Origin of the sequence: Streptomyces tardus (genome assembly GCF_018101125.2) — a bacterium.
In the GTDB taxonomy this organism is placed as follows: Bacteria; Actinomycetota; Actinomycetes; order Streptomycetales; family Streptomycetaceae; genus Streptomyces; species Streptomyces tardus.
In genome coordinates this window covers 1,035,436-1,083,804 of record NZ_JAELVF020000001.1, presented here as the reverse complement: position 1 = coordinate 1,083,804, position 48,369 = coordinate 1,035,436, and the positions used below count along the sequence as shown (strand labels likewise).

The following is a 48,369-nucleotide window of genomic DNA, read 5'->3' as shown; positions in this document are numbered from 1 at the left end:
CCCCATCCGCACGTGCACCCCCGACACCTGCACGAGCAACCCGCAACCACCCGTACCGAGCTGCGGAGAATCACGGAGGAAGCCAGATGAAGGTGGCACCGACCCGGGCGGCCCTGACGCGGATCGCCGCCTGCGGCGCGGCTGCGATCCTGGTGGGCGTCGCCGTGGTCGACGTACGGCAGAGCGCCGCGTCGGGCACGGGCGAGAACGAGAAGCTGCTCCTGATCGCACCCGCGGCCCCCGGCGGCGGATGGGACATGCTCGCCCGCGAATTGCAGAACGGTCTGCGCGAGGAGGGGCTGCGCCGCAACGTCGAGGTCTCCAACGCCGAAGGTGCGGGCGGCACCATCGGACTCACCCAGACCGCCAACCGCGAGGGTCAGTCCGGCGTTCTCACCATGACCGGCCTCGGCATGGTCGGCGCGGTGGAGACGCTCGGTTCGCAGCACACCATGGCGGACGCCACCCCGATCGCCCAGCTCGCCTCCGAGTACCTGACGGTGGTCGTACCGAAGAACTCGCCCTACCGGACGGCGGACGAACTCGCCGAGGCCTGGCGGGAGAAGAAGGGCGGCCTGCCGGTCGCGGGCGGCTCGATGGGCGGCGTCGACCAGATCTTCGCCGCCCAGGTCGCGCAGAGCATGAAGGTGCCGCCGGACGGCATCAACTACCTGCCGTACGCGGGCGGCGGCGAGGTGCTGACCTCGCTCCTCTCCGGCACCGCCCAGGTCGGTTTCGGCACCTACGGCGACTTCAGCGACCAGCTGGAGTCCGGTTCCGTGCGCGCGCTGGGCATCTCCTCGCCGGAACGGCTCGACGGCGTCGACGACCTGCCCACCCTGCACGAACAGGGGTACGACGTGGAGATGTCCAACTGGCGCGGAGTGATCGCTCCGCCCGGCGTCGGCGAGGAGGAGGCGAAGAAGCTGGAGAGGGTGCTCGCCAAACTCCGCAAGACCCCCACCTGGGCCGACACCCTCAAGCGCAACCGGTGGACCGATACGTACCAGGGGCGTGAGGAGTTCACGGCCTTCCTGAAGGAAGAGGTCACTGTGGCGCGCAAGACCGTGAAGGCGCTGGGTCTGTGACGGGCGCGGAGGAGGACCGGGACGTGACGAGAAACGGACCGGCCGAACCCCGGCCGTCGGCAGCGGAAGCCGGTACGGCGGTGGGCGACCGGGCAGCCGAGGCCGGTTACGCCGCGGCGGCCGGAAGCGCCGCGGAGGAGACCACGGCGGAGGCCGGGAACGCAGCGACCCCCGCGCCCGACGCGGACCGTACGGCGGGTGCCGATGCGGACCGTACGGCGGACCGCGACGCGGATCGCACGCCGGACTCCGACGCGGACTCCGACGCGGACCTCGCGCCGGCGCCCGCGTACGACCCGGAGACCGCTCCGTGGGTCGGCCCGCGCGCCTGGGTCTTCCCGGCGCTGGTCGCGACGTTCGGCGCGATCGCCGTGTGGGGTGCGTTCACCATCCAGGCTCCGCCCAACACCGACCCGCCCGGCCCCGGAGTCGTACCCGGCGTGGTCGGCACGCTGCTGCTGGTGGTCGCCGGCTGGATGGCCGCGTCCAACGTGCGTTCGGCCCGTGCGCTGCGCGGCAGCGGTCGCACACAGCTGCCCGGCCACGCTCCCGCACCGCCGACCGACTGGCCGCCGGTGCTGCTGATCGTCGGCACGCTCGCCGTGCACGTCGCGCTGCTGGAGACGCTGGGCTGGCTGCTCGCCGGTTCGCTGCTCTTCTGGGGCGTCGCGTACGCCTTCGGTGCCCGCTCGTATGCGCGTGACGCGCTCGTCGCCGTGTCGATGTCGGCGGCGGTGCAGGTGGGCTTCTCCCTCGGGCTGGGTCTGAGCCTGCCCGGCGGCGTACTGGAATGGACGGTGTGACGTGGAAGCCTTCTCCCTTCTCGGCGACGGGCTTGTCTCCGCGCTGACCCCGGCGAACCTGCTGTGGGCGTTCTGCGGCGTGCTGCTGGGCACCGCCGTCGGCGTACTGCCCGGCATGGGCTCCGCCATGGCCGTGGCGCTGCTGCTGCCGGTCACCTTCCAGATGGACCCGACCGCGGCGTTCATCCTCTTCGCCGGCGTCTACTACGGCGGCACATTCGGCGGTGCGACCACCTCCATCCTGCTCAACACCCCCGGCCAGGCGTCCTCGATTGCCACCACCTACGAGGGTCACAAGATGGCGCTGGCAGGACGGGCGCCGCAGGCACTGGGCACCGCGGTCATCGGCTCGTTCGTGGCGAGCGTCATCGGCACGCTGGTGGTCGCGCTCTTCGCTCCGGTGATGGTCGACTTCGCGCTGAAGTTCGGGCCCGGCGAGTACTTCGCGCTGACCGTCTTCTCCTTCGTGGCCGTCGCCGCGGTGGTCTCCGGCTCGGTGGTGCGGGGCATCGCCTCGCTGCTGATAGGGCTGGCCATCGGACTGGTGGGCATCGACAGCCAGAGCGGGGCACCGCGCTTCGACTTCGGCTCGGCCGTGCTGCTGGACGGCGTGGACCTGATCATCGTGACCGTCGGGCTGCTGGCGCTCGGTGAGGTGCTCTACGTCGCCGCACAGGGCCGGCACGCGCCCGACCTGGCCTCCATCCGGTCCGGAAAGCCGTGGCTCAAGCGCCGGGATCTGCGCCGCTCCTGGCCCGCGTGGCTGCGCGGCACCGCGCTCGGCACGACCTTCGGTCCGATCCCCGGCAGCGGTGCGGAGATCCCCACCTTCCTCTCGCTGGGCGCCGAACGCAGACTGGCCAAGCGGCGCGAGCGACGCGGCGGCGAGAAGAGCGAGTTCGGCAAGGGCGCCATCGAAGGCGTCGCCGGGCCCGAGGCCGCCAACAACGGCTCCGCGGCCGGAACTCTCGTACCCCTGCTGGGGCTTGGACTGCCCACCTCGGCCACGGCCGCGATCATGCTGGCAGCCTTCCAGCAGTACGGGCTCCAACCGGGGCCGGTGCTCTTCGAGCGCAACGGCGATCTTGTCTGGACGCTCCTGGCCTCGCTGCTGATCGGCTCGGTGCTGCTGCTGGCCATCAACCTGCCGTTCGCCCCGCTGTGGGCCAAGCTGCTGAAGCTGCCCAAGCCGTACCTGTACGCGGGCATCACGCTCTTCTCGGTGCTGGCGGTCTACGCCATCAACGGCTCCACGGTGCATCTGGTGATGCTGCTCGCGGTGTCCCTGCTCGCCTTCGCGATGCGGCACTTCGGCGTACCGGTGGCGCCCGCGCTGATCGGTGTGGTGCTCGGGCCGATCGCCGAGACCGAACTGCGTCGGGCGCTCGCCGCCTCGGCCGGCGACCCCTCGATTCTCGTCAACAGCGGTATCTCGATCGGCCTCTATGTGATGGTCGTCGTCGCCGCGCTGCTGCCGCTGGCGGCGAAGCTGCGCCGACTGCGCGCCCGTCGCGCCGAAGCCGCCCGGGACAGCGGGAACGACGGGGACGGTGGCGGGGAAGAGCGCGAGCCGGCCGGTACGGCGTCGCGGTAGCTGAACCCACGCACGCGGGCGGCCTCCCCAACTGCGGGAGGACGCCCGCGTGTTCGCGTCTGCGTGCCCCGGCGCGGCAGCCGCGCGGGCCGGCCGGGCGTACGTACGCGCCGTCCGGCTGCGGCTCGACGGGAGTGACTGGTGGCGAAGGGGTCCTCCGCTTACGGGCCGAAGGCGGTGGGCAGTTCGTCGGCGTGGGGGATCGAGTCCATCGCACCGGGCCGCGTCACGGTGAGCGCGGCGGCGGCCGAGGCGCGGGCCAGGGCGGAGGCCGGCCGGCGCCGGCCGGCCGCGAGGTCGGCGGCCAGGTACCCCGTGAAGGTGTCGCCCGCCGCCGTGGTGTCGGTGGCGGTGACCGCAACGGCCGGGACGTGGGTGACGGCCTCCCCGTCTCCGTCGCCGCAGACGTACGCCCCGTCGGCTCCCGCGGTGCAGACAACCGTGCACGAGAGCGAGCCGGCCACCTGCGCGACGAGAGCGGGCAGCGCGTCGCGGCCGGTCTCTGCACGAGCCGGTTCGCCAGTCGGCAACTCGTCGATAAGTCCCAGCAGTTGGGCCACCGCGTCCATCTCGCCCCGGTTGACCACCAGGTGGTCGAGGTCCGCGCCCAGGCAGTCGGCCCGTTCCGGTGCGGGGGCGGCGTTGAGAACGACGAGAGCGCCGCGCCGCTTCCCGAGGCGGGCGGCGTGCACGACGACCTCGGGCGGGATTTCCAACTGGAGCAGCAGCACGTCGCCTTCGCCGAGGTCGCGCAGCCCCAACTCGACGTCGGCGGCGGTCAGTCGGGAGTTGGCGCCGGGCGCCACGACGATCCGGTTCTCACCGGCCCGGTCCAGCAGCACGATCGCCGTACCGGTCGGCGTACCTTCGACGGTCCGCACCGGGCGGGTGTCGACCCCGGCACCGTCCAACTCGGCGCGGACCAGCCTGCCGTGCGCGTCGTCGCCCACCGCGCCGACCATCACCACCTCGGCGCCCGCCCGTGCGGCGGCCACCGCCTGGTTGCCGCCCTTGCCGCCCGCGGACAGTCGTACGTCGGAGGCGAGCACGGTCTCGCCCGCCGCCGGGTACGCGGTCAACTCCAGGAGCTGGTCGGCGTTGAGGCTGCCGACGACGTGAACAACGGACATGGGCGTTCCTTCCTGTCCGTCGCGTCGGTCCGATGTGACACGACACGCGGCGGCTTGGCGCGTCGCAGCACGACACGGCGGGTGGTGGCGCGAGGTGCGGCGGTGGCGGGCTATGGGCGGGCGGTGGTGGCGGTGTTCAGCTCATACGTGTGGTGGAGCAGGCCAGTTCACACCAGACCACTTTCCCCACCACGCTTCCACCGACCGCACTGGACAGAAGTGCGTAGCGCCCCCACGCCCGGGCCAGCCGTTCGACGAGCAGCAGCCCTCGCCCGTGGGCGTCGTCGAACGTGACGGGTACGGGGTCGGGCAGGTCGGGGTGCTCGTCGCGCACGCTGATCCGCAGCACGCCCTCGCGTACTCGCGCCCGTACGTAGACCTGCCCCTCTGCGTGTCTGACGGCGTTGCCCACCAGCTCGCCGGTCAGCAACTCGGCGGTGTCCGCCAGCTCTCGGGGAGGCCGCAGGCCGTCCAACGCGGTTCGGAACGCCGCACGTGCCACGCGTGCGGCCCGGGGAACGTTGGTCAGTTGAAGCCCGCACTCCCACTCGTCGGGCGGGTGGAGGAGAACGGCTGTCGGTGTGAGTCGGTGCGGTTCGGAATTGGGCATGGGACCCCCAAGGTCGTTGCGCTGCTGAGGAGTTGGTCTCACCGAAGGAGAAGTGGAACGCGGCTCTTCGGGTCGGTGGCCTGCCGTGCCGCCGCGCGCAGGCAGCACGATGCACTTCCGACACCCGAAGGCGGCGAGTGAGTGACGCACTACACACGGTAGGGCACAGAGATTGCATGTTGCTACTTAATGGGGGAAGAGCTTCAACTTCCCTGGTCGGTAGATTGGTTGGTTACAGCGGAGAGGGAGTGCTTGTGGCGCCGAGGAGCAGGCCGACGGCCAGGCAGCAACGTCTTGGCGCCGAGTTGCGGAGCTTGCGTGAGACTGCCGGTGTGTCGTCGGCGACTGCCGCCAAGGCGCTTGGCGTCGACGCGACCCGTATAAGCAACATCGAAGCGGGCCGGGTAGGGGTGAACGACGAACGGTTCAGAGCCCTCGCGGAGTTGTACGACTGCGCGGACCACGCCTTCCTGGAGGCGCTCGTCGAGCTCGGGCGCACCCGGCGCGGTCGATGGTGGGACGTCCACCGCGGCACGGTCTCGCGCGGTCAGATCGATCTGGTGGAAATCGAAACCGACGCCACCGAGTTGAGGACCGCGCAGACCACACACATTCCGGGTGTGTTCCAGACCGCCGAGTACGCCCGCGCGATCTTCCGGCAGGCCGTCCCGGAGTTGCCCTCGCACGAGGTGGAGGAGCGGGTCTCCTTCCGGTTGAAGAGGCAGGAGATCCTCTTCCGTCCCCGCCCCGTTCCTTTTCTCGCGGTCGTTCACGAGGCTGCGCTCCGGATGCAATTCGGTGGGGCCGCCGCCGCGAAGAGGCAGCTCAACCATCTGCTGGAGGCCGGTGACCGTGCTTCGGTCACGCTCCTCATCATTCCCTTCGCCGCAGGCGAGTTTCCCGGGGCGGGGCAGACGATCACCTACGCGGCCGGTCCGGTCCCGCAGCTCGACACGGTGATTCTCGACGCCTCGCACGGGCCCGAAATTCTGTACTCGGAAACGGAGTTGGCCAAATACAGGGCGCTGCTCGGGCGTACCGTGGAGATCGCACTCGGCGCCGAGGAGTCCCGCGAGTTCCTGGTGGGGATCATCGAAGACCTGTGAGAGGACGCATCACATGACCCAGTGGCAGAAGTCGAGTTACTGCGCCGAGGCGAACAACTGCGTGGAGATCGCGGCCGGTTCGACGGGCGACGTTGTCCATGTGCGCGAGTCCGCCGATCCGAGCATCGAGTTGACGACGACGCCGGGCCGGTTGGCCACGCTGCTGGACGCCGCGCGCAGTGGCCGGCTGGTCGACCTCTGAAGGGCGTGGCGAATGAAGGGCGTGGCGAACATGACGTGGCAGAAGTCGAGTTACTGCGCCGAGGCGAGCAACTGCGTGGAGATCGCGGCTGGTTCGACGGGCGATGTTGTCCGTCTGCGTGAATCTTCCGCGCCCGGCATCGAGTTGACGACGACGCCGGACCGGCTGGCCGCTCTTCTGAACGCCGCACGCAGCGGTGGGTTGGCCGATCTCTGAGCCCGCGGCCGGTCGGTCGGCCTCTGTGTGAGGCCCTTTCGGTGAAGGTGCGAGTTCGGCGAAGGTGCGACTTCAGCGAAGGTGCGAGGCGCCGTTGAGGTCGAGGACGGTGCCGGAGGCCCAGATCGCCTCGGGAGAGGCGAGCCACAGGACGGCGGCGGCGATCTCCTCGGGAGCTGCGACGCGACCGAACGGGCTCTGCCCGCGCACCTCGTCGGTGAGGCGGTCGGCGACCCGTTCCGTCTCGACGAAGCCCGGCGCCACCGAGGCGACGGCGATGCCGTGCGGCGCCAGCGCCACCGCCAGGGACTGGCCGAGCGCGTGCAGCGCGGCCTTGGAGGCGCCGTACGCGGGGTGATCGGGTTCGCCCCGATGGGCGCCGCGCGAACCGATGTTGACGATCCGGCCACCGGCGCCCCGCTCGATCATCAGCCGGGCGGCGAGGTGGCTGACGTGGGCGGCGCCGAGCAGGTTGACGTCGAGGATCCGGCGCCAGGCGGCCTGCCAGTCGGCGTAGGAGGTGTCCGCGATCGGGTGGGGCTCGTTGGCGGCGGCGTTGTTGACCAGTACGTCCACGGCGCCGAGGCCCGTCGACACCGTCTCGACCAGCTCGGCGGCCCCGTCGGGGGTGCTCAGATCGCCGCGCACCAGTACGTGGCCGTCGCCGGGCAGCGCGGCGAAGGCGGCCTCGGCGGCCTCCGTGCGCGAGCCGTAGTGCAGGGCGACGCGGTCGCCGCGTTCGGCGAAGGCGTGCGCGATGGCCCGGCCGATTCCGCGCGAGGCGCCGGTGACGAGGACTGCTCTGCTCACGGAACTCTCCTTCCGGCGCGGCCGTTTCCGCCGTACACGCCTCGGCGGTGACTGCCGTCCCGGCCGATGACTCGACGGCTGACTCGACCGATGCCCGACTGCTTCCCACTCGTCGACGGCTGGTCCGTCGACTGCTTCTGCGGCGAACTGCGCGGTGCTGTCGTCGCGGTGACTGCGACTACCGCGACCGGGCGACGGGACGCGGGACGACGCTGTACGCCTGCCCGTGCCGTTCGCCTCCGTGGGATCGCACGCTACCCGCCGCCACCGGGGGATCCGGTCCCGGGCCCGTCGGGACGGCCCGGCCGGGCGGACGGCGGCGAGGGCCCGGCCGGGCGGACGGCGGCGGCTGCGCGGAGTCGGTGGGCGGAGTCGGTGGGCGGAGTCGGTGGGCGGATCGGCAGGCGGATCGGCAGGCGTGGCGGTCCGGTTCGGGCGCGGGTGGAGGCGACTTCGGGCGGGCGGCTGCCGGGAGGTCGCCGAGTGTCGCCGGAGTGTCGTGTTCCGCATCTACGTGTACTTCTCAAGAAGCCCCGGGGGCGCGAGGATTGGGGTCGCGCCGGCCGAGCCGGGCTGTCGGAGGGCGGTCCGGTTGGGGGCCGTAAAATGCTGCGGTGCAGATGTGCCGAGTACAGGGGAGTGGCCGGCGGTTGCAGTCCGGCATCACTGAGGGGATGACAGAGCGATGGTGACTGCCGCAGAGCCGGGTCCCGCCGCGACCCGGGCAGGTCCGGAGGCCGTGCCGCGCTCGTCGCACGAGACCGCGAAGGACGTCGGCCCCGACTCCGTCGAGGGGCAGACCGGCCGGTCTGCGTCCGCACCGCTCGGGGTGCGCAACTGGCGTTGGGACGAGCCCGCTCGGGCCAGGACCGCCGGGGTCGCCGCCCTCGCGCTCGGGCTGGTCGCCGCCTGGTACGCCAATCATTGGCTCGGTTCCGCCCGTGCCGGCACGATCCTGCTGGTTGTCGCCTGCCTGGCGGGCGCGGCGGGCTCGGTGCTCAGCGGCCTCGCCCACGGCGCGCGCGCCGGCGACCGACACCGCCTGGGGTACGTGCTGTTGGCGCTGGCCGGCCTCTGGGGCGTGTGCGGCGCATGGGTCGCGACGGGCACGCTCGCGGTGCGGTTGGTCGCCTTCGCCGCGGCCGTCGCGCTGACACTCGTGCTCGCCGGAGTGAGTACGCCCCTGGGCCGCACCGCGCTCCTCGGTGCGGGGGCGGTGGCGGCCACCGCCGCGCTCTGGGAGACCGGGCTGCTGCTGACCGACGCACGCGGCACCGGCGTCGTGCTCGGCGCCCTGTCGGTGTTCGTCCTCGGCTTCCTGCCGCGTCTCGCGCTCCGGGGCGCGGGGCTGCTGCGGCTGGACGACCAGCGTGCGCGCGGTACTTCGGTCAGTGCGCACGAGGTCGACACCGCGCTGGCCGCCAACCACCGGCAGCTCGCACTGGTCACCGTGACCGCCGCCGCCTCGACCGCCGCCGGCGGCTGGCTGGCGCTCGACCGGCCGTCGCCGTGGAGCGTCGGCCTGGTGGTGCTGCTCGCGGTGCTGCTGATGGCGCGCGCCCGCGCGTATCCGCTGACGGTGGAGGTGCTGGCGCTGACGGCTGCTGCTGCCGTGTTGCTGGTGCGCCTGGTGGTGGTGTGGGGCTCCCACGCGACCGTCGGCCCGTTGGCGATGTTCGCGGTGCTGCTTGCCGGAGTGCTCGTGACGCTGGTGCTGCGCGTACCGGAGCGCGCGGGTGGGATGCTGCGGAGAGCGACCGATGTGGGGGAGTCGGTCAGTGTGGTGCTGCTTCTGCCGTTCGTGGTGGGGGCGTTCGGGGTGTTCGGTCAGCTGCTCACGGCGTTCTGAGCTGTGGAGATGTCGAAGGGGCATGCGGAGATGACGGCACGGGACGAAGTCCGGGGCACAGCGCGGGAGACGGCGTCCGAAGGTGGGAGCGTTCCGCCGGCGGCGCTGGAGGCGGTTCCTCGCGAGGGAGCGCCGGAGCCGGCCGGTTCGGTCGACGGCGGCGGTGTGCAGGAGGACGTGGCGCGTACGTTCGGCGGGGAGCTGCCGCTTGCGGCCGATCGCGAGGCGGACGCTGACGCGGGGCTGCTGCCGGCGGCGGGGACGCTGCCGGAAGCGGAACCCGTCTTGCTTGCGGGCTTCGGGCCGGAGCCGTTGCCCGCGCCCGTACCGGGGCCGGAGTCGAGAGCCGCTGCCCAGTCCGAGGCAGACGCGCGCGCCGGGACTGTGGCTGAGCTCGGGCCGGAGCCGGTGGCCGACGGCGGGGCCGCTGCGGAGATCGAGCCGGAGGACGCCGTACCACCGGGGTTCGAGGCCCCACGGCGGCCGAGCGGAGCCGAGCCGAAGCCGGCGGCCGTGGCAGCAGCCGGTGCGGCGGACGTTGCGGCTGTGGCGAGTGTGCCGCCTCTGGAGGGCGGGACGCCGGTGGAGGAGACCGAGCGTGGGCCCGCGCCCCCGGCGGCAGCACCGGCCTCCGAGGAGAAGACCGAGGTCGGGGCCGAGGTGCCGTCCTTCGACGACGACCAGGACGCCGCCGTCACCCAGCACCTCGCGACCCTCGTGCCGCCGCCGATGCCGGCTCTCCCGCTCCCGCTGCCGCAGTCGGCGCCGCCCCTCGGGGAGTCGGTCGCCGCGTCCGTCGACGCCGTCGCCGCGCCGACCGGGACCGGGCCGACAATCGACCAACTCCCGCCTCCCGACGCCGTGTTCGACGTGAGCAGCCCTCCGCCTGCGTTTCCCGGCCCGGGAGCGGCCGAGCAGACGCTGCTGCTGTCGTCCGTCTCCGCGGGCCTCGCCGCCGCATCACCCGTCTCCGCCGATCCGCACGCCGCCGATCCGTACGCCGCCGCGCGGACGCTCCCGCTGCCGCCGCACGGGGTGGCCGCGCCTCCGCCTGCCCGGCCGCCCGCAGCCGGGCCGCCCGCAACGCAGGCCGGACCGCAGCCCGCGATGCCGGGCCGATCGCAGGTCGCAACGCCGGCCGGATCGCAGGCAGGGCGCCCCGACGCCGGGCTGCCGCAGAACGCCCCGTCGCAGCCGCCACAGTCACCAACTCCGCACGCGCGCACGGTGCCGACTCCCGCCAACCCGCTGCCGTCCGGGCCCTCTGCCCCGACGCCCTCCGCGCCCTCCGCGCCCTCCGCGCCCTCCGGGCCCTCCGGGCCGGTCGCGCCCTCCGGGCCGGTCGCGCCTCAGCCGTACGCTCCGCAGCGCGCCGACGGGTACGCCCAGCCCGCCCGGCAGGCGCCGAACGCCCCGAACCTCCCGTACGCGCCGAACGTCTCGTACGCCCCGCCGACTCCGCACCGGCCGTACGGCTCGGCGTCCGGAGCCGTGGCGCCGGTCTCCGTCCCCGTCAACGGGCCGGAGGTGGCCGAGGTCAAGCGCCGGGCGCGGCACGGCGACAGCATGTCCCGGCGTACCGTCCAGGCGCTGCACCGGCTCGTCTCCTCCACCGCGCGCGAGACCACGATCGCCACCGAGACCGCCCGCGCGATACAGCAACCGGTGCACAGCGGGCGTCAGTTGGCGGTCACCAGCATCCGCGGCGGGGCGGGCAAATCGACGGTCGCCGCCCTGCTGTCCCTCACCTACGCGCACTACCGCAACGACCCGACGCTGACCGTCGAGGCCGATCCGGCGCTCGGGACCATTCCCGGCCGGCTCGGGGCCTCCGAGATCCGCTGGACCTGCGCGGACCTGGCGCGGATCGTCAACCCCTCGATGCGGCTGACCGACATCACCGGCTATCTGGTGCGGCTGCCCGGTGGTGGCTGGCTGCTGCCCGCGAGCCAGGGTGCGGTCGGCGCCCAACTCGACCTGGACACCTACCGGGTCGTGATCACCTCGCTCGGCCGCTACTTCGGCACCTCGGTGGTGGACTGCGAGACGCTGCCCGCCGAGGTGGCACGCACAGCGCTGACCACCACCCAGGCGCGGGTGCTCGTCACCCCGGCCACAGTGGAGGGAGTCGCCGCGACGCGTTCCGTACTGGACTGGATGGGCAACCTCCATCCGCGGATGCTCGCCACCACCGTTGTCGCCGTGTCGCACGCGGTGCCCGACACCGCTCTCGACGAGGCGAAGGCGATCCGGCACCTGGCGGTCGGCGGCGCGACCGTCGTCCCCATCCCCTACGACCGGCACCTCGCCGCCGGCGGCGCGATCCGTACGGAGCTGCTCGGCCACCACACGCGTGCCGCCGCCGCCCGTCTCGCGGCGGAGTGCATGGGACGCGCGGTCGCGTTCGACCAGCGTTAGACGGGTTCGGGCTGCGTCGAGCAGGCCGCGACGGCGCCCGGTGGGCAGCGTCCACCGGCGTCAAGTGCCGTGCGGGCCGGGCCTGTTGGTGGCCGGCCCTTTGGTGCCCGGGCCCGTCTGCGCCGTGGCTCCCGCGCTCCTGCCGGACGGCGAGCTATGCGCACGGACGAGACGCCGACATACCGGAGCAAGACCGGAGCAAGCCGGAAGTCGCCGTGTCGCCCGTCCGGTCGGAACGTCCCGGTGGTGAGACGGGGCAGCCGGGCGACAGGGGGCAGGGCCTAGACTCCGGTGCGTACAGATCGTCGAACGCGTACGCACGCTGAGAGACGGACGTCAACACGCAGAGGAACGGTGTCGTGCCGGACTACTTCCACGGCTACTCGGTCGTCGGCCTGGTCGCGGTCCTCGGCGCGGTGTTCGTGGCGGCGGCCTTCACCGGAGGCCGGCTGCTGCGGCCGGTCGCGCCGACGCGCGAGAAGATGCTGACCTACGAATGCGGCGTCGACCCGGTGGGCGACGACTGGGCGCACACCCAGGTTCGCTATTACGTGTACGCCTTCCTCTACGTGATCTTCGCGATCGACTCGATCTTCCTCTTCCCCTGGGCGACGATCTTCGCCGCGGTCGGATTCGGTGCAGCGACGCTGGTGGAGATGTTCATCTTCCTCGGGCTGCTGGCGATCGGGCTGCTCTACGCATATAAGAAGGGCGTCCTCACATGGACGTGACACGTGCCGACCTCCCGGAACCGCGACGACTCGGTGCGCTGGCCCGACTCGCGCCCGAGCCGATGAAGGTGGTCCTCAACTGGGGCCGCCGCTACAGCCTCTGGGTCTTCAACTTCGGACTGGCCTGCTGCGCCATCGAGTTCATCGCGGCGTCGATGTCGCGGCACGACTTCATCCGGCTCGGCGTCATCCCGTTCGCCCCCGGACCGAGACAGGCCGACCTGATGGTCGTCTCGGGAACGGTGACGGACAAGATGGCGCCCGCCGTCAAGCGGCTCTACGAGCAGATGCCCGAGCCCAAGTACGTGGTGTCCTTCGGCGCGTGCTCCAACTGCGGCGGTCCGTACTGGGACTCGTACTCGGTGACCAAGGGCGTGGACCAGATCATCCCGGTCGATGTGTACGTACCCGGTTGCCCGCCGCGTCCCGAGGCGCTGCTCCAGGGGATTCTGAAGCTCCAGGAGAAGATCGCGCAGGAGTCGTTGAGCGAGCGGTACGGCCGCGGCCCCACGGCCGCGGGTCCGGCGGCGCTCGCGAGCGGCCTGGTGACGCCTCCGCCCGCGCCGGAGGAGGAGGCCAAGTGAGCGCGCCCACCCCGGAACCCGACGAGAACCCCGGACCGAGCCCGCGCCCCGCAGCAGCGCCACCCGTGTCGCCGGAGTCGCCCGTACCGCCTGCCGCCTCCGTACCGCCTGCCGCGCCCGAGGGGTGGCTGCCCGTGCCCGCGGCCGAGCTCTTCGGCGAGGGGGCGAGCGCGACCGACGCGTACGCGCTGCTCACCGTCGACGTACCCGCCCAACGCTGGCTCGCAGCCCTGCGGTTGGCGCGGGACGAGCTGGGATGCACCTACTTCGACTGGCTGAGCGCCGTCGACGAACCCGGCAGCGGGTTCCGGATCTGCGCCCATCTGGTCGCCCTGCCGAACGCCGCCGCGAACGCCGCCGCGGACGGGGCGGGCCGAAGGCTGCGCCGGCTGCTGATCCGTACGACCGTGGCGCACGCCGCGCCCGAACTCCCCACCGCCACCGAGGTGTTCGCCGGTGCGGGCTGGCACGAGCGGGAGACGTACGAGATGTTCGGCGTACGGTTCACCGACCACCCCGCCCTCGAACCGCTGCTGCTGCCGGACGGCTTCGAAGGGCACCCGTTGCGCAAGGACTTCGTGCTCGCCGCCCGGGTGGTGAAGGCCTGGCCGGGTGCCAAGGAGCCCGGCGAGAGCCACGACGGCGGACCCAAGCGGCGGCAGATGCTGCCCCCCGGCGTACCCGACCCGAACGAGTGGGGCCCGCTCAAGGGCCGGCTCCCACCTGCTCCGGCCCGGCCCGCCCGCGGCCGTGCGGGCGCTGCCGGCCGTACGGGTGCGGCGGGGCGTACGGGCGCGACCGGAGCGGGCGCGGCCGGTGAGCGTCCGCGTCGTGCCCGGAGCGCCGCCGCGGGCTCGGCGAGCCAGCAGGCCGAAAGCGCCGAGGGTGCCGCGGCGACGCCCCCGGGCGACACGGCACCCACGACCGGTACCGCCGCGAGCGGTGGCGGCGGTGCGGAAGCCCCGGCAGCACCGGCCGTCGGCCTCGGCGCGGCCTCGGCGAGGCCTCCGCGCCGCAGCCGTACGGCTGCGGACGGTTCGGCCTCGCAGGCCGCCCCGAGCCCACAGTCGGACACCGGCCCGAAGCCGCCGGGGGGTTCGGAGTCGCCGACCGACCGGAAGCCGACGGGCGACCCCGAAGCGGGCCCCGCCGCTGAGTCACCGGCCGCTCCTGAAACGGCCGCTCCTGAACCGGCCGCCGCTCCCGAGGCGGCTGCACCGGCGGCCGACAGTCGGCCCGCGCCGGCCGAGGTGTCCGAGCCGTCCGCCGCCTCAGAATCGTCGGCGCCGGAGTCCGCGGAGGAACGCGGCAGTTCGGCAGCCGGAACGTCGGGTCGCGCACGGCGCAACCGCAGCGTGAACGAGGGTTCCGCCTCGCAGCGTGCGCCCCGGGAGGACGCCGTACCGGACTCCGCGTCGAGCGGTGCGCCCGGACAGCGCTCCAGCGATGCTCCCTGGCACCACGCCCGACCCGCCTTCGACGATGCGTCCCCGCCCGGGGACGACGCTGCGTCGGGCGACGACGCGACGTCGCCGGACAACGCGACGTCCGGCGCATCCGCCGAGCGCGGCACCTCTTCGGGCCGTGACGGCGGCGCCTCGAAGCGCGGGCCGGGTCCGGAGCGGGAGACGCCGTCCGCCGCCGAGGACGAAGCCTCCGAGCGCGGCCGTACGGAGGACGAGGACTGATGGAGTTCTTCGACGTCGCCTGGCGGCTGCTGGTCGTCATGCTCGCCTTCCTCGTGCTGCCGCTGCTGGTGGGCCAGGCCGAGCACAAGGTCATGGCGCACATGCAGGGACGCGTCGGCCCGATGCACGCGGGCGGTTTCCACGGCTGGGCCCAACTCGTCGCCGACGGGGTGAAGTTCGCCCAGAAGGAGGACATCGTTCCGGCGGCGGCGGACCGCCGCGTCTTCCAACTCGCGCCCGCAGTGGCCCTGGTGCCGTATCTGATCGTCCTCATCGCCATCCCGGTGGCGCCCAACGGCGTGGTCGGCCAGGTGGTGGACGCCGGCATCTTCTTCGTCCTCGCGGTGCTGGGCGTCGGCGTGCTCGGCCAGGTGATGGGCGGCTGGGCCTCCGCCAACAAGTACTCGCTGCTCGGCGGGATGCGAACCGCCGCCCAACTCATGGCGTACGAGCTGCCGTTGCTGCTCGCCGCCGCCTCCGTGGTCATGGCCTCCGGCACGCTTTCGCTGCCCGGAATCCTCGACGTCTGGCAGTGGTGGTGGCTGCCGTGGCAGCTCGTCGGCGCGTTCGTGTTCTTCGTCGCCGGCGTCGCCGAGCTGCACCGGCCGCCCTTCGACGCGCCGTTGGCACCCGAAGAGATCATCTTCGGCCCGCTGACGGAGTACGGAGGACTGCGCTTCGCCTTCTTCATGCTGTCGGAGTACGCCGGCATCGTGGTGATCTCGGCGCTGACGTCGGTGCTCTTCCTCGGCGGCTGGCACGGCCCGTTCGCCGACCAGCTCGGCTGGCTGTGGATGCTCCTCAAGACAGCCGCTCTCTGCTTCCTGGTGATCTGGATGCGGGTCGCCTGGCCCCGGCTGCGGGCCGACCAGATCCAGCGGTTCGCGTGGACCTGCCTGGTGCCGCTGGCACTGGCCCAGATCGCGCTGACCGGCGTCGTGAAGGTGGTGTTCCTGTAATGGGCCTCCCCGGCTCGGGCCTCGCCAAAGGGCTGGCCATCACGCTGCGGACCATGACGCGGCGGTCCGTCACCGCGCACTACCCGGACGTACAGCCCGAGTTGCCCGCGCGCAGCCGCGGAGTCATCGGGCTCTTCGAGGAGAACTGCACGGTCTGCATGCTGTGCGCCCGCGAGTGCCCCGACTGGTGCATCTACATCGACTCGCACAAGGAGACCGTCCCGGCCACCACTTCGGGAGGACGGGACCGCAGCCGCAACGTGCTGGACCGCTTCGCCATCGACTTCTCGCTCTGCATGTACTGCGGAATCTGCATCGAGGTCTGCCCCTTCGACGCGCTGTTCTGGTCGCCGGAGTTCGAGTACGCCGAGACCGACATCCACGAACTGACCCACGAGCGCGAGAAGTTGCGCGAGTGGATGTGGACCGTCCCCGAACCGCCGCCGCTGGACCCCGCGGCGGAGGAGCCCAAGGAAGTGGGATCCGCGCGCAAGGCCGCCGACAAGCTCGCCGTCCAACTGGCCGAGCAGCTGGAGCAGGAGCAGCTGGAGCAGGAGCACGGGGAGGCCGCCGAGGCAGCCGATCCGGGCACCCCGGGCGCCGGCACCCCCGGCCCCGCTGCGGACAGCGGCGCCGCGGAGCCACCCACCACCGACCGGCCGGAGAAGCCCGAACGACCCGACCGATCCGAACCGTCCGACCGGTCCGACCGACCCGGTCCGCCCGAGGACCGCCGCCAGGGCCGGGAGGGCGAGGCATGAGTACGTTCCCCGCCAACGCCTCCGGCACCGTCGACGGCACGCTGCTGCTCGCCGCCGGGCGCGGTTTCCTGTCGCCGACCGGCGTGGAGATCACCTTCGTACTGGTCGGCCTCGTCACGCTCGGCGCCGCGATCATGGCGGTGACCAGCAAGCAGCTGGTGCACGCCGCGCTCTGGCTGGTGCTGGCGCTCGGCGGTGTCGCGGTCGAATACCTGCTGCTCACAGCCGAGTTCATCGCCTGGGTGCAGGTGCTGATCTATGTCGGTTCGGTCGTCGTGCTGTTGCTCTTCGGACTGATGCTCACCCGGGCGCCCATCGGGCCCTCGCCCGACGCGGACTCCGGCAACCGCTGGATCGCCCTCGCGGTAGCCCTCGCCACCGCCGCGACGCTGGTCACCGTCGTCGTGGACGCCTTCGTCTCGGCCAACTCCGCCTGGATCACTCTGGACACCCCGCAGGGCGACACGGCGACGATCGGTGAAAGCCTCTTCCGGCACTGGGTGCTGCCGTTCGAAGCGCTCTCGGTGCTGCTGCTCGCGGCGCTGGTCGGCGCGATCGTGCTCTCCCGCCGCAGATCCACCGCGTCGGGCGCCGCACCTCGAACCTCCACCCGCCCCGTCGCCCCGCCCGGGCCCGGTGCCCGTCCCCGGGCCGGCGCTCGCACCGTCGCGGGCGGCGGGCCCGCCGACGCACAGCCCGTCGCCGACGCACAGCCAGGCCCCGGTGAACAGGCCGACGCCGGTGGGCAGTCGGAGCAGAGCCCGGTCAACGAGAGCGAGCCGGAGTCCGGCCGGGGGAAGAAGGAAGAGCGCTGATGCATCTCGTCTACCCGGCCGTCCTCTCCGCCCTCCTCTTCAGCGTTGGCCTCTACGGCGTGCTGGCCAGGCGCAATATCGTCCTCGTCCTGATCTCCGTCGAGCTGATGCTCAACGCGGTCAACCTCAACCTCGTCGCCTTCGACGTCTGGTTGCGCGACGAACTGCACGCCGGGCAGTCGCTGACGCTCTTCACCATCGCGATCGCCGCCGCCGAGATCGGTATCGGCCTGGCCATCGTCCTCCTCGTGTTCCGCAACCGCGGCAGCTCGAATCTGGACGAACTCAGGGACCTCGCCGAGGAGCCGCCCGAGGGGCCGCCCCACGACGGCGACGCCGTCGAGTCGTCCGGCGACGCCACCGACCCGGCCGGCAGCGGCCACCACCCCGACGCCGCCGCGGCGAAGAAGGCGGAGGCCACCGCGTGAGCACGACCACCCTCGCCGTACTCGTCCCGCTGCTGCCCTTCCTCGGTGCCTTCGCCGGCTTCGCGGCGGGCCGTAGGGCACCCGGCTTCGTACGGCCGCTCGCCGTGCTGCCGACTCTCGCGGCCACCGCGCTGGCGGTCGTGGTCGCGCTGCGGCAGGGCGGCGGCACGGGCGAGGCAGCGGTCACCGCGGCCACCGACCTCACCCCCACCGGCAACGAGTCGCTGCCGATCAGCCTCGCCTTCCACCTCGACGGCTTCGCCGTACTCGTGGCAGTGCTGGTCGCACTGGTCGCCACCTGCGTGCAGCTCTACTCCACCGGCTATCTCCGCGACGATCCGCGCTACGCCTCCTACGCCTCGCTCGTCTCCCTGTTCACCGCCGCGATGCTGCTGGTCGTCTACGCCGACGACCTCATCGTGCTGCTGGTCGGCTGGGAGATCATGGGCATCTGCTCGTACTTCCTGGTCGGCCACTACTGGGAGAAGGCGGCGGCGCGCTCCGCCTCCCTCAAGGCGTTCCTGATCACCAAGCTCGGCGATGTGCCCTTCCTGATCGGCATCCTGGCGCTGGCCTCCGAAGCCGGTACGTTCCGCATCAGCACGATCGTCGCCCGACTCACCTCCTCGCTCTCGGACTTCGAGCTCGGCCACCCGACGCTGATCGCACTGCTGCTGCTCGCGGGTGTCGCGGGCAAGTCGGCGCAGTTCCCGCTGCACAGCTGGCTGCCGGACGCGATGGCGGGCCCCACGCCGGTCTCCGCACTGATCCACGCCGCCACCATGGTCGCGGCCGGCGTGTACTTCGTCGCCAGACTGCTGCCGGTCTTCACCGCCTCCGCCGCGGCGCTGGTGGTCCTCGCTCTCCTCGCGGCCCTGACCATGGTCGGTTCAGCCCTGGCCGCGCTGGCACAGGACGACCTCAAACGGGTGCTCGCCTACTCCACCGTCGGCCAACTCGGCTACATGCTCGGCGCGTTGGCCGTCGGAAACCGCTCGGCCGCCGTCTTCCACCTCCTGTCCCACGGCGCGTTCAAGGCACTGCTCTTCCTGACCGCCGGCGTGGTGATCACCGCGGCCGGCACCGCCTCGCTGGCGGCCATGGCCCGGATACGCGGCCTCACCCGCCGGGCGCCGGACGCGTTCTGGACCATGACGATCGGTCTCCTCGCCCTCGCCGCGCTTCCTCCCTTCAGCGGCTTCTTCTCCAAGGAAGCAGTCCTGGGCGCCGCGGAGCACGCCGCCGTCGACCCCGACCGAGGCATCCCCGCGATCGCAGGCTGGATCGTGCTCGCCGCCGGTCTGGTCACCGCCCTTCTCACCGCGAGCTACGCCACCCGGCTCTGGCTGCTCGCCTGGCGCGACGCCCCCGCCCCACCCGCGACTTCGCCTTCCGGCCACGGCGCTCCGGAAACCGCAGAGCCGACCGCCCCCGGAGCGCCGACCGCGCCCGCCGTACGCCCCGCCACGCTGCCCATGAACGCCGTGCTGTGGCTGCTCGCCGTCCCCTCCCTCGGCTTCGGACTGCTCTACTCACGTCTGCCCGACTGGTTCGACGGCGACAGCCTCGCGCCGACGCTCACCACCTCCGTCCTGGCCACCGGTGTGGCCCTCGTCGGTGCGCTGGTCACCTACGCGACCTGGCGCCACACCACGGTGCTCGGCCGCGACCCGGACCCCGGTCCGGTACTCCTGGGCCCGCTGCACGGGCCCGCCCGCGCCGGCTTCCACCTCGACGCGCTGTACGACCGGCTCTTCGTCGCACCCGTGCACAGCGGCGCACGCCTGGTCCGCTTCCTCGACCGCGAGGTCGTCGACACCTGCGTACGCGGAGCCGCCACTCTGCCCCGCTGGCTCGGATCCGCGCTGCGCAGAACCCAGACCGGCAACGCGCAGACCTATCTGAGCGCACTGCTGGCCGGCGCGATCATCCTGACCATCGCCGTCCTCGCCGCCGGAGCGTGAGTCGTGACTGCCCTGAACGCCCTCGTCCCCGGCGCGAGCGCACCGCAACTCCTGCTGGTCGCCGCGCTGTTGCTCCCGCTGCTCGGTGCCGTCGCCGCGCTGCTGCCCGCGCCGCCCGGACTGCGCGGACGCAGCCCGGAACAGGCCGTACTGCGCCACGGCGTCACCGTCACCGGCGCTGTACTGCTGGCCACGGTGGTGCTGGCCGCCGGCTTCGACTACGACAGGGCCGGCGACATCCAGGCGGAGTCGGACGTCAGCTGGATCCCGGCTTTCGGTATTCGCCTGCACTTCGGTGTCGACGGCATCTCGCTTCCCCTCCTCGTCCTCACCGCACTGCTCTGCTTCCTGTGCGCGCTCTACAGCTACTTCGTCGCACCACCCCGGGGGGCGGGGTCGCCCAAGGCCTTCGTGGCGCTGCTGCTCGTCCTGGAGACCGGGGTCCTGGCGACCTTCGCGGTCCTGGACCTGGTGCTGTTCTTCCTGGCCTTCGAGATGGTCCTCATCCCGATGTACTTCCTCATCGCCCGCTGGGGCGGTGCCGGACGCGCCCCGGCCGCCTGGAAGTTCGTCCTCTACACCCTCCTCGGCTCCGTGGTCATGCTCCTCGGACTGCTGCTCATCGGCCTTCAGGGCGGCACCTTCGACATGGTGGCACTCGCCACTGACAACGGCGCCTCGCTCACCCGCACCACCCAGCTCGTCGCCGTCCTCGCCATCGGCGTCGGACTGGCCGTCAAGACCCCGATGTGGCCGCTGCACAGCTGGCTGCCGGACGCCCACACCTCCGCCCCCACGGTCGGGTCGGTGCTGCTGGCAGGCGTCCTGCTGAAGATGGGCACCTACGGACTCGTACGGATCGTGCTGCCGATCGCACCCGAGGGGGCGGCCCACTTCGCGCCCTACCTCGGCGCATTCGCCGTCGTCGGCATCCTCTACGGATCGCTTGCCTGCCTCGCGCTCGTACGCAGGGGCGCCGGCGGCGACCTCAAACGGTTGATCGCCTACTCCTCGGTCGGGCACATGGGCTTCGTCCTCCTGGGGATCGCCACCCTCACCCGTACCGGCGTCAACGGCGCGCTCTTCGCCAACGTCGCGCACGGCCTCATCACCGGCCTGCTCTTCTTCCTCGTCGGCGCGCTGAAGGAACGCACCGGCAGCACCGACCTCGACCGGCTCGCCGCCACCGACGGGGCTGCGCTGTACGGCCGTTCGCCCCGGCTCGGCGGTCTGCTGGCCTTCGCCGCGATCGCCTCGCTCGGCCTGCCCGGACTCGCCGGCTTCTGGGGCGAGATGCTCGCCCTGCTCGGCGCGTACGACCCCGCCGAGGGTCTGAGCCGCCCGACCTACCTGGTCTTCATGGTGCTGGCCGCCTTCGGCACGCTGCTGACCGCGGCGTACCTGCTGCTGGTCGTACGCCGCGTGTGCATGGGCGATCCGAACGAGGCCCCCCGGCCGCCCGCCGACACCACGCCGTCCGCCCCCGACACCACGATTTCGAGCCCGACTTCGAGCCCGGCTTCGAGCCCGGCTCCGGCACCGAGCCCGGAGACCGGGTCCGGCGCGGCCGGCCCGGCGCTCTCGGCGCCGACGAGCGCCGCGTTCCCGGACGTTCGCGGGTACGAGTACGCGGCCTGGGTGCCGCTCGTCGCCCTCACGCTGCTCACCGGGTTGTGGCCCGGCCTCCTCCTGCACCTGACCAACCCGGCCGTGCAGAACCTGCTGCCAGGAGTCACCCGATGACCTACGCCGCCGCGGACCTCGTCCAGTCCGTCGACTGGGTCGCGCTCGCCCCGCCCACGGTCGTCACGGTGGCCGCACTCGTCCTGCTGGTCGCCGACCTCTTCGTGGACGAGCGCCGCAAACCGCTGCTCGGCTGGGGCGCGGTCCTGGCGACGGTCCTCGCCGGACTCAGCCTGCTCCCGCTCGTCGGCGAGCGGCGCAGCACCTTCTGCCTGGTCGGGGACCCCGGCTCGTGCAGCTACACCGCGGACACCTTCACGCTCACCGTCCAACTCCTCGTGCTCGGCGCCGCGTTGATCACCGCGCTGCTCTCGCTGACGCTGGTGCGGGACGCGAAGCTGCCCGCGGGGGAGTACTGGTTCCTGCTGCTCGCCTCGACCGCCGGCGCCGTGCTGCTGCCCGCCGCCCGCGATCTGGCAACCCTGGTCATCGCCCTGGAAGTCGCCTCCCTGCCCGTCTTCGCGCTGCTCGCGCTGCGGGCCGGTGATCGCCGCGGCTCGGAGGCGGCGCTCAAGTTCTTCCTCTCCTCGGTCGCCGCCACCGCCGTCACGCTGATGGGCGTCAGCCTGCTCTACGCGGCCACCGGCAGCCTCCACCTGAACCGGGTCGCGACCGGCCTGGAGGAGGTCGACCCCCAGCTGGAGACGCTGGCCGCGGCCGGAGTGGTGCTCACACTCGTCGGCTTCGCCTTCAAGACCGCGGTGGTGCCGTTCCACTTCTGGGTCCCCGACACCTACGTCGGCGCCCCGGTGCCCGTCGCCGCCTTCCTCTCGGTGGTCGGCAAGGCGGTCGGCTTCGTCGGACTGATCCTGGTCACCCTGCTCGCCTTCCCGGGCCATGCGGACACCTGGGCGCCGGCGGTCGCCGTGCTCGCCGCGCTGACCATGAGCGTCGGGAACCTCGCCGCGATGCGCCAGCGCGCGGAAACCCGCCACAGCGCCGTACGGCTCCTCGCCTGGTCCTCCGTCGGCCAGGCCGGCTATCTGATCGTCCCGCTCGCCGCCGCGGGATACATGAGCGGTGAGGAGCCGCTGCGGGTCGTCGGGGCAAGCCTGAGCTACGCCCTGATGTACGCGGCGGTGAACCTCGGCGCCTTCGCGGTGGCCACCCATGTCGCCCGCAGCGCGCCGGCCAACCGCCTTACCGACTACCGCGGTCTCTACGCCCGCAACCCGCCGGCCGCGCTGGCGCTCGGCTTCTTCCTGCTCTGCCTGGCCGGGCTCCCGCCGGGGGTGATCGGACTCTTCGCAAAGGTCGCGGTCTTCGGGGCGGCGGTGGACGCCGGACTCGGCTGGCTCGCGGTGGTCATGGCGCTGAACGTCGTCCTCGGCCTCGTCTACTACCTCCGCTGGACCGCCCTGCTCTTCCAGCCCGCAGCCGATCCCGCAGCCGATCCCGCAGCCGGGCCCGAGGCCGATCCCGCCACCCGGCCCGCGAGCGCTTCCGGAGTCCGGGCCCGTACCACCACCCCGCTGCGGGGCCCCACGGCGCTCGCCGTCGCCCTGACCGCGTGCGTGGCCGTGGTGCTCTCCGGCTTGCCCCAGCTCGCACTGCGCTTCGCCTCCACCACTCTCTTCTGACCTGCTCCGGTCGCACCGGTTCGCTGCCGACCGCCCGCCGACCCCGCCGGGAGCGTGTGCGGGACGTGCCCGCAGTGCTGAGGCGCAGCCCGTGCACGCGCTCGGGGAACCCGTGCCCCGGGACCGGCGTTGTGGGGAGTGGGGAGGGTCCGCTGGAGGGTGGAGGTACACCTGACCGCAGGTGTCCTCCCGCCGCACATCTGGAGGGCGAACCGTGCACGGCCGACACAATGGGACAAGGACTGCCCTGCTCCTGGGCCTGATGTCCGCGCTCATCATGGGCGTCGGCAGCGTCTTCGGGAGCACCGGGGTCCTCCTCGCCCTCCTCGTCGCCATCGGGCTCAACGGCTTCGCGTACTGGCGCAGCGACACACTGTCGCTGCGCGCGATGCGGGCGCGCCCGGTCAGCGAGTTCGAGGCACCCGAGCTCTACCGCGTGGTGCGGGAGCTCTCCACCGCCGCCCGTCGGCCGATGCCGAGGGTCTACCTCTCGCCCACCGACGCCCCCAACGCCTTCGCCACCGGCCGCAGCCCCCGGCACGCCACCGTCTGCTGCACCAGAGGCATCCTGCGGCTGCTCGACGAGCGCGAGCTGCGCGGTGTCATCGCCCACGAGCTCAGCCACATCCACAACCGCGACATCCTGCTCGCCTCGGTCGCCGGCTGCCTCGCCTCCGCGGTGATGCTCCTGGTCCACCTCGCCTGGCTGCTGCCCTTCGGACGCACCGAGGAGGACGGGCCCGGCCTGGTCGAGCTGCTGCTGCTCGCGGTGCTCGGGCCGCTCGCCGCCACCGTGATCCGCCTGGCCGTCAGCAGATCCCGGGAGTACGGGGCGGACGCGGCCGGCGCCCGGCTCACCGGCGACCCGCTCGCCCTCGCCTCCGCCCTGCGCAAGCTCGATGTCGGTACGAGCCGGTTGCCGCTTCCCGGCGAGCCGCGGCTGCGCACCGCGAGCCACCTCATGATCGCCAACCCCTTCGGCTGCACCGGGCGCCGTGGGCTCTTCGCCACCCACCCTCCGATGAAAGAGCGCATCGCCCGTCTCGAACGCATGGGAAGCTGATCGACGTGAAGACGATTCTGAACATCATCTGGCTTGTCCTGAGCGGCTTTTGGCTCTTCCTGGCCTACCTGCTCGCCGGTCTGATCCTGTGCATCACGGTGATCGGCATTCCCTTCGGCCTGGCCTCCTTCCGCATCGGCCGGTACGCCCTGTGGCCGTTCGGCTATGAGGCGGTCGAACGCCGCGACGCGGGTGCACCGTCGTGCGTGGGCAACGTGCTGTGGCTGCTGCTGGCCGGCTGGTGGCTCGCTCTCGGCCACATATTCACCGGCGTCGCGCTCTGCGTGACGATCATCGGAATCCCGCTGGGCATCGCGAATTTCAAGATGATCCCGGTCTCGCTGATGCCGCTCGGCCGCGAGATAGTCCCGACCCGCTGACGTACCCGCCGGCAACCCCACCCGTCGGCAACCCCCACCCGCCTGCGTCCGCCACCCGCCGCAAACCCCCGTCCGGCCCGTTCCGGCACGGGGGTCCGCGCCCTCGCCGCGGCCCACCGCGCAAGCGGCCCGAAGCGCGCCGCACGGTCGTGCCGGTGGGCCCGCCCCGTACCCCGCAGCGCCCCGGGCGGTCGTTCGTGCCCGCGCTCCCGCGCTTCGCGCTGCCCCGGCGTCGCGCGCTCCTGGGCTTCGTGCGTGCCCGCGTGCCTGCGGCGACGTGCGTGGCTGCGCCCCCGGCGTACGTGCCGTGGCCGCCCCGCCGTCGCCGCGTGCTGTCCCGGTCCTGCCGGCTGACCGCTACGCTGCTTCCGCGCCGCTGATCCAGGCCATCGCCTGCGCGAGGTCCCGCCCGTCCGGAACCGGATAGTGCTCCAGCTGCTGCTGCAGCAGCAGCCCGCCGAGCAGTGTCATGTAGAGCGAGCCGAACACCCGCCGCTGCTCCTCGGTCACCTCTTTGGCCGGAACGCCGTTCAGCAGCGCGATCAGTCCGGTCGACGACTCCGGCCAGGACGTGGCGAAGAACTCCCGGAGCGCGGAGTCGCGGTCCGCGAGCAGCACTGCCTCCATCTGCGCGCTCCACAGCGCACGGTGCTTCCGGAACAGGTCGACGATCACCGTCCAGCCCGTCTCGAAGTGCTGCCGGCGACCGGCCCCGTCGGGCAGCACGGCGGCCAGGGCCTGCTCGGCGTCATCGCCCCAGTCGCTGGTGGCGGCGAACAGTGCCTCGGCCATCAGCGCGTTCTTCGAGCCGTAGTGGTAGCCGATCGATGCCAGGTTGGTGCCGGACGCGGCCACGATGTCGCGCGCGGTGGTCCTGGCGTACCCCTTCTCCAGCAGGCAGCGCTTCGCGCCGGCCAGCAGGTCCTCACGGTGTCCCATGCGCGCAGCCTAGCCAGCGCCTGGACACGTGTCTTGGACAGGTGACTTGTACGGGCGTTCTATACGAGCGTATAAGACGCATGTATAGTCGATGCCATGCGCTCCTTCACCCAGTCCCACGCCGCACCCGCCCGTGCGGGGCGCAGAGAGTGGGCCGCGCTCTGCGTGCTTCTGCTGCCGTTGCTCCTCGTGTCGATGGACGTCTCGGTGCTCTACTTCGCCGTTCCGTTCATCGCCCAGGAACTGGGGCCCACCGCCACCGAGCAGCTGTGGATCCTGGACATCTACGCGTTCGTCCTGGCGGGGCTGCTGCTGACGATGGGGGCGCTCGGCGACCGCATCGGGCGCCGGCGTCTGCTGCTGATCGGGGCCGTGGCGTTCGGCGCGGCCTCGCTCGCCGCCGCGTACGCCGACGGTCCGGGTGAACTCATCACCGCCCGCGCCCTGTTGGGGCTCGGCGGTGCCACCCTGATGCCCGCCACCCTCGCGCTGATCCGCAACCTCTTCCGCGATCCGCGCCAGCGCGCCACCGCCATCGCGATCTGGTCGGCGGTGCTGAGCAGCGGCGTCGCTCTGGGCCCGGTCATCAGCGGAGTGCTGCTGGAGCACTACTGGTGGGGCTCGGTGTTCCTGATAAACCTGCCCGCCATGCTGACGCTCCTCGCCCTCGCCCCGTTCCTGGTTCCCGAGTCCAGGAACGAGCGGGCCGGCCGCTTCGACCGCCTCAGCTCGCTGCTCTCCCTCGCCGCGATCCTGCCCGCGGTGTACGCGGTCAAGGAGACAGCCGCCCACGGCTTCCAGGCGCTGGACGGGCTCGCTCTGGCGCTTGCCGCGGTCTTCGGAGTCCTCTTCGTGCGACGACAGTCGCGCTGCCCGCACCCCATGCTGCCGCCGGACCTCTTCCGTGTCCGCGGCGTACCTGCGGCGCTCGCAAGCCAGTTGGTGGCGATGTTCGTCATGGTGGGCAGCGCGGTCTTCACCACCCAGTACCTGCAGATGGTGCTCGGGTACAGTCCGCTCACCGCCGCGCTGTGGAGCCTGCTCCCGCCGCTCGGTGTCGCGGTCGCCGCACCTGCCGCCGTGACGCTCGCCCGCACGGTCAACCGCGCGTACCTCATCGCCGCGGGCTTCTGCCTGGCCGTCGCAGGACTGCTGCTGATCGTCCGGGTGGAGGTCGACTCCCCGCTGTGGCACGTGCTGGTGGGCATCGGCGTGTGCTCCGCGGGCCTCGCCGCGGTCATGACCCTGATGACCGACCTCGTCGTCGGCGCCGCTCCGCCCGAACGGGCCGGCAGCGCCTCGGCCACCGTGGAGTGCGCCTCGGAACTGGGCGGCGCGCTCGGCATGGCGATCCTCGGCAGCATCGGCGCCGCCGTCTACCGCGGTGAGATCAGGGACACGCTCGCCGACGGCCCCGCCGCCGAAACCCTCGGGGGCGCCGTACAGATGGCCGGCCAACTGCCCGACGAGGCAGGGCGAACGTTGCTCGCCGCAGCCCGTACGGCCTTCACCAACGGCATGAACGTCGCCGCCCTCGTGGCCGCTGTACTCGCACTGGCCACCGCGGGGCTCGCCGCACACCGGCTGCGCCACACCGGCACCACGCCCACCGGTCAGCCGGTGGACGACACCTCCGCCCCGTCGGGCGACGCTGCCGCCACCGCGCGCGACACGTTCGCGCCCGCCACCGCGCGGGGGTCGGACAGAGGTGCCACGGCGCCGGAACCGAGGGTGGCGGGCCCCGGCGAGCCCGGGGGCGTTCCCGGATCCGACCGCGGCCTCGTGCGCGACTGAAGTCGACGGCGGTGCGGCACTCGCCCGTCAGGCCGTGCCGGAGCCATCGCACTGGGCGGCCTGCCCGCGCGGCACGCGGGCCGGGCCGGTCGCGAACCGGGGCATCACCCCGCACGCGACCGGCCCGGTCGTCTGCGCCCAGCGGTCCCGGGCTCCCGGTCGCCACATCTCGTGGGACCGGTCGTCGGGCGACCAACTACCGCTGTCTCAGCGGTAGTTCACGAACTGCAGCGCGAAGTCGAAGTCCTTGCCCTTGAGCAGGGTGATCACTTCCTGGAGGTGGTCCCGGCTCTTGGAGCTGACCCGCAGCTCGTCACCCTGGACCTGCGCCTTGATGCCCTTGGGGCCCTCGTCGCGGATGATCTTCGCGACCTTCTTGGCGTCCTCCTGGGAGATGCCCTCCTTGAGGGAGGAGGCCAGGCGGTACTCCTTGCCGGAGAGCTGAGGCTCCCCGGAGTCCAGCACCTTCAGCGAGACGCCCCGCTTGATCAGCTTGGACTGGAAGATGTCGAGCACAGCCTTCGCGCGCTCCTCGGAGTTCGCCCTGATCTCGATCTGCTCGCCCGACCAGGCGATGGACGCGCCCACGCCCTTGAAGTCGTACCGCTGGGAGATCTCCTTGCCCGCCTGGTTCAGGGCGTTGTCGACCTCCTGCCGCTCGACCTTCGAGACGATGTCGAAACTGGAGTCGGCCATCGTGAGTTGGCTCCTCGTACATAGATTCCGCTGACGACGATGCCGGCCCGGCGCTCCCGTTCCGGCCGGGTCAGCCTAGCCCCGACGGATGGCCCCCTGCCCCGCAACAACCAGGTGGCGGACCACCCACGGGTATCAGGTAGTGTTTACCCCGTTGCCGCGGAGCAGGGCTCCGGGGCGGCAAATCCCAGGCGGTGTGCCCGAGCGGCCAAAGGGAGCAGACTGTAAATCTGCCGGCTCAGCCTTCCCAGGTTCGAATCCTGGCGCCGCCACATGGATGGGAAACCCCCTTCGACCAGCTGTTACAGCAGGTCGAAGGGGGTTTCGTCGTTCCGGGTGACGAGACAGCCCCGCACCCCGTCGAGTCGCCCCGTCCACCGCTGCCCCGCCACCCGACGGGGCACCCTCCGGCCCCGGAAGTCCCGGCCCCGGACGCGCCCATGCAGTACTGCCACTCCTCTCCGGGAACGGGGCTCCGGGTCACTCCACGCAACCTCGCCCGGCCCCGATTCCCCACGCATGTGGACCGGCCAGCCCCAGCCCCGGTGCAGCCCCAGCCCCAGCCACCGGACCCGTCCCTGCGTGCGGGGAGCGGGAGCCCATCGAGTACGCGATCCGACGAGACCCTGGACCGTCCCCGCCGACGCGGGGAGCGAGCCAGCTGACCCGGGGTTCCCTCCGGCGAGGGGCCGGGCTGGGCAACTTTCAGAGCACCGGACAATCCCCACGCCGGGTGTTCCGGCTGTGCGCACAGGACGGGGACGTCGCCCGGCTGCTCCGAGGCCCGGCGGGCTGCCGCCTCCGCACGCGGGAGCACAGGCAAGCACCTCCCGCTGTCGGTTGGCGGCCACCAGCGGCCCAGCGCGGGTTACTCGGCGCGGAGGAAGGCGCTGGTGGTGACCTGGCCGATCCTCCGCAACCGGCTGCCGCCGTCGGCGAGGTGCTTGTCGGTGGCCTCCTTGACGCCGGGCCACACGCGGTCGTCGTAGTCGTCGACGACGACCACCGCGCCGGGCGCGGCCAGTTGCTCGACCCATTCGAGGTCTGCCTTGACGCCCTGCGCCGAGTGGTCGCCGTCGACGACGATCACGCCGAACTCGCTGCCGGCCAGCGCGGTGTGGATCTCCGGGTCGGTGGAGTAGCCGCGCAACAGGCGGAGCCGGTCGGGGAGCACGCCGGTGTAGTGCAGGTTGGCGCGTACGACGTCCTCGTTGATCGGGGTGCCGGAGGCGTCGACGTCGATCGTCATTTCCTCCTGGAGCTGTACGGAGGCGATCGGGTCGACGATCGTCAGCTCGTACGGGATGCCGGCGCGCAGCAGCTGCCGGGCGAGGCAGCCGGCGAACAGGCCGTACAGGGTGCCGATCTCCAGCACCCGGCCGTTGGGCGGCTGCAGCAGCGGCGCGGTGGCGAGTTTGCCGAGGATGTTGGAGGTGCCGCCGGCGATCCGGCCGACCCCGCGGTTCTCCGCCTCGACGAGCGTGCGGTACGCCTGGATGACGGCGCGGCGCGCGTGCTTCTCGCCGGTGACGTCGCCGACCTGCTTCGTCACGGCCGCGATCTGGCCGGGCCCCGGGTGGCGGTTGAACCGGCGGCCGTCGCTGCCGAGCAGCAGCTCGGTGCTGTGCTGCTGCTCCCGGAGGCGCTTCAGCTCGTCCCTGGTGTCGCGCAGTTCCCTGCGCACCTTGCGGTCGATGCGTCGGTCGATGCGGTCGAGGACGGGGCGCGCGGCTTTGCGGAGGAGAAGGCTCATGTCGCGGACGCTAGTGGCGCCGGAAGTGCCGGGTCAGCAGGTTCCGGTCCGGAGTACGCACTCCTGGGACACCTTTCATCCGGTGTTCTCGACACTCTTCATCAGACGTTCAACCCGTGTGCGGTGCTCGAACGGCGCGGGCGCCCCGGAGCTGCTTCTCGGCCTCCTCTGGGAGCGCCGGCCGGGCAGGCACCTGCGCCGGGACCGCCGGGCGCCGCGGCCGGGTGCATCGGCCGCGCGCCCGGCGCGGAGCTAGCGCACCGCTGCCGCGACGGCCTCGGCGACCGGCACATCCCCGTTGACGAGCTCCAGGGTGTGTCCCACCGACAGGGGTTCGTCCAGCAGCGCGAGCAGTACCGCGGCCACGTCGTCCCGGGTCACCTCGGAGCGCCCGGTGTGCGCGGCGAGCTCTACCCGGCCGGTGCCGGGGTCGTCGGTCAGACGGCCGGGCCGCAGGATCGTCCAGTCCAGGTCGGTGCGGGCCCGGACGGCCGCGTCGGCGGCGCCCTTGGCGCGCAGGTACGTGGCGAACACCGGGTCGGCCTCGGCCGGGGGCTCGCCGTCGACGCCCATGGCCGAGACGACCAGCAGCCGCCGTACGCCCGCCCGAGCCGAGGCGTCGGTGAACAGCTCGGCCGCCGCCCGGTCGACGGTCTCCTTGCGCGCCTCGCCGCTGCCGGGTCCCGCACCGGCCGCGAACACCGCCGCGTCCGCGCCCCGCAGCAGCTCGGAGACCTCTTCGACGGATGCCGACTCCAGGTCGCAGACGAGCGGTTCGGCGCCCGCCTCCTGCACCAGGTCGGCCTTCTGCGGACTGCGGATCAGCCCGAGGGGCGTGTCTCCCCTGGAGCGGAGCAGCCGCTCCAGGCGCTGGGCGATCTGTCCGGCTCCACCTGCGATTACTGTGCGCATGCTCCGACGTTACGCCGGTGCCGGCCGCGCTGGTGCTACCCCTGCGCCTGGCGCGGCAGTTCGGGCGTGCCGGCCGCGTCCGCGTCGCAGAACTCCCGCACCGCGCTCGTTCTGGCGACCACTCGGCCCCGGTGCAGTACGACCCTGCTGTACGCCAGTGACAGTGCGCCCTCCAGCGTCTCGCCGCGCACCGCCAACAGCTCGGCGGGGAAGCCCGGTTCGACGCGTACCGCCGGCAGACCGAGCGCGGTACGGGCGCCGGCGCTGACCGCCTCGTACCCCTCCGCCGCGCTCACCGCGCCCTGGGCGGCGAGCAGGTACGCGGCCTCCAGCGGGTCTCCGCGGCCCACCGGGTTCGCCGTGTCGCGCACGGCGCCGCTGCCGGCCGCCACCCGTACGCCGGCATCCTGCAGCACGCGCAACGGCGCTGTGGCAAAGGGGAGTTGGCGGTCGGTCAGGGCGCAGCCACCCTGCGGCAGGAGGGTGACGGTCGCGTTCGCGGCGGCGAGGCGGTCGGCGACGTCCGCGACCGTGTGGCCTGCCATCCGGCCGAGACCGCCGCACGGGCCGACGGTGACGGGGGCCCCGACTCCGCCGACGGCGCCGGCCAACTCGGCCAGCCGGGCCGGATCGCGTGCGTCGGTGTGCAGGTCGACGGCGCAGCCGTGCTCGGCGGCGATGTCCAGCAGCGTGGCGGTGTACTCGGCCGGGTCCGGGTCGAGGTCGGGACAGCCTCCGATGGCCGTGGCGCCCATGCGCACCGCGTCCTCGACCATCGCCGCCGTGTCCGCGCCGGCGATCCCGCTGAGCAGCCTGGGTACGGCGACGGCGGTGAGTTCGGTCAGTCCGCGCAGGGCCCGCCGGGCGGCGAGCACGGCCTGGAGGGTGGCAAGACCGTCCCGGCCGCCGATCGGCACATGGGTGCGCACGGCGGTCGCGCCGTGGCCGAGCTGGAGCAGCGCCGCATCGGTGGTGCGCCGTTGGATGTGCGCCGGCTTGCGGGAGGGCGGCAGTCCGCGGGCGGGGGCGGTGAGTGCGGTGTCGTGGTGGGCGTGCGGTTCGGCGGGCGCCGGGAGCAGCAGATAGCCGGCGAGGTCCATCCGGGGCGGCCGGTCGGCCTCGTCGCGGGGCAGGCTGCCCGCGGCGCTCACGGCGTCGATCCGTCCGTTGCGCAGCCGTACGTCGACGGTGCGGCCGTCCTTCAGCCGGGCGCCGGTGAGGAGCAGGCCCTTGCCGGTCGGTGTGGGGCTGGGCTGGTCGGGCACTCCCGGCCCCTGCGGCTGACTGTCGGCCATCGCACTCCCGCTCGCTCTGGCGGGTGTGCGGGGGCGCGCACCCGCGCGGATGGACGCGGGACACCCTGGACGGATGCCGCGTGATCATGGAATGCGTCGAGGGTAGGACGCTCTCCGCCCGCTCCCCGGCAGGCCGGGAATAGTCGTACGGACGTGGTGTGTTGCACCTTCGGGAGCGGTGTGGAGGGCGCATCCGGCGGGGGTCGGAAGGGCCCTCGCGAGGGCCGCGGATACGGATTTCACGTTCGGCGGCAGAGCGTGTAATGTCTTCCTCGCTCGCCCCAATAGCTCAGTCGGCAGAGCGTCTCCATGGTAAGGAGAAGGTCAACGGTTCGATTCCGTTTTGGGGCTCTGATGTGCAAGGCCGTCCGCCTTAGGGCGGGTGGCCCTCGCATCGTGGCGGCGTAGCTCAGTCGGTAGAGCAAACGGCTCATAATCGTTGTGTCACCGGTTCAAGTCCGGTCGCCGCTACTCACTCTCAGTAGCCGATTGTGGGGTCGGTCCCTTCGATCGGCTACTCTTTCTGTGTTAATCACCTGTCCATCCGCGTCCAAGGAGCACTCACGTGGCTGCCACCGACGTCCGCCCGAAGATCACGCTGGCCTGCGTGGAGTGCAAGGAGCGGAACTACATCACCAAGAAGAACCGGCGCAACAACCCGGACCGTCTTGAGATGAAGAAGCACTGCCCTCGTTGCAAGGCGCACACCGCGCATCGCGAGACGCGATAAACAAGGCTCGTTTCCGGAGGCCGTCCCCGTAACAGGGGGCGGCCTCCGGGCGTTGCGCGCCGGATTCGCTGCGATCGCGTGTGTGTCCCGGCACGTTCCGGCGGTGTTGTTCGTTCATCGGACCGGTTCGTTCGCGTTCGAATCCGTTCGTTCGGACCGGTTCGTCGTTCGGCCCGGCCCGGGCCCGATCCTGTGCGGACCGGTTCTCTCAGATGACCGGCTCCGTCGGTCGGCGGAAGTATCAGGAGGCACGGGGTCATGGCGCTCGATCAGGCATTCGTCGGCCGGAGTTATCCGCCGACCGATCCCTATGAGGTCGGCAGGGAGAAGATCAGGGAATTCGCCGAGTCGATCGGGGAGGACAATCCCGTCCACACCGATCGGGAAGCGGCGAGGGCTCTCGGCTATCCCGACGTGATCGCTCCGCCCACCTTCGTCTTCGCGATCAGCTTCAGCGCCGCCCAGGACGTCGTGCACGACCCGCAACTCGGCCTGGACTACGACCGGGTGGTCCACGGCGACCAGCGGTTCGTGCACCACCGCCCGGTGCGGGCCGGCGACCGGCTGACCGTCACCTCGACCATCGAGGCGATCAAGTCCCTTGCCGGCAACGACATTCTGGACATCCGCGGCGATGTTCACGACGAGTCGGGCGAGCTGGTGGTGACCGCTTTCACCAAGCTGGTCTCGCGTTCGCTGGAGGGCAGCTGAGATGACGGCGCACACACCGATGACCGCGAAGGTCGCCTACGCCGACGTGGAGAAGGGCACCGAGCTGCCCCCGCGCAGCTTCCCCCTCACCCGGGGGGCGCTGGTGCGCTACGCGGGCGCCTCCGGCGACTTCAACCCCATTCACTGGAACGAGGACTTCGCCAGGAAGGTCGGGCTGGAGGACGTCATCGCGCACGGGATGCTCACCATGGCCTCCGCCGCCCGTGTGGTGACGGACTGGGCCGGCGACCCCGGCGCGCTGATCGACTACGGAGTCCGCTTCACCCGCCCCGTCGTCGTGCCCAACGACGAGCAGGGCGCGCTGATCGAGGTGTCCGCGAAGGTCGCCGCCAAGCTGGACGACGAGGCCCGTACGGTCCGCGTCGATCTGACCGCGACCAGCAAGGGCCAGAAGGTCCTCGGCCGCGCCCAGGCCGTCGTGCGCCTGGCCTGACGTGCCGCGCCGCCGCGTCCGTGCACCCCGTCCACCGCGGGCGCGGACACGGCGGCGCCGTAGTCTGTGCCCGTGCAGGAAGAATCCAACGCCCCCCTCGCCCCGCTCACCACATTGCGGCTGGGCGGTCCCGCCCGAGTGCTGGTGACCGCCACCACTGACGACGAGGTCGTCGCGACCGTGCGGGAGGCCGACGAGCGCGGCACTCCGCTGCTGATCGTCGGCGGCGGCAGCAACCTGGTCATCGGTGACGAGGGCTTCCCCGGCACCGCCCTGCGGATCGCCACCCGGGGCTTCCGGCTCGACGGCACCGGCCTCGAACTGGCCGCCGGCGAGAACTGGTCGGAGGCCGTCGCCCGCACCGTTGAGGCGGGGCTGGCCGGTATCGAGTGCATGGCCGGCATCCCCGGCTCGGCCGGCGCCACCCCGATCCAGAACGTGGGCGCGTACGGCCAGGAGGTCGCCGACACCGTCACCGAGGTCGACGCCTACGACCGCCGCGAGCGCCGCCTCGTCACCGTGCCCGCCGCCGAGTGCGCCTTCTCCTATCGGCACAGCCGGTTCAAGTCGGAGCCGGACCGCTTCGTCGTGCTCCGGGTCCGCTACGCGCTGGAGGACGCGGAAGGCCTCTCCGCGCCGTTGCGCTACGCGGAGACCGCGAGGCTGCTGGGCGTCTCAGTCGGCGACCGCGTGCCCGCCGCGCAGGCCCGCGAGACGGTGCTGAAGCTGCGGGCCGGCAAGGGCATGGTGCTGGACCCCGAGGACCATGACACCTGGTCCGCCGGTTCCTTCTTCACCAACCCGATACTGACCCTCGCCGAGCACGAGAAGTTCCTCGCCCGCGCCGCCGAGCGGCTCGGCCCGGACGCGGCGCCGCCCGCGTACCCGGCGGGGGAGGGGCGGGTGAAGACCTCCGCGGCCTGGCTGATCGACCGCGCCGGCTTCAGCAAGGGGTACGGCACGGGCCGCGCGCGGATCTCGACCAAGCACACCCTCGCGCTGACCAACCGCGGCGAGGCCCGCACCGACGAACTGCTCGCGCTGGCCCGCGAGGTGCGCGACGGCGTCCACGCGGCCTTCGGCGTGACGCTGGTCAACGAGCCGGTCACGGTGGGCTGCTCGCTCTGACCCCGCGCCACCGGGGCCCGCACCCAGCCTCCGGCGTACGTCTGCCCGCCGGCATACGCCTGTCCGGAGCCGTACGCCGGCACGGGCCCAGCTGCGGCCCGGTCGCTCCCGCCGCGTGCCGGTCCGGCCCGCGTCGGTGCGCCCCGGCGCGCGCCGCCCGGCCCGGCACGCGATCCGCCGGGCCCGCCGCGGGGTTTCAGCTCCCGGCCGGCTCCGCCGCGAGCCAGGCGTCGATGTCCGCCAGGATCGCCTTCCGCTCGGCCTCGTCGATACGACCGCCGCGCACCGACTGCCGCGCCAGCTCGGCCAGTTCGACGTCGGTGAAGCCGTGGTGCTCGCGCACGAGCTCGTACTGCGCCGCCAGCCGGGAGCCGAAGAGCAGTGGGTCGTCCGCACCGAGCGCCATGGGCACTCCCGCGTCCCAGAGGGTGCGCAGCGGCACGTCGGCGGGCTTCTCGTAGACCCCCAGGGCCACGTTTGACGCCGGGCACACCTCGCAGGTGACCTGTGCGTCCGCCAGCCGCGCCAGCAGCCGCGGGTCCTCTGCGGCCCGTACGCCGTGGCCGACCCGCCCGGCGTGCAGGTCGTCCAGACAGTCGCGCACGCTCGACGGACCGGACAGCTCACCGCCGTGCGGTGCGGCGAGCAGCCCGCCGTCCCTGGCGATGGCGAAGGCACGGTCGAAGTCCCGGGCGAATCCCCGGCGTTCGTCGTTGGAGAGCCCGAAGCCGACGATGCCCCGGTCCTTGAACCGCACCGCGAGCCTGGCGAGCGTTCTCGCGTCCAGCGGGTGCTTCATCCGGTTCGCCGCGACCAGCACCCGGATCGGCAGACCGGTGTCGCGGGTGGCGGCGGCGACGGCGTCGAGGATGACCTCCAGGGCGGGGATCAGACCGCCCAGGCGCGGCGCGTACGAGGTGGGGTCGACCTGGATCTCCAGCCAGCGGCTGCCGTCCCGCACGTCCTCCTCGGCGGCCTCGCGCACCAGGCGCTGGATGTCCTCCGGCTCGCGCAGACAGGACCTGGCCATGTCGTAGAGCCGCTGGAAGCGGAACCAGCCGCGTTCGTCGGTCGCCCTGAGCCTGGGAGGCTCCGCTCCGCTCAGGGCCGGCGGCAGGTGCACGCCGTACTTGTCGGCCAGTTCGAGCAGGGTGCCCGGCCGCATGGAGCCGGTGAAGTGCAGATGCAGATGCGCCTTCGGCAGCTGACGGACATCACGAACATGTGCACGGGGCTGAGGGGGACGCTCCCCGGAAAACTGCTGCTGCATTCCAGGATCTTGCCGCATTGTCGACAGGGTCGGAAGTCCGTTTCCCCGAACGAGCGCCGAACCGAACATCTCCACGCCCGGAACCGAACGCAGATCGGGGTGTTCCGGAAGAATCCGGAACACCCCGATCACGCCGGAAGGCCGGCAGGCCAGCGGTGCGACGTCAGTCGGAAGCCTCCGCGAGGAGCTTCTGCACGCGCGAGACGCCCTCGGTCAGATCGTCGTCGCCGAGCGCGTAGGACAGCCGCAGGTACCCCTGGGTGCCGAACGCCTCGCCCGGTACGACCGCGACCTCGACCTCCTCCAGGATCAGCGCCGCGAGCTCCACCGAAGTCTGCGGGCGACGGCCCCGAATCTCCTTGCCAAGCAGGCCCTTGACCGACGGGTACACGTAGAACGCGCCCTCCGGCTCGGGGCAGTCGACGCCCTCGATCTCGTTCAGCATCCGCACGATCGTCCGCCGCCTGCGGTCGAACGCGGCGCGCATCTCCTCCACCGCCGACAGATCGCCGGAGACGGCGGCGAGCGCGGCGGCCTGCGCGACGTTGCTGACGTTGGAGGTCGCGTGCGACTGGAGGTTCGTCGCGGCCTTCACCACGTCCTTCGGGCCGAGGATCCACCCCACCCGCCATCCGGTCATCGCGTACGTCTTGGCGACGCCGTTGACCACGATGCAGCGGTCGGCCAGCTCCGGAACGACGACCGGCAGCGAGTGGAACTCCGCCTCGCCGTAGACCAGGTGCTCGTAGATCTCGTCGGTGAGCACCCACAGGCCGTGCTCGGCGGCCCAGCGCCCGATCTCCTCGATCTGCTCCCGCGAGTAGACCGCGCCCGTCGGGTTGGACGGCGAGACGAACACCAGAACCTTCGTACGGTCCGTGCGCGCGGCTTCCAGCTGCTCGACGCTCGTCCGGTAGCCGACGGTCTCGTCCGCCACGACCGGCACCGGCACGCCGCCGGCCAGCCGTACGGACTCGGGGTAGGTCGTCCAGTACGGGGCCGGGACGATGACCTCGTCACCCGGGTCCAGGATCGCGGCGAAGGCCTCGTAGATGGCCTGCTTGCCGCCGTTGGTCACCAGGATGTTGGCCGGTTCGACGCGATAGCCGGAGTCGCGCAGCGTCTTGGCCGCGATCGCTTCCTTGAGCTCGGGCAGACCGCCCGCCGGGCTGTAGCGGTGGAACCTCGGGTTGCGGCACGCCTCGACGGCAGCTTCGACGATGTAGTCGGGCGTGGGGAAGTCGGGCTCGCCCGCGCCGAAGCCGATGACCGGTCGCCCGGCGGCCTTCAGCGCCTTGGCCTTGGCGTCCACGGCGAGCGTCGCGCTCTCGGAGATCGAGCCGATCCGCGCCGACACCCGGCGCTCGGTCGCGCTCACGGTGGCGGAGGACTGTGCGGGGTCCGACTGTGCGGAAGGAGTTGTAGCACTCATACAGCCATCGTTTCAGGCCGGGGACGATCCGCGCACATCAGCCCGCAGTGCGATACGCCCGGCCCGTGCTCCGATACGGGGGCCCGGTCGCCGACCCGGCCCCGCGTCCCCCGGCGCCGCAACCAAGACGCGCCGGCGGAACGTCCGAACGCCGCGGCAGGGCTCTGAGGACCTGCGCCGGTGCATCCCGGGAGAGTGCCTCGCAGCGGCTCCGAAACCGGCTCGACACCCGCCCGAACAGGGGCGAACCGGCCGTCCACAGCTACGTGTTCGACGACCGGCCCAGGACCACGTACACTCGTCCGTCGTTGGCCCCGGTCACCACGAGCAGTGCCCGTACCAGGTGTGAATCAGGTGCGGCCTGCGGATGGGGTAGGTTGGGGACACACAAAGGGTCGTAGCTCAATTGGTAGAGCACTGGTCTCCAAAACCAGCGGTTGGGGGTTCAAGTCCCTCCGGCCCTGCTCACGCATCTTCACCACGGTGCGTGCATGCGTACGTACTGAAATGCACGGCCGTGCGGCAGGGACTCGACGCTGCACGGCCATGACCCCGGATCAGGTGAGGACGAGTGGCCGAGATCACGGACACCCCCGAGGTTCCCGAACCCGGGCGGTCCTCCGACGACAAGAAGCCGCGTCGCGGGGGCAAGCGGGGCAAGAAGGGCCCGTTCGCCCGCCTCGCGCTTTTCTATCGGCAGATCGTCGCCGAGCTGCGCAAGGTCGTCTGGCCCACGCGCCGTCAGCTGTTGACCTACACGTTCGTCGTGATCATCTTCGTTCTCATCGTCATCGGCCTGGTGTTCGTGATTGACTATGGATTTGGAGAAGTCGTCAGTTTTGTCTTTGGCTGACCGCTCCGCGGAGGCGTCGGACGGCGCTGAATCCGTATGTTCCACATCCATAAAGCCAGGAAGAAGCAGCTACCGTGTCTGACCCGAACCTGAACGATGTCGTCGAGCCTGCCGAGCCCACCAAGGGCGGCGAGGCCTCGCTCGGCAACGTCGAGGCTTCGTCCTCCCCGGAGGCACCCGCAGGGGACGGCGCGGACAAGGCCGAAGCTGCCGCCTCCGCGGAAGCCGCCGAGCCGACCGAGGCCGAATCGGCGGAGTCCTCGGAGGCTTCTGCGGACGCCGCGGACGCTGCCGCCGACGCGGACGCTGCCGACAGCGAGGAAGAAGCAGCGGAGCAGGAGGAGCCCGAGCCGGTCGACCCGGTCGTCGCCCTCCGTGAAGAGCTCCGCATGCTTCCGGGTGAGTGGTATGTGATCCACACCTACGCGGGTTACGAGAACCGCGTGAAGACCAACCTCGAGCAGCGTGCCGTCTCGCTCAACGTCGAGGACTACATCTTCCAGGCCGAGGTGCCGCAGGAAGAGGTCGTCCAGATCAAGAACGGCGACCGCCGCACAGTCCGCCAGAACAAGCTCCCCAGCTACGTGCTGGTGCGCATGGACCTGACGAACGAGTCCTGGGGCGCCGTCCGCAACACCCCGGGCGTCACCGGCTTCGTGGGCAACGCCTACGACCCGTACCCGCTGACCCTGGACGAGGTCGTCAAGATGCTCGCGCCGGAGGCCGAGGAGAAGGCGGCCCGCGAGGCGGCCGAGGCCGAGGGCAAGCCGGCGCCGAGCCGCAAGGTCGAGGTCCAGGTTCTGGACTTCGAGGTCGGGGACTCGGTCACCGTCACCGACGGCCCGTTCGCGACCCTCCAGGCGACGATCAACGAGATCAACGCCGACTCCAAGAAGGTCAAGGGCCTGGTGGAGATCTTCGGCCGCGAGACCCCGGTCGAGCTGAGCTTCGACCAGATCCAGAAGAACTGAGCCTCGCAAGCAGGCATCGAGAAGCGCCCCCGACCGCTGGACGACAGCGGGACGGGGGCGTTTCTCGTTTTCGCTCTCTTCCTCATGGCCGACCCTTCGGCCCTCCCCGGGCTCCCGCCGCCCGCTCTGCCGCGCGGCGAACGCCCCTGCCGCCGCGCGCAGTTGACGACCATGCAGCGCGCTGGCGGCTGAGCGAACCGTTGACGCTCCGGACAGTCGTAGACGCAAACACATGGAACTGCGCGGATCGGCGATGGATCGGCTCAGCTACCGGCGGTTGACTGAGGGGAACCGAGCAAGAGCAGCCAGGGCCAAGGGGAATGCGATGTACACGATCACCGGATCCACCGGACATGTTGGCGCGGTCGTCGCCGAGGAACTGCTGAAGCGGGGCGCTCCCGTCCGGACGGTGGTGCGGGAGAGGGCCGGGGGAGAGCGGCCGGCGCGGCTCGGAGCCGAGGCAGCGACCGCCGACCTGGGGGACCGGGAGGCGTTCGCGGAGGCGCTGCGCGGGAGCAGCGGCGCGTTCGTCCTGCTGCCCACCGTCGTGACCGGCGGCGACGTCGAGCACCGTGCGCTGGCCGACTCGATCGCCGGCGCGGTGTCCGACAGCGGGGTGCCGCACGTGGTGATGCTCTCCTCGATCGGAGCCGAACTGGCCGAGGGGACCGGGCCTGTCCGTTGGCTCTGCCATCTGGAGAACCTGCTGCGCGGTACGGGCACCGTGCTGAGTGCGATCCGCTCCTGGCACTTCCAGGAGAAGGTCGAGACGCTGCTTCCCGCGGTGCTCGGAGCGGGTGTGTACCCGGTCTTCGGCGACACAGTCGACGTCCCCACTCGGATGATCGCCACCGCCGACATCGGCCGGGCCGCCGCCGGGGCGCTGCTGGAGCCGCCGACGCGCAGCGAGGTCGTCGATCTGGAGGGCCCGCAGTACACCGAGCGGGAAGTCGCGGAAGCGCTGGAGTCGATACTCGGCCGCCGGCTGGAGATCGTCACCATCCCCCGGTCCGGCTGGGTCGACTCGCTCGTGGAGGCCGGCCTGCCGCGGGTGTTCGCCCAGGAGCTGACGGGGCTCCACGACGCCGAGCAGCAGGGAATCCTGAAGTTCCGCGGCGACCGGCGGCACGCCTGTACGACCGGGCTGGAGGAGACGCTGCGCCGGGTGCTGGCGTAGGCCGGTGGCGCGAACACCGCGGCCTGACTCGGGCCCTGCGCGTCCCGGGCCCGCGCAGAGGTGTTCCTGCCTGCGCGAACCCGGGGCTCGTCCGTCTGTTCGACCGCACTGACCAGCCGGTTTCCTCGCGCGGTGGGGAGGGGCTATCGTTGTGCGGTATGCCTGCGACCAGCCGGTCCCTCGCGGGGCGGCACGTCGGCGGGCAGACACCAACACTCTCACTCAAGACCCGGAGAGAGCATGCCTCCCAAGAAGAAGAAGAAGGTCACGGGGCTGATCAAGCTCCAGATCCAGGCCGGTGCGGCCAACCCGGCTCCGCCGGTCGGCCCCGCGCTCGGTCAGCACGGCGTCAACATCATGGAGTTCTGCAAGGCCTACAACGCGGCGACCGAGTCGCAGCGTGGCTGGGTGATCCCGGTGGAGATCACGGTCTACGAGGACCGTTCCTTCACCTTCATCACCAAGACTCCGCCGGCCGCGAAGATGATCCTCAAGGCCGCGGGTGTCGAGAAGGGCTCCGGCGAGCCGCACGTCAACAAGGTCGCGAAGATCACCCGCGACCAGGTTCGTGAGATCGCCACCACGAAGATGCCCGACCTCAACGCCAACGACATGGACGCCGCCGAGAAGATCATCGCCGGCACCGCGCGTTCCATGGGCGTCACCGTCGAGGGCTGAAACCGCCCGTCTCTCAGTGCCCCCGTGGCCTGAACCACCGTGGCAGGGCCAAGCGCTGGCCCGTACCACGACTCCCACCCGCCTCAGCGGTCCGTCCGCGAGGCAAAGATCTGTCAGGAGCAGAAGTGAAGCGCAGCAAGAATCTTCGCAGCGCGGACGCCAAGATCGACCACACGCGGCTGTACGCGCCGCTTGAGGCCGTGCGTCTCGCCAAGGAGACTTCGACCGCCAAGTTCGACGCCACCGTCGAGGTGGCCATGCGCCTGGGCGTCGACCCGCGCAAGGCCGACCAGATGGTGCGCGGCACCGTGAACCTCCCGCACGGCACCGGTAAGACCGCCCGGGTCCTGGTCTTCGCGACCGGCGACCGTGCGGTGGCCGCGGAAGCCGCCGGCGCCGACATCGTCGGTGCTGACGAACTGATCGCCGAGGTCTCCAAGGGCCGCCTGGACTTCGACGCCGTCGTCGCCACTCCGGACCTCATGGGCAAGGTCGGCCGCCTCGGCCGGGTGCTCGGTCCGCGTGGTCTGATGCCGAACCCGAAGACCGGTACGGTCACCCCCGACGTGGCCAAGGCTGTCACCGAGATCAAGGGTGGCAAGATCGAGTTCCGCGTCGACAAGCACGCCAACCTGCACTTCATCATCGGCAAGACCTCGTTCGACGAGACCTCGCTGGTGGAGAACTACGCGGCGGCGCTCGACGAGATCATGCGTCTCAAGCCGTCCGCGGCCAAGGGCCGTTACGTGAAGAAGGCGACCATCACCACCACGATGGGCTCCGGAATCCCGGTCGACGGCAACCGCACCCGCAACCTTCTGGTGGCGGAAGAGGCTGTCTGAGCCTCGCGGTGAGCCGAGTCTCACGCATCCCGGCCCCGTTCCCCCACCAGGGAACGGGGCCGGAGTCGTTCGAGTCCGTGCGCTACGGTGACCGAACGGGACAACTCGGCCCGGCGGTCGGACGGTTGGCAGAAAGGGGCGGGCATGAGCAGCACACGCAGGGGGGCCGTGCACGCTGCCGGACTGGCCGGAGCACTGCTGCTGACCGGCTGTGACGATCCCGCGGGCTCGGGTGTCGAGAGCGCGTCGGAGAAGTCCCGTACCGCCGCTGTGAGTGCCGTGACGGCAGCGGCCGAGCGGACCAGTGAAGCGGACTCCGCGAAGGTCACCACGACGGTCAAGTCGCCGAACGGGCTCGTCGGTGACGTGCGGCTGTCCGGTGTCATGGGCTGGGGCCCGCTGGTGGCCGACCTCGAAGTCGACACCGGGGAGGCCGCGAGCTCCTTCCTCCCGGCTTCCGGGCGGCTGGTCTGGGTGGAGGACACCCTCTACCTCGGTTCCCAGAACAAAGGGGCAACGGCGCCCGGTGGCAAGGAGTGGATGAAGCTCGACCTCGGCGACGCCCTTGCGGAGGCCGGCGCGAAGGACCTCGCCGGCGGTCTGGGTGAGGTGAACAACCAGGACCCGAGCCGGATCATGGCCCTGCTGCGCTCCGCACCGAACGTTCGCCACCTCGGTCAGAAGCGCGTCGACGGTGCCACCGCCGAGCACTACCGGGGCACCGTCACTCCCGCCGAGGCCGCCGAGGCCGGCGGCGGCCTCGATTCGCTCGGCGAGTCCGAGCGGTCGGCACTGCTGAAGGATCTGCGCGATTCCGGTGTGAAGAGCTACACCATCGAGGCCTGGGTCAAGGACGACTTGCCGCTGCGCATCCACACCACTGTGGACAGCCCGGCGGGGAAGATCTCCGTGGTGCAGAAGCTCTCGGAATACGGCGTCGAGGTGAACGCGAAGGCTCCGCCCGCGGAGGAGACCTTCGATGTGGCGCCGCTGCTTGAGCGGTTCGCCGATCTCGGAGCCTGAGCCGGCGAGGTGTGAACCGCCGCCGGGACGGGAAGACTTGGCGGATTTGCCTGCGCCGCCCTGCTCCGTCTACTCTGGCGCGGTAGCCAAAGACCGCTGGTCGTCTCCGCGCACAGTTAGTGTGCGGCGTCCGAAGGCCCCGCTGGCGCGGGCGGCCCGTGCAGGTAAATGAGGTAGCAGCTCCCGGTGGAGAAATTCATCCGGTCGAGCCACGCCCCGTGCGCCTGCGCCGGGGCGTTTGTCGTGTGCGCGTGTCAGGTGGGGCGTCCTCGCTCCCGATCCGGGCGGTCCGGCTCGCAGGACCGATCGAGAGGTCGGTTGACGATCATCACCCGGAAGGAGGCCGAGGCCCATGGCGACGCCCGACAAGGTCGCAGCTGTGGCGGAGATGACGGACAAGTTCCGCAACTCCAACGCCACTGTGGTCACCGCGTACACCGGGCTTTCCGTGGCTCAGCTCAAGGAGCTGCGCCGCTCGCTCGGTGATAACGCTCAGTACCGTGTGGTGAAGAACACGCTGACCAAGATCGCGGCCAAAGAGGCCGGGGTCAACGCGCTCGACGAGTTCCTGACGGGCTCGACGGCTGTCGCTTTCGTTACCGGTGACCCGGTAGTTGCGGCAAAGGGTCTTCGTGACTTCGCCAAGGAGAACCCCGCTCTCGTCATCAAGGGCGGTGTCCTTGATGGCAAGGCGCTGTCCGCCGACGAGATCAAGAAGCTCGCGGACCTCGAGTCCCGCGAGGTGCTGCTCGCCAAGCTGGCCGGTGGCATGAAGGCGTCCACGGCCAAGGCCGCGGCGACCTTCCAGGCCCCGCTCACGAAGCTCGTCCGCACTGCGGACGCGCTGCGCGACAAGGTCGAGCAGGGCGGTGCCGGTACGCCGGCTCCCGCCGAGGCTGCCGAGTAAGAACCCTCAGCAGTCCAGCGGGCCCGTACGCCCGCCGCAATGTACATCCGGCACCAGCCGATTAGTGGAAGGATCGCCACCATGGCGAAGCTCACCCAGGACGAGCTGCTCGCGCAGTTCGAGGAGATGACCCTCATCGAGCTCTCCGAGTTCGTGAAGGCCTTCGAGGACAAGTTCGACGTCGAGGCTGCCGCTCCGGCCGCCGTCGCCGTTGCCGCTCCGGGCCAGGGCGGCGGCGCTGCCGAGGCCGAGGAGGAGCAGGACGAGTTCGACGTCATCCTCACCGGTGCGGGCGAGAAGAAGATCCAGGTCATCAAGGTCGTGCGTGAGCTGACCTCGCTGGGTCTGAAGGAAGCCAAGGACCTGGTCGACGGCACCCCGAAGCCGGTTCTGGAGAAGGTCACCAAGGAGGCCGCGGCCAAGGCCAAGGAGTCCCTTGAGGGCGCCGGCGCCGCTGTCGAGGTCAAGTGACCCTGCTGAGTCTCGCGCGGCCCGTTCTGCGAGCCGTCTGACTCGGTGCCGTTCCGTTCGGGACGGCGTCACACGAAGGGCGATCACCCGTTGGGGTGGTCGCCCTTCGGCGTTCTCAGGTGTTCGAGTGACAGTCGAGAGCGCCCGGGGGCACCGGGGGTAGGGTGATCATCGTTGCCGGTGCGAACCGCTTCGCAGCCCCGCCCGCGGTCGGCAGGGCCTTGACGAACGGCACACGGCAAGCGATTCTCAGGACGCTGCTCGACAGCGATCGGCCGGCACACAGGCGGCGCTCCTGGGTGGCGAGGACGGTCGGCGGCTGGCGGCAGCAGACGATCCACATCGATTTCGGGTCCGAGGCATGGATCGCAGAGGAAGTGGGAAGTCTTGCGGCAGACGCCGAAGGAGGCCGCTCGACGCGTAAGGCAGGGTCCTCTCGGGCCGGGTGCACAGCCCCGGCCGAGGCCCTGAAGGCAATGGAGGAACAACGAGGGAGCGATCCCTCCCGGAGGGAGAGAGAGGCACTGCGCCGATCTCCGGATATCCGCTCTGGACATCAGTGTGCCTTGTGGCTACACTGACACTTTGCGCTGCCTGTTAGTTGCCTCCTGCCGTCACCCGGGGGCACCGGTATGCGCGTAGTGAGTCCGAGCCCTCGGAAGGACCCCCTCTTGGCCGCCTCGCGCAACGCCTCGACCGTCAATTCGAACAACGGCGCCAGCACCGCCCCATTGCGTATCTCCTTTGCGAAGATCAGGGAGCCTCTCGAGGTTCCCAACCTTCTTGCGCTCCAGACCGAGAGCTTCGACTGGCTCCTCGGCAACGACGCTTGGAAGGCCCGCGTCGAGGCCGCGCTGGAGCGCGGTGAGGACGTCCCCAACAAGTCCGGTCTGGAAGAGATCTTCGAAGAGATCTCGCCGATCGAGGACTTCTCGGGGTCGATGTCCCTGACTTTCCGGGACCACCGCTTCGAGCCGCCGAAGAACTCTCTGGAAGAGTGCAAGGAGCGCGACTTCACGTACGCGGCTCCGCTGTTCGTCACGGCCGAGTTCACCAACAACGAGACCGGTGAGATCAAGTCTCAGACGGTCTTCATGGGCGATTTCCCGCTCATGACCAACAAGGGCACCTTCGCGATCAACGGCACCGAGCGCGTAGTCGTCTCGCAGCTCGTTCGTTCGCCCGGTGTCTACTTCGACTCCTCCGTCGACAAGACGTCCGACAAGGACATCTTCTCCGCCAAGATCATCCCTTCCCGGGGTGCCTGGCTGGAGATGGAGGTCGACAAGCGCGACATGGTCGGTGTCCGCATCGACCGCAAGCGCAAGCAGTCCGTCACCGTGCTGCTGAAGGCTCTGGGCTGGACCACGGACCAGATCCTCGAGGAGTTCGGCGAGTACGAGTCGATGCGCGCCACCCTGGAGAAGGACCACACCCAGGGTCAGGACGATGCGCTCCTCGACATCTACCGGAAGCTGCGTCCGGGCGAGCCGCCGACCAAGGAGGCCGCCCAGACCCTGCTGGAGAACCTCTACTTCAACCCCAAGCGGTACGACCTCGCGAAGGTCGGCCGGTACAAGATCAACAAGAAGCTCGGCGGTGACGAGCCGCTGAACTCCGGCGTGCTCACCAACGCCGATGTCATCGCGACGATCAAGTACCTGGTGAAGCTGCACGCCGGCGAGTCCGAGACGGTCAGCGCCGAGGGTCACGAGATCGTCGTCGAGACCGACGACATCGACCACTTCGGCAACCGCCGTCTGCGAAACGTGGGCGAGCTCATCCAGAACCAGGTCCGCACGGGCCTGGCGAGGATGGAGCGGGTTGTCCGCGAGCGGATGACCACTCAGGACGTCGAGGCGATCACGCCGCAGACCCTGATCAACATTCGGCCGGTCGTCGCCTCCATCAAGGAGTTCTTCGGCACCAGCCAGCTGTCGCAGTTCATGGACCAGACAAACCCGATCTCCGGGCTCACCCACAAGCGCCGTCTCTCGGCGCTCGGTCCGGGTGGTCTCTCCCGTGAGCGGGCCGGCTTCGAGGTCCGTGACGTGCACCCCTCGCACTACGGCCGAATGTGTCCGATCGAGACACCGGAAGGCCCGAACATCGGCCTGATCGGCTCGCTCGCCTCCTACGGCCGGGTCAACGCCTTCGGTTTCGTCGAGACTCCGTACCGCCGTGTCACCGAGGGTGTCGTCAGCGACGAGGTCGACTACCTGACGGCCGGCGAGGAGGACCGCTACGTCATCGCCCAGGCCAACGCCCCGCTGACGGACGACCTCCACTTCGCCGAGGACCGTGTGCTGGTCCGCCGTCGAGGCGGCGAGGTCGACAACATCCCGGGCACCGAGGTCGACTACATGGACGTCTCGCCGCGCCAGATGGTGTCGGTGGCGACGGCCATGATCCCGTTCCTCGAGCACGACGACGCCAACCGCGCGCTCATGGGGTCGAACATGATGCGGCAGGCAGTGCCGCTCATCAAGGCCGAGTCGCCGCTGGTCGGCACCGGCATGGAGTACCGCGCCGCGGTCGATGCCGGCGACGTCATCAAGGCGGACAAGGACGGTGTCGTCCAGGAGGTCTCGGCCGACTACGTCACCGTGGCCAACGACGACGGCACGTACACCACGTACCGCGTCTCCAAGTTCCACCGCTCCAACCAGGGCACCTCCTTCAACCAGAAGGTGCTCGTGGACGAGGGCGCCAGGGTGATCGAGGGCCAGGTCCTGGCCGACGGTCCCTCCACCGAGGACGGCGAGCTGGCCGTCGGCAAGAACCTGCTGGTCGCGTTCATGCCGTGGGAGGGCTACAACTACGAGGACGCGATCATCCTCTCCCAGCGTCTGGTGCAGGACGACGTCCTGTCCTCGATTCACATCGAGGAGCACGAGGTCGACGCCCGTGACACCAAGCTGGGTCCGGAGGAGATCACCCGGGACATCCCGAACGTCTCCGAGGAGGTCCTCGCGGACCTCGACGAGCGCGGCATCATCCGTATCGGTGCCGAGGTCGAGGCCGGGGACATCCTGGTCGGCAAGGTCACCCCGAAGGGCGAGACCGAGCTGACCCCCGAGGAGCGGCTGCTGCGCGCGATCTTCGGCGAGAAGGCGCGCGAGGTGCGCGACACCTCGCTGAAGGTGCCGCACGGCGAGACCGGCAAGGTCATCGGCGTTCGCATCTTCGACCGCGAGGAGGGCGACGAGCTGCCCCCGGGCGTGAACCAGCTGGTCCGCGTCTACGTGGCACAGAAGCGCAAGATCACCGATGGTGACAAGCTCGCCGGCCGCCACGGCAACAAGGGCGTCATCTCCAAGATCCTGCCGGTCGAGGACATGCCGTTCCTGGAGGACGGCACCCCGGTCGACGTGATCCTGAACCCGCTCGGTGTGCCTTCCCGGATGAACCCGGGCCAGGTCCTGGAGATCCACCTCGGCTGGCTCGCCTCGCGCGGCTGGAAGGTCGAGGGCTCCGAGGAGTGGATGGAGCGTCTCAAGGCGATCGGCGCCGACGAGGTCGCGCCGGGCACCAACGTCGCGACCCCGGTCTTCGACGGTGCGCGGGAGGACGAGCTCGCGGGCCTGTTCAACCACGCCCTGCCCAACCGCGACGGCCGTCGGATGGTCCAGCCCTCCGGCAAGGCGCAGCTGTTCGACGGGCGTTCCGGAGAGCCGTTCCCGGACCCGGTCTCCATCGGCTACATGTACATCCTGAAGCTGCACCACCTGGTCGACGACAAGCTGCACGCGCGCTCGACCGGCCCGTACTCGATGATCACCCAGCAGCCGCTGGGCGGTAAGGCGCAGTT

44 protein-coding genes and 4 tRNA genes (1 of these 48 only partly in view) are annotated in these 48,369 nt (G+C 71.2%); 38 read left to right on the top strand and 10 right to left on the bottom strand.

Annotation, left to right across the window (positions count from 1 at the left end; all coding sequences use genetic code 11):
* Window positions 1–86 precede the first annotated feature (86 nt).
* From JGS22_RS04735 to JGS22_RS04725, 3 genes are read left to right on the top strand one after another with little or no spacing between them, the layout of a single operon-like run.
* The gene (locus JGS22_RS04735; protein ID WP_211040743.1) at window positions 87–1,088 is read left to right on the top strand and encodes a Bug family tripartite tricarboxylate transporter substrate binding protein; all 1,002 of its coding nucleotides are present in this window, start codon (window positions 87–89) and stop codon (window positions 1,086–1,088) included.
* A gap of 23 nt (window positions 1,089–1,111) precedes the next feature.
* Window positions 1,112–1,891, top strand: a complete 780-nt coding sequence (locus JGS22_RS26955) for a tripartite tricarboxylate transporter TctB family protein (RefSeq protein WP_308405512.1) — start codon at window positions 1,112–1,114, stop codon at window positions 1,889–1,891.
* Window position 1,892: 1 nt separating this feature from the next.
* On the top strand, window positions 1,893–3,485 hold the full coding sequence (locus tag JGS22_RS04725; protein WP_211040742.1) for a tripartite tricarboxylate transporter permease: 1,593 nt from the start codon (window positions 1,893–1,895) through the stop codon (window positions 3,483–3,485).
* Between the two features lie 161 nt (window positions 3,486–3,646).
* Here JGS22_RS04725 and JGS22_RS04720 read toward each other — a convergent pair whose 3' ends face one another.
* A complete protein-coding gene (locus tag JGS22_RS04720; RefSeq protein ID WP_211040741.1) occupies window positions 3,647–4,615 on the bottom strand; it encodes a PfkB family carbohydrate kinase in 969 nt (322 codons plus the stop codon).
* A gap of 136 nt (window positions 4,616–4,751) precedes the next feature.
* Window positions 4,752–5,225 (bottom strand): ATP-binding protein, encoded by a 474-nt coding sequence (locus JGS22_RS04715; protein WP_211040740.1) that lies wholly within the window; start codon window positions 5,223–5,225, stop codon window positions 4,752–4,754.
* 248 nt (window positions 5,226–5,473) lie between these two features.
* Between JGS22_RS04715 and JGS22_RS04710 the strand changes: the two genes are divergently transcribed.
* Genes JGS22_RS04710 through JGS22_RS04700 form a run of 3 tightly spaced genes read left to right on the top strand, consistent with a single transcriptional unit; the run spans window position 5,474 to window position 6,749 of the window.
* The gene (locus JGS22_RS04710; RefSeq protein ID WP_308405511.1) at window positions 5,474–6,331 is read left to right on the top strand and encodes a helix-turn-helix domain-containing protein; all 858 of its coding nucleotides are present in this window, start codon (window positions 5,474–5,476) and stop codon (window positions 6,329–6,331) included.
* Between the two features lie 13 nt (window positions 6,332–6,344).
* Entirely contained in the window at window positions 6,345–6,533 is a 189-nt protein-coding gene (locus JGS22_RS04705) for a DUF397 domain-containing protein (protein ID WP_211040738.1), read from the top strand.
* 30 nt (window positions 6,534–6,563) lie between these two features.
* A complete protein-coding gene (locus JGS22_RS04700; RefSeq protein WP_236073422.1) occupies window positions 6,564–6,749 on the top strand; it encodes a DUF397 domain-containing protein in 186 nt (61 codons plus the stop codon).
* 72 nt (window positions 6,750–6,821) lie between these two features.
* On the opposite strand, the gene JGS22_RS25950 is transcribed toward JGS22_RS04700, so the two are convergent.
* Entirely contained in the window at window positions 6,822–7,559 is a 738-nt protein-coding gene (locus tag JGS22_RS25950) for an SDR family NAD(P)-dependent oxidoreductase (protein ID WP_211040736.1), read from the bottom strand.
* A gap of 685 nt (window positions 7,560–8,244) precedes the next feature.
* Between JGS22_RS25950 and JGS22_RS04690 the strand changes: the two genes are divergently transcribed.
* The 14 genes from JGS22_RS04690 (at window position 8,245) to JGS22_RS04625 (ending at window position 24,522) form a co-directional block, all read left to right on the top strand.
* Window positions 8,245–9,408 carry a hypothetical protein gene (locus JGS22_RS04690; protein WP_211040735.1) on the top strand — a complete coding sequence of 388 codons (1,164 nt, stop codon included), beginning with the start codon at window positions 8,245–8,247 and terminating at the stop codon, window positions 9,406–9,408.
* A 30-nt stretch (window positions 9,409–9,438) separates the two neighbouring features.
* Window positions 9,439–11,826: a MinD/ParA family ATP-binding protein gene (locus tag JGS22_RS25945; protein WP_236073023.1), complete on the top strand. Its 2,388-nt coding sequence runs from the start codon at window positions 9,439–9,441 to the stop codon at window positions 11,824–11,826.
* A 359-nt stretch (window positions 11,827–12,185) separates the two neighbouring features.
* Window positions 12,186–12,557 (top strand): NADH-quinone oxidoreductase subunit A, encoded by a 372-nt coding sequence (locus JGS22_RS04680; RefSeq protein WP_211040734.1) that lies wholly within the window; start codon window positions 12,186–12,188, stop codon window positions 12,555–12,557.
* Window positions 12,548–13,141, top strand: a complete 594-nt coding sequence (locus tag JGS22_RS04675; RefSeq protein WP_211040733.1) for an NADH-quinone oxidoreductase subunit B — start codon at window positions 12,548–12,550, stop codon at window positions 13,139–13,141. Before JGS22_RS04680 ends, JGS22_RS04675 begins: the two co-directional genes overlap by 10 nt.
* The gene (locus tag JGS22_RS04670; protein WP_308405510.1) at window positions 13,138–14,829 is read left to right on the top strand and encodes an NADH-quinone oxidoreductase subunit C; all 1,692 of its coding nucleotides are present in this window, start codon (window positions 13,138–13,140) and stop codon (window positions 14,827–14,829) included. The genes JGS22_RS04675 and JGS22_RS04670 overlap by 4 nt, the downstream gene beginning before the upstream one ends.
* Window positions 14,829–15,788 (top strand): complex I subunit 1/NuoH family protein, encoded by a 960-nt coding sequence (locus tag JGS22_RS04665; protein WP_211040732.1) that lies wholly within the window; start codon window positions 14,829–14,831, stop codon window positions 15,786–15,788. The genes JGS22_RS04670 and JGS22_RS04665 overlap by 1 nt, the downstream gene beginning before the upstream one ends.
* Window positions 15,788–16,549, top strand: coding sequence for a NuoI/complex I 23 kDa subunit family protein (locus tag JGS22_RS04660; protein ID WP_211040731.1), 762 nt, complete (start codon window positions 15,788–15,790; stop codon window positions 16,547–16,549). The genes JGS22_RS04665 and JGS22_RS04660 overlap by 1 nt, the downstream gene beginning before the upstream one ends.
* Window positions 16,546–17,364 carry an NADH-quinone oxidoreductase subunit J gene (locus JGS22_RS04655; RefSeq protein ID WP_211040730.1) on the top strand — a complete coding sequence of 273 codons (819 nt, stop codon included), beginning with the start codon at window positions 16,546–16,548 and terminating at the stop codon, window positions 17,362–17,364. The genes JGS22_RS04660 and JGS22_RS04655 overlap by 4 nt, the downstream gene beginning before the upstream one ends.
* Window positions 17,364–17,792: an NADH-quinone oxidoreductase subunit NuoK gene (gene nuoK / locus JGS22_RS04650; RefSeq protein WP_211040729.1), complete on the top strand. Its 429-nt coding sequence runs from the start codon at window positions 17,364–17,366 to the stop codon at window positions 17,790–17,792. Before JGS22_RS04655 ends, nuoK begins: the two co-directional genes overlap by 1 nt.
* Window positions 17,789–19,756, top strand: coding sequence for an NADH-quinone oxidoreductase subunit 5 family protein (locus JGS22_RS04645; RefSeq protein WP_211040728.1), 1,968 nt, complete (start codon window positions 17,789–17,791; stop codon window positions 19,754–19,756). Before nuoK ends, JGS22_RS04645 begins: the two co-directional genes overlap by 4 nt.
* Window positions 19,757–19,768: 12 nt before the next feature.
* Window positions 19,769–21,499, top strand: coding sequence for a complex I subunit 4 family protein (locus tag JGS22_RS04640; protein WP_211040744.1), 1,731 nt, complete (start codon window positions 19,769–19,771; stop codon window positions 21,497–21,499).
* Entirely contained in the window at window positions 21,496–23,079 is a 1,584-nt protein-coding gene (locus JGS22_RS04635; RefSeq protein ID WP_211040727.1) for an NADH-quinone oxidoreductase subunit N, read from the top strand. Before JGS22_RS04640 ends, JGS22_RS04635 begins: the two co-directional genes overlap by 4 nt.
* Before the next feature lie 214 nt (window positions 23,080–23,293).
* Window positions 23,294–24,142: a zinc metalloprotease HtpX gene (gene htpX, locus JGS22_RS04630; RefSeq protein WP_211040726.1), complete on the top strand. Its 849-nt coding sequence runs from the start codon at window positions 23,294–23,296 to the stop codon at window positions 24,140–24,142.
* A 5-nt stretch (window positions 24,143–24,147) separates the two neighbouring features.
* Window positions 24,148–24,522 (top strand): YccF domain-containing protein, encoded by a 375-nt coding sequence (locus JGS22_RS04625; RefSeq protein ID WP_211040725.1) that lies wholly within the window; start codon window positions 24,148–24,150, stop codon window positions 24,520–24,522.
* A 357-nt stretch (window positions 24,523–24,879) separates the two neighbouring features.
* On the opposite strand, the gene JGS22_RS04620 is transcribed toward JGS22_RS04625, so the two are convergent.
* A complete protein-coding gene (locus tag JGS22_RS04620; RefSeq protein ID WP_211039058.1) occupies window positions 24,880–25,461 on the bottom strand; it encodes a TetR/AcrR family transcriptional regulator in 582 nt (193 codons plus the stop codon).
* Window positions 25,462–25,557: 96 nt separating this feature from the next.
* Here JGS22_RS04620 and JGS22_RS04615 point away from each other — a divergent pair, with 96 nt between their 5' ends.
* Window positions 25,558–27,255 (top strand): MFS transporter, encoded by a 1,698-nt coding sequence (locus tag JGS22_RS04615; protein ID WP_211039059.1) that lies wholly within the window; start codon window positions 25,558–25,560, stop codon window positions 27,253–27,255.
* Window positions 27,256–27,462: 207 nt separating this feature from the next.
* On the opposite strand, the gene JGS22_RS04610 is transcribed toward JGS22_RS04615, so the two are convergent.
* Window positions 27,463–27,951 (bottom strand): YajQ family cyclic di-GMP-binding protein, encoded by a 489-nt coding sequence (locus tag JGS22_RS04610; protein ID WP_211039060.1) that lies wholly within the window; start codon window positions 27,949–27,951, stop codon window positions 27,463–27,465.
* A 190-nt stretch (window positions 27,952–28,141) separates the two neighbouring features.
* Here JGS22_RS04610 and JGS22_RS04605 point away from each other — a divergent pair.
* Window positions 28,142–28,223: transfer RNA gene (locus JGS22_RS04605), tRNA-Tyr, on the top strand.
* A 596-nt stretch (window positions 28,224–28,819) separates the two neighbouring features.
* Here JGS22_RS04605 and JGS22_RS04600 read toward each other — a convergent pair.
* The 3 genes from JGS22_RS04600 to JGS22_RS04590 form a co-directional block, all read right to left on the bottom strand.
* Window positions 28,820–29,704: a class I SAM-dependent methyltransferase gene (locus JGS22_RS04600; RefSeq protein WP_211039061.1), complete on the bottom strand. Its 885-nt coding sequence runs from the start codon at window positions 29,702–29,704 to the stop codon at window positions 28,820–28,822.
* 252 nt (window positions 29,705–29,956) lie between these two features.
* A complete protein-coding gene (locus JGS22_RS04595) occupies window positions 29,957–30,616 on the bottom strand; it encodes an NAD(P)H-binding protein (protein ID WP_211039062.1) in 660 nt (219 codons plus the stop codon).
* Window positions 30,617–30,651: 35 nt separating this feature from the next.
* On the bottom strand, window positions 30,652–31,911 hold the full coding sequence (locus JGS22_RS04590) for an amidohydrolase family protein (protein ID WP_236073021.1): 1,260 nt from the start codon (window positions 31,909–31,911) through the stop codon (window positions 30,652–30,654).
* A gap of 278 nt (window positions 31,912–32,189) precedes the next feature.
* Here JGS22_RS04590 and JGS22_RS04585 point away from each other — a divergent pair.
* From JGS22_RS04585 to JGS22_RS04560, 6 genes are all read left to right on the top strand, one after another.
* A tRNA-Thr gene (locus tag JGS22_RS04585) sits at window positions 32,190–32,262 on the top strand.
* Between the two features lie 47 nt (window positions 32,263–32,309).
* A tRNA-Met gene (locus JGS22_RS04580) sits at window positions 32,310–32,382 on the top strand.
* 94 nt (window positions 32,383–32,476) lie between these two features.
* Window positions 32,477–32,641 carry a 50S ribosomal protein L33 gene (rpmG, locus tag JGS22_RS04575; protein WP_006347275.1) on the top strand — a complete coding sequence of 55 codons (165 nt, stop codon included), beginning with the start codon at window positions 32,477–32,479 and terminating at the stop codon, window positions 32,639–32,641.
* Between the two features lie 258 nt (window positions 32,642–32,899).
* Entirely contained in the window at window positions 32,900–33,352 is a 453-nt protein-coding gene (locus tag JGS22_RS04570; protein ID WP_211039063.1) for a MaoC family dehydratase N-terminal domain-containing protein, read from the top strand.
* Between the two features lie 19 nt (window positions 33,353–33,371).
* Window positions 33,372–33,806: a MaoC family dehydratase gene (locus JGS22_RS04565; protein WP_211039101.1), complete on the top strand. Its 435-nt coding sequence runs from the start codon at window positions 33,372–33,374 to the stop codon at window positions 33,804–33,806.
* A 72-nt stretch (window positions 33,807–33,878) separates the two neighbouring features.
* Window positions 33,879–34,934 (top strand): UDP-N-acetylmuramate dehydrogenase, encoded by a 1,056-nt coding sequence (locus tag JGS22_RS04560; protein ID WP_211039064.1) that lies wholly within the window; start codon window positions 33,879–33,881, stop codon window positions 34,932–34,934.
* A gap of 196 nt (window positions 34,935–35,130) precedes the next feature.
* Here JGS22_RS04560 and JGS22_RS04555 read toward each other — a convergent pair whose 3' ends face one another.
* Together JGS22_RS04555 and JGS22_RS04550 are read right to left on the bottom strand one after the other, a co-directional pair.
* On the bottom strand, window positions 35,131–36,204 hold the full coding sequence (locus JGS22_RS04555; protein WP_211039065.1) for an adenosine deaminase: 1,074 nt from the start codon (window positions 36,202–36,204) through the stop codon (window positions 35,131–35,133).
* A gap of 163 nt (window positions 36,205–36,367) precedes the next feature.
* Window positions 36,368–37,636 (bottom strand): pyridoxal phosphate-dependent aminotransferase, encoded by a 1,269-nt coding sequence (locus JGS22_RS04550; RefSeq protein ID WP_211039066.1) that lies wholly within the window; start codon window positions 37,634–37,636, stop codon window positions 36,368–36,370.
* Between the two features lie 391 nt (window positions 37,637–38,027).
* On the opposite strand from JGS22_RS04550, the gene JGS22_RS04545 reads away from it, so the two are divergent.
* The 10 genes from JGS22_RS04545 to rpoB all read left to right on the top strand — a co-directional run.
* Window positions 38,028–38,100, top strand: a tRNA-Trp gene (locus JGS22_RS04545).
* Window positions 38,101–38,207: 107 nt separating this feature from the next.
* Entirely contained in the window at window positions 38,208–38,489 is a 282-nt protein-coding gene (gene secE, locus JGS22_RS04540; protein WP_211039067.1) for a preprotein translocase subunit SecE, read from the top strand.
* Window positions 38,490–38,563: 74 nt separating this feature from the next.
* Window positions 38,564–39,460 carry a transcription termination/antitermination protein NusG gene (gene nusG, locus JGS22_RS04535; protein WP_211039068.1) on the top strand — a complete coding sequence of 299 codons (897 nt, stop codon included), beginning with the start codon at window positions 38,564–38,566 and terminating at the stop codon, window positions 39,458–39,460.
* Between the two features lie 325 nt (window positions 39,461–39,785).
* Window positions 39,786–40,637, top strand: coding sequence for an NmrA family NAD(P)-binding protein (locus tag JGS22_RS04530; RefSeq protein WP_211039069.1), 852 nt, complete (start codon window positions 39,786–39,788; stop codon window positions 40,635–40,637).
* A 240-nt stretch (window positions 40,638–40,877) separates the two neighbouring features.
* On the top strand, window positions 40,878–41,315 hold the full coding sequence (gene rplK, locus JGS22_RS04525) for a 50S ribosomal protein L11 (protein ID WP_211039070.1): 438 nt from the start codon (window positions 40,878–40,880) through the stop codon (window positions 41,313–41,315).
* Window positions 41,316–41,440: 125 nt separating this feature from the next.
* Window positions 41,441–42,157 (top strand): 50S ribosomal protein L1, encoded by a 717-nt coding sequence (gene rplA / locus JGS22_RS04520; protein ID WP_211039071.1) that lies wholly within the window; start codon window positions 41,441–41,443, stop codon window positions 42,155–42,157.
* 144 nt (window positions 42,158–42,301) lie between these two features.
* Window positions 42,302–43,180 (top strand): SCO4651 family lipoprotein, encoded by an 879-nt coding sequence (locus JGS22_RS04515; protein ID WP_211039072.1) that lies wholly within the window; start codon window positions 42,302–42,304, stop codon window positions 43,178–43,180.
* Between the two features lie 352 nt (window positions 43,181–43,532).
* The gene (gene rplJ / locus JGS22_RS04510; protein ID WP_211039073.1) at window positions 43,533–44,087 is read left to right on the top strand and encodes a 50S ribosomal protein L10; all 555 of its coding nucleotides are present in this window, start codon (window positions 43,533–43,535) and stop codon (window positions 44,085–44,087) included.
* Between the two features lie 81 nt (window positions 44,088–44,168).
* Window positions 44,169–44,558, top strand: coding sequence for a 50S ribosomal protein L7/L12 (gene rplL, locus JGS22_RS04505; protein WP_211039074.1), 390 nt, complete (start codon window positions 44,169–44,171; stop codon window positions 44,556–44,558).
* Window positions 44,559–45,229: 671 nt separating this feature from the next.
* Window positions 45,230–48,369, top strand: partial view of a DNA-directed RNA polymerase subunit beta gene (gene rpoB / locus JGS22_RS04500; protein ID WP_211039075.1) — the 5' portion only. Its footprint extends 343 nt past the window's final position; 3,140 of the gene's 3,483 nt are visible here — the first part of the coding sequence; its start codon is at window positions 45,230–45,232; the stop codon falls past the right edge of the window.

Bases quoted from the DNA above. Each gene is read 5' to 3' on its own strand.
- JGS22_RS04735 (WP_211040743.1), top strand. From the start codon at position 87: ATGAAGGTGGCACCGACCCGGGCGGCCCTGACGCGGATCGCCGCCTGC.
- JGS22_RS04720 (WP_211040741.1), bottom strand. From the start codon at position 4,615: ATGTCCGTTGTTCACGTCGTCGGCAGCCTCAACGCCGACCAGCTCCTG.
- JGS22_RS04715 (WP_211040740.1), bottom strand. From the start codon at position 5,225: ATGCCCAATTCCGAACCGCACCGACTCACACCGACAGCCGTTCTCCTC.
- JGS22_RS04705 (WP_211040738.1), top strand. From the start codon at position 6,345: ATGACCCAGTGGCAGAAGTCGAGTTACTGCGCCGAGGCGAACAACTGC.
- JGS22_RS04700 (WP_236073422.1), top strand. From the start codon at position 6,564: ATGACGTGGCAGAAGTCGAGTTACTGCGCCGAGGCGAGCAACTGCGTG.
- JGS22_RS04690 (WP_211040735.1), top strand. From the start codon at position 8,245: ATGGTGACTGCCGCAGAGCCGGGTCCCGCCGCGACCCGGGCAGGTCCG.
- JGS22_RS25945 (WP_236073023.1), top strand. From the start codon at position 9,439: ATGACGGCACGGGACGAAGTCCGGGGCACAGCGCGGGAGACGGCGTCC.
- JGS22_RS04675 (WP_211040733.1), top strand. From the start codon at position 12,548: ATGGACGTGACACGTGCCGACCTCCCGGAACCGCGACGACTCGGTGCG.
- JGS22_RS04665 (WP_211040732.1), top strand. From the start codon at position 14,829: ATGGAGTTCTTCGACGTCGCCTGGCGGCTGCTGGTCGTCATGCTCGCC.
- JGS22_RS04660 (WP_211040731.1), top strand. From the start codon at position 15,788: ATGGGCCTCCCCGGCTCGGGCCTCGCCAAAGGGCTGGCCATCACGCTG.
- JGS22_RS04655 (WP_211040730.1), top strand. From the start codon at position 16,546: ATGAGTACGTTCCCCGCCAACGCCTCCGGCACCGTCGACGGCACGCTG.
- nuoK (WP_211040729.1), top strand. From the start codon at position 17,364: ATGCATCTCGTCTACCCGGCCGTCCTCTCCGCCCTCCTCTTCAGCGTT.
- JGS22_RS04635 (WP_211040727.1), top strand. From the start codon at position 21,496: ATGACCTACGCCGCCGCGGACCTCGTCCAGTCCGTCGACTGGGTCGCG.
- JGS22_RS04620 (WP_211039058.1), bottom strand. From the start codon at position 25,461: ATGGGACACCGTGAGGACCTGCTGGCCGGCGCGAAGCGCTGCCTGCTG.
- JGS22_RS04615 (WP_211039059.1), top strand. From the start codon at position 25,558: ATGCGCTCCTTCACCCAGTCCCACGCCGCACCCGCCCGTGCGGGGCGC.
- JGS22_RS04610 (WP_211039060.1), bottom strand. From the start codon at position 27,951: ATGGCCGACTCCAGTTTCGACATCGTCTCGAAGGTCGAGCGGCAGGAG.
- JGS22_RS04600 (WP_211039061.1), bottom strand. From the start codon at position 29,704: ATGAGCCTTCTCCTCCGCAAAGCCGCGCGCCCCGTCCTCGACCGCATC.
- JGS22_RS04595 (WP_211039062.1), bottom strand. From the start codon at position 30,616: ATGCGCACAGTAATCGCAGGTGGAGCCGGACAGATCGCCCAGCGCCTG.
- JGS22_RS04590 (WP_236073021.1), bottom strand. From the start codon at position 31,911: ATGGCCGACAGTCAGCCGCAGGGGCCGGGAGTGCCCGACCAGCCCAGC.
- JGS22_RS04570 (WP_211039063.1), top strand. From the start codon at position 32,900: ATGGCGCTCGATCAGGCATTCGTCGGCCGGAGTTATCCGCCGACCGAT.
- JGS22_RS04565 (WP_211039101.1), top strand. From the start codon at position 33,372: ATGACCGCGAAGGTCGCCTACGCCGACGTGGAGAAGGGCACCGAGCTG.
- JGS22_RS04555 (WP_211039065.1), bottom strand. From the start codon at position 36,204: ATGCAGCAGCAGTTTTCCGGGGAGCGTCCCCCTCAGCCCCGTGCACAT.
- JGS22_RS04550 (WP_211039066.1), bottom strand. From the start codon at position 37,636: ATGAGTGCTACAACTCCTTCCGCACAGTCGGACCCCGCACAGTCCTCC.
- JGS22_RS04530 (WP_211039069.1), top strand. From the start codon at position 39,786: ATGTACACGATCACCGGATCCACCGGACATGTTGGCGCGGTCGTCGCC.
- rplK (WP_211039070.1), top strand. From the start codon at position 40,878: ATGCCTCCCAAGAAGAAGAAGAAGGTCACGGGGCTGATCAAGCTCCAG.
- JGS22_RS04515 (WP_211039072.1), top strand. From the start codon at position 42,302: ATGAGCAGCACACGCAGGGGGGCCGTGCACGCTGCCGGACTGGCCGGA.
- rplJ (WP_211039073.1), top strand. From the start codon at position 43,533: ATGGCGACGCCCGACAAGGTCGCAGCTGTGGCGGAGATGACGGACAAG.
- rplL (WP_211039074.1), top strand. From the start codon at position 44,169: ATGGCGAAGCTCACCCAGGACGAGCTGCTCGCGCAGTTCGAGGAGATG.